The organism is Streptomyces liliifuscus, assembly GCF_016598615.1.
GTDB lineage: Bacteria > Actinomycetota > Actinomycetes > Streptomycetales > Streptomycetaceae > Streptomyces > Streptomyces liliifuscus.
Map to the genome: position 1 here is coordinate 6,762,076 of NZ_CP066831.1, position 55,353 is coordinate 6,817,428.

Sequence of the window (55,353 nt, forward strand, 5' to 3'; positions counted from 1 at the left end):
CGCGAACGGGACGCGTATCGCGTCGATCTGCGTCGGCGCGTTCATCTTCGCCGCCACCGGTCTGCTGGACGGACAGCGGGCGACGACCCACTGGATCGCGGCGGCGGACCTGGCGGCCATGTACCCGAAGGTGACGGTCGACCCGAACGTCCTCTACGTCGACAACGGCCAGTTCCTCACCTCGGCCGGTGCCGCCGCGGCGATGGACATGTGCCTGCACATGATCCGCCTGGACTACGGCTCGGCCGTCGCCGCGCACGCGGCCCGGATGTCCGTCATGCCGCTCGAACGGGAGGGCGGGCAGGCCCAGTTCATCGTCCACGCCCAGCCGCCGGCCCCGGCCGGCACGACGATGGAACCCCTGCTGAGCTGGCTGGAGGAGCACTCCGACCGCGATCTGACCCTGGACGACATCGCGGCCCGGGCGGGCATGAGCGCCCGTACGCTCAACCGCCGGTTCCGCGAACAGACCGGCACCACGCCCCTGCAGTGGCTGCACCTGGCGCGGGTGCGCCGCGCCCAGCACCTCCTGGAGACCACGACCCACCCGGTCGAACGGATCGCGGTCCAGACGGGGTTCGGCTCACCGACGGCCTTCCGCGACCGCTTCAAGCGGGTGGTGGGCACGAGCCCGCAGGCCTACCGGAGAGCGTTCCGGGGAGCGCCGGTGGGATAGGGATCCGGCCCTCCCCGGGGACCTCAGCCGCGCCGGTCGGCCACCGCCCAGGACGCCAGTGCGACGGCCCCGGCCACACCGAACACCGCGGGCCAGGCGCCGACCTTCTTGGCGAGGGGATGCGATCCGGCGAACCCGGCGACGTACGCGACGGTCAGCGCGGTCGCCGCCCGCCCGCCGGCCTGCTGCCGCCACTGCTGTGCGGCCGTGGCCCCGGCGACGGCGAGTACGACCCCGCCGAGCTGCCGCTTCCTGGTCCAGCGAGCGACCCCGTACCCACCGATGAGCCCACCAGCGGCCACCGCCGCGGCCGGTACCTTCGCCATCACTGCCTCCTGGTGCTGCTTCCGGACGGGATTCCGGACGGTCAACCGAGGCTAACCGGCCCCCGCCGGGCGCCCGGCACCACCTCTCCCGAGAGCGGCAGCCCCAGCCCCGCCACGGCCCGCGCGACCAGCCGGGCCATCTCGACCGCGCCCCGCTCCTGGAAGTGGGTGTTGTCCTGGACCCCGTTCGGGAAGTTCGGATACTGCCCCGCGGCCAGCCACAGGAAGATCCCCTTGGACCCCTCGATCCCGACCCCGTCGAGGTGGACGCGGCTGGCCGCCGAGAGGTCGACCAGCGGGGCCCCTTCCTCCCGCGAGACCGCCTTCGCGGCATCCACGTACGCCGGGAAGGAGACGTTGAACTTCCCCGTCGACGCGTTGTAGGAGCGCCGCGACACCGGCGTCACGACGACCGGGGTCGCGCCCCGCGCCCGGGTCGCGCGGATGTAGTCGTTGCGCAGGTACTCCTTGTAGTCGGCGGGAGACGTGTACCGCTCCGGATTGCCCACGGTCGCGTCGTTGTGCCCGAACTGCACGAAGAGGTAGTCACCGGCCTTGATCACCTGATGGATCGCGGCCAGCCGCCCCTGCTCGATGAAGGACCGCGAACTCCGGCCGCCGATCGCATGGTTGGCGACGGTGATGTTCGAGGTCAGGAACGAGGACAGCTTCTGCCCCCAGCCGGCCTGGGGGTAGTAGCGGGAGTTGTACGTCTGGGCGGTGGAGTCACTGGCGATGTACACGGTGCCGGTGGCCGCGGCGGCGGCAACAGCGGCACCGGGCAGCCCCAGCACCCCGAGCGCTCCGCCCCCGACCGCACCCGCACCACCGACAAGAAACCGTCTACGACTGCTCACACTGACATTGCGGCTCATCCGACCATCCCTGCGCAGGAGTTGAGGAACTGTCAGAGAGAGGTGGCAGCCGGGAAGTGAAAGGTTGCCGGGGTCGGGGTCGTGGCCGTACCGGCAACCGGCGGGCCTACTCGGGCCCACTCGGGCCTACTGACGCGCGTCCGCCAGCCAAGTCCGCCAGACGTGACGGCTGTTGGGCACTTCGGGGCGGTCGAGAATCCACAGCACGTACCCGGCGTGCAACTGGGCCCAGGGGTTCTCCGAACGCCGGGCGCCCTCCAGCCGCACCCGCAGCGGATCCCCGTCGACGACCCGGGCGATGCGCACGTACTCGCGGTCCTTGCAGCGATAGGCACGCCGTACGACGATCTCCACCAGGTCGATCAGCTTGGTCCGGGCCACCGGATCCTGCCCGACGGCGTCGGTGGCCAGATCGCGGATGAGCCCCTCCTTGGTCCCCCACGCCTTGGCATGCCGGGTCCACTCCTCCGGATACCGGGCTTCCCACTCCAGGAAGAGCAGCGCGTAGGGCAACCCGGGCCATTCGGCGAGATCCTCGCCGTGGCCTCTGTCCCACATGCCGCTGGGCAGGGAATGGCTCCGGGCCCACAGGTACTCCTCGTTGGCCGACCGCAGCGCCGGATCCTCGTACGGATACATCACCCCCTGCCCCTGCAGCATCCGCAACGTCTCGTTGAACCGATGCTGAGCCTCCTCGGTCCTCCTGCGCGCGGAGGCCAAGTGGTCGAGCGCGGCGGCCCGTTCGGCCGGGTCGTTCGCGATCAGTCCGTACGCCCATGCCAGCCGCTTGTCCCATGCCCGGGCGTCGTCCATGTCCGCCCCGTGCCCTTTCCCATGCCCCATGGGACAGATCATCCCTGAGCGTGCCGCGCCCCGCTCCTCCGGGCACCGGTACCGGGAGGGGCGGGGGCGAGCAGGGGGCCTCGGATCAGCCGGCGCAGAGGGTCACATTGACGGTGTCGCCGTTGGCGACGGTCTTCGGGCTGTGGGGGTCGACCTGGATGACCGTGCCCGGCTTGCCGTACTTGCCGCAGTCCACCTTGCTGACCTTGCCCAGCTTGGTCTGGGTCTTCTCGATCTGCCCCTTGGCGTCGGCCAGGCTGGCGCCGAGGAGATCGATCGGGATGGTCATGCCCGCGCTGTGGGCGAACAACAGGGTGGCGGCGTCCTTGGCGGGCGCCGCTGTGATGGCGGCCGCGGGAGCGGGCTTCGGCGCGTCCGAACCGCCGGTGATGGAGGCGAGGGCGGTACCGCCGCCGGCCACGATGAGGGCGGCCGAGATACCGGCGATGGCCGTGGCGCGCTTGCGACGGGACCTGCGGGTGATGCCGGGCGCGTCGAAGGTGGGCGCGTCGGCGGAGTTCGCGAAGTTGTTCATGGCGTTCACCAGTTCCTCTTCGAAGGATGTGGGGTGTGCGCAGCCGAAGGGCCGCGAATCGTTCGAGGTCATCGGGTTCCCTCCTCGGGCTGCCGCGGTGAAGGGCCGGAGAGTGCGGGAAACTGGCTTCTGAGCTTTTCCATGCCGCGAGCGAGCTGTGACCGTACGGTGCTCTGCGAGATGCGCAGATCGGCCGCGATCTCGGCGTCGGACAGATCGTGGAAGTACCGAAGCACCACGACCGTCCGCATCCGCATCGGCAGACTCTGCAGAGCACGGACCAGCTGGTCCCTGCTGTCTATACGCCCGTACTCGTCACCCGGAGCCGCCATGTCACCGGTGTCCTGGTGAGGAACCGTGCGACGGAACCTCCGCCAACGGTCGTTGGCCAGGTTCACCATGATCCGCCGGACGTATGCGTCCGGAGCGTCCTTGGCGGCGATCGTGCGCCACTTGCGGCAGACCCGCTCCAGGGTCTCCTGGACCAGGTCCTCCGCCGTCTCGCGGTTCCCGGTCAGAACGAGGGCGCCGCGGAACAACGGAGCCGACCGGGCGGCGACGAACCGGTTAAAGTCCATCTCCGCCGACCCGACCTCGGCCTCACCACGACCGGCACTCAGCTTCCACTCGGTTGCCAGATCCACACGCTCCTCCCTTCCTGTCACCCCCTCGACGCGGAACCCGTGTTTTCTGCTGCACAGCGATGATGAGACCTGGATCACAGGCGGATCGAAAGCCGGAGACCATGCATACGCCCACACCCGCGCGCCCCCATGACAGGAGCCCCGTATGACTGATCCGGAACCGAGAGCAGCCCGCAGCAGCCGAGGGACAACCGGAGCCTGGCCCCTGATCCGCGCCGAGCGAACGGCACTGGCGGCCGATGTCACGGACCTGACCGACGAGCAGTGGAAAACGCGCTCGCTCTGCACCGAGCTGACGGTGCGCGAGGTGCTGGCGCACCTCACCGCGGGTGCGAGCCTCAACTCCGTACGCTGGCTGGCGGGTGTGATCCGCTGCCGGTTCGACTTCGACAAACAGGTGGCGATGCGGCTGGCCGAGCAGCTGGGCGCCACCCCGGCGGACACACTGGAGAGATTCCGACGGGTGGTCCCGAGCACGACCAAGCCTCCCCTCCCCACCCTGGCCATGCTGGGCGAGACGATCGTCCACGGAGAGGACATCCGACGCCCGCTGGGCATGGTCCGCGACCACCCGATCGAGACGGTCACGAAGGTGGCCGAGTACTACCGGGGCTCGGACCTCGTGGTCCTCGCCAAGGGACGCATCGACGGCCTGAGACTCACCGCGACGGACGGCCCTTTCACGACAGGCACCGGCCCGCTGGTCTCAGGTACGACCCTGGCCCTGGTGATGGCGATGACGGGGCGCGCGGCGTACTGCGACGACCTGGAGGGCGACGGAGTGGAGCTGCTCCGGACCCGCTGCGAGACGACGTGACGCGAGGAACCCAGGCAGCTTCTGTCACGAGGTACGCCGTGCAATCGCAGCGGAGCAGGCGCACTCTGGAGGAAGGTGGAAGCAGCGGAAGGCAGCTGGAAGACGGCTGGAGGGCAGCTGGAAACAGCGGCTCCGGAGGTGATCGTGATGACGATGAAGACCGCTGTCGGATGGCACATAGAGCTGGAATTCGACGAGGACGACAACCGCACGCGCGCAGCCGCCCTAGTGCGCCTCCCCGACGGAAGCGAGGTACGGGCCCACGGCTACGCGAGCCGCCACCCCTCCGACTCCAACCAGCCGAGGGTGGGCGAGGAAGTAGCCGGCGCCAGGGCCTTGAACGAACTGGCGATGAAACTCCTGACCAAGGCCCACGACGAAATTGACGAGGCCTCGGGCCGAACATCACACCCACTGACGTGAGCGGCCTCGCTCACTCGCGGTAGACGGGCGGGGTGTTGACATACGTATGCCCGGTCGGCGCGGTCCAGACGGCGTCCCCGGTACGGGCATCCCTGCCCACTCTCCACCCCGGATGATGAGTCTTGAGCCGATGATGCCGCCGACACAGCGGCTGAAGATTCTCGGGAGTGGTGGGCCCGCCCCGCTCAGGACGAGCATGGTCAAAAGCCCGAACATGATCGAGATCGCAACGCGAGGCAGGCATCCGACAACTGGGAAACGCACAGTACTGATCCCGAGCAACCACATGCCGCGCGGTCTCCGCGGTCGGCTTGTAGGTAGTGGGATCGCTCTTCACGAGCAGCCCACCAGCAGGCTGAACAAGAAGCCGCCGCCATACGGTCCCGGCGGCGAAGGCGATGTCCCGAACCTGACTGGCGGTGACTGGGCCGTACCCCTTCAGCTCACCCGGCCCGTCATCAACGCCCATAAGCACATCAATCGGCACGGTGACGTGAACAACAGCGGTGGTGGAAGGGGCCCCACGCGCTCCATTCCGCGGCTGCTGGACCACCAGGTCGTACAACGCATCGACCCGCTTCTGATCCAACGTACGCCCCTCGTCCCCGTACCCAAGGGCGTACGCCTCCACGACCTGCTCCATCACGGCGGCGCGCTGGGCGGGCAACACGGCCCCGAACAAGGCCATCCCATCCTCCTGCGGATAGGACAACAACTTCCGCTCCCGCACGCGCTGCTGATGACGACCCTCAGCCCCCTCGGGATCAACCCGAAGAACCTGCCGCCGCACAGCGGCCCGAGTCTGCCCAGCAGCCTGCCGAGGCATCTTCTCGACGAGCGCACGCTCGACCTCCCCAGCCACGTCCACCGCCAACGCAGCACACTGCTCGGCCACGATCCTGGCCTGCTGATACGAGATCTCCCCATCGGCCAGCAACCCGAGGGTCGCCGGATGCCGAGCCGTCAGCAACCGAGCAGTCTCCAACCGCTGAGCAGCAGTGGAATTGGCCAACTTCAAGGCGCAGGCAACTTCTTCAACGGCACAGTCCCACTCACCGAGAAAAACGGCATCCATATCAGAACCCACAGCAGGAACATCGGCCGACGCCGACCCCTCGGTGTGATCGGAAATGAAGGCCAACAACTCAACCTGCTTGGCCTGCAACCAAGCCAGATGCCGCTCCACAACGGCAAGCGCATCAATCCGCCCCCGAGGAGAAAGCCACGCACCCTTCAAATCATCAAGAGCAGCAGCGGTCTCACCACAGGGAGCCTGCTCCCGGAGGAGCGCGGCCCAGGCATCCAAAGACTCCGCGGCCACGTCAGTGGAGAAGGGCACTCCTCCCGGAACCACTTCGCTCACAGTTAACGCACCCCCCGCTGCCACGCCCCGAGATCACACCAACTCACCTTCCCACCAGGTGAGTTGACTCCTTCAATTCTCCTTCACTCAACGTGATAAGACCAGGTCAGCCAAGTAATCGAAAGGGTGAAAGAAAGGACCCATGCAGGGAACCCTCGGCGGCCCCGCACACCCGCACGTATAGAACCCCCCGCTACCCGAAAGCCGCTAAGCCACCCGGCGTGCTGGCGAGACGCAACCGCGCCCGAAGACCCCGCCCCACACCCAATCCCACCCGCGCCGCACGCCTACCCGGGGACCCCACTCTCCCCGGCCGCCCGCTCGCTTCCACCCCGTGATTCCGTGGGCCGAGTCAAGGGTGAAGCGAAGCGAAATCGCCGCAGGCGACGGCCAAAGGCCGCCCTTTACACGGCCCACGGAATCACGACACTGAAAAAGAAGCGGGCGGCCCCACGGCACCTTCGCAACCCAGGTTCACCAACACCACCCGGACAGCGACTCGACCAAGCCATCAAGACTTACTCGGCCAACCCACGCACCCTCGCGCCGCCACCCCACCCCTCCAAGTCGGCGCGGAGTTACTGCTCAGAGTCCGCGCGAGATTGCGGCACCACATCACGCCGGGCGGATTCTCCCGCTATTCCGAGATTCTGCCGAGCATGCTCGTGGAAATTGTTGAGGGTGACCAACCATTCGTTGGCGCGCTCGTGCCACATGTCCTGGGTGATCTCTTCGGCGCCCCGGGCCGGCCGTTCCAGCTGCCACAGCCGACCGTTGAGATCGTGGGCAGCCTGTACGGTCGCCGCGTCGCCCAGCAGCATCACCCGCTCAAAGGCGTGCGACCGATCCCCCTCGGCCGCCCTCATCTCGGCCAGCAGAGCATCACGAGCCGCCGGATCACTGTCGTCCCACTGCGGGGTGAACACCTGCTGTGCGCACCGATAGACGTGCTTGACGGCCGCGACGTAAGCGACGTACGAGTCGAGGCGGTGCGCGTCCCACCGAACGCGCAGATCACGCTCGAACCGATCCCGCTCGGTCAGCCGAGTAGTGAGGTAGGACCCCGCGGCCCCCGCCATGACCGCGCCCACCGTGACCAGCTGCTCAGCAAACCCCACGTCGACCCCTGGATCCCTATCGGCCATCATCCGGTCACAGTTCGAGGCCCCCGGCCCCGATACCAGTGGGCGAGGAATCCACCACCGTCCGCCCAGACTCTGGAATTTCGCGCGCCAGACTACCCCTCGCCATGGACCGCATCAGTGACAGGCCACTCCACGCGCAACGCCTACGCGCCATGGACCATCGTTGGCTCCACCGGCTAGGCGGACCCACCGCTGATCGCCACGGGAGGGGGCTCTGGTCGCCGCGTGTTCTCGACCGCAACTCGGCAGCTCAGCCTGCCGCGAGAGCATCGCCATCCAAGGCCCGTATGAAGGCCCGCCAGGCGTGAACGCGAATGGTGAGCACGGGGCCACGACTGTCCTTGGAGTCGCGTACGAGGGCCCCGCCGACGGCGTGGGCGCACTCGACGCACTCACCGCCCGCGCCGTTGCTGTAAGAGGACTTGAACCACGATGAGGGGTCCCGGGGAGCAGGCCGCGCAATGCTCATCTTGCGTATTCCTTAAGAATGGACTTGATCAGCTCGGCGGAGCGCTGAGGGCTCAGGGCAGCTGCCCTCAAGCCGTCGAACGCCCTCGTGTACTCACGCACATGATGCTCCCCTTCCAGGTAGACGGCATCGGTGATGCCGTCCCGGTACACGATGTCCGGGTCCTCCTGGTCGGGGAAGCCGAGCATGGTGAACGATCCCGTGGCCGGGTAGGTGCCTGAGTCGAACGGGAGGACCTGCAATGTGACGCTCGGCAACTCCGATGACTCCAGGATGCGTTCGAGCTGTTCTCTCATCAGCGCCCGCTCCCCGATGACATTGCGGAGAGACCCTTCGTTCACGACGAACCAGGCATCCGGGGCCTCGGGTCGCGTCAGCATGGCCTGGCGCTCCATGCGTACGCGCACCGCGCGATCGATGTCCTGGGCGGGCAGATGTGCACCCGTCTTGTGAAGTTCGCAGGCGTACGCCGGGGTCTGCATGAGCCCGGGGAGCAACTCGCACTGGTACTGACGGAACGTGGAGGCTTCCTGCTCCAGGCCGATGTAGATGGAGAACCACTGGGGCACCCCCGATCCGTGCTCCTGCCACCAGCCGCGCGTCTTGGCCTGCCTCGCAAGAGACTTCAGGAACTCGCGCAGTTCGTCGCCGGTCTCGTAGAAGCGGCACAGCGCATCGATGTCGGACGGCTGGACCCTGCCGCTTCCCGTCTCCATCCGATTGACCTTGGAGCCACTCCAGTCCAGTGCCGAACCGACTTGGGCGCAGGTGAGGGCGTTGGCCTCGCGCAGCTTCTTCAGCTCGATCGAGAGGCGACGACGGCGTGCCGTCGGTGAACCTGCCATTCCCAACACCCTTCTCGGTAACCGGCGTTCAGTCTCGTGCCAAGGGGCGGGCTTGCCAATCACTCGGAAGTGGGAATCCCGCCGTGCACATTGCACGACGGGATACGCGGACGCCATCCTGGCAAGCAACGCCACTCACTGTGAGCGTTCGTGACACTCCGCCGATCATCTGGAGCCGGCGGCGACGGCGAGCGACGAGAGGGGACCCGGTGATTCAGGAAGCGTGCATGTCCCGGAAGCCATGGGACTTGGCCTTCACGGCCGAACCCGAGGAGGTGGCAGCCCTGCGCCGCATCATGAGGCTGCACCTGGGGGTCTGGGGCCTGCACGAAGTCACCGACGACGCCCAACTCTGCGTTAGCGAGCTCGTGTCCAACGTAATTACGCACGTTGGTCCCGGCACTCCGACCACTCTCGCTGTCTCTATGAACGGCACTCATCTGCGTATCGAGGTCCACGACCCCGGCGCCCGAGCCCTTCCGACGCTCCTTAGCTCGGACCTCGATGCCGAGTCGGGGCGGGGCATGGCACTCATCGATGCCACCGCCGACCGCTGGGGCGTCCAACTCCTGGCTGACCGCAAAGTGACATGGTGCGAGCTCTCCACCAGCCTGACCACGCCCAACGGGCACGGCGGAGGATCCCGTGTGGCAAGAGCCGAGGGAATGCTCGATCTGTATCGGGCAGCAAAGTCGCCGCGAACAGCAGTCGCAAGTTCGCTGAGCATGGCCACGGCAGAGGAAGCGGCGATCCATGCCATCGCCGACCTCCTGCACTGGCTTCGAGCGCATGGCCGTGATGCGGATGAAGCGCTCGACCGAGCCCAGACGCACTTCGAGGCTGAAGTTGGCCTCGTAGGCGAATCGATGTGAGTGTCACCCCGCCACGATTGCCGAGTACGTCCAGACATCCGCTGGGATCTCGTGCCTCAGCTTCCATGTGATTGCCATCGGCTTGCTTCCCGTGTGGCCGTCGTACTCGGCCGGGCCGAGCAGCATCCAGGGTTGAGCTCCTCCGATATCAGTGCTCTTGTAGCGGCGCACAAAGAGCAGAACGTGACTGCCCTCAGTGGTGTGATGCTGGTAGCGGAGCCCGGTCGGGGAGGTGTCCGAGGTCTGGTTTTGGGACTCCCAATGGAAGGCAGTCTCGCTCAGTGCGTAGTCGTGATAGCGGGTCTGCGGAGAGAAGTCTTTCTCGTCCTTCTCTAGCGTGATGAGGAGAGCGTCGGTCTTGTGCGACTCGCACCACTTCACACCCTCGCGGAAGTCGCCTGGCATGAAGCCGCCGATGTAGGACTGGCCAAGGGCGGGAAGGATCTCCTCGCGGCTGTAAGAGGCGTGCACGGTCAGTGGGACGCCGTTCTGCCCGCCAATCCCTAGCAGTGGGACCGGGACGTGCTCGGTGTGATCGAGGTTGTATGCCAGCACCTGGCGTAGCTCGCTGCGGATGGCGTGCTGCTTGCGCAGAGTTGCAAATCCGGCGTCGTAGTGTGCGAAGCCCTTGCGGGTGATGCCTCCGAGCGGCCACAGCTGGAAGAAGAGCATGCGGGCGTAGGCCTGCCCCTGCTCGTCGAGTTCGGTGTAGAGGGGGGCGTCGTCTTCCAACATCCGTGTGTACGCTGCTACTCGGAGCGGGTCATCCACGTGGAGGAAGGCGGAGATTCGCTTGAGTAGTGCTGCTTCACTTTCCGGTTCCGCACCCTTCAACAGGCCAGAGCGGCGCAGCAGCCCAGTCCATGAGTTGCCGTTTCCTCGGTAGAGCTCTTTTAGTTCGCGCCCGCTCTCGCGGAGATAGTGGCTCAGCTTCGGTTCGGAATAGTCTGCGACCTCGCGCGCCAGGGCAGTAACGTTGACGCCGATCTGTTCCTTGATGTTGGCGATGATGGTCTTCTTCGCCTTCTCCTCAAGGAGGATCTGGCAGCCGGACGGAAGCTGCGGGAAGTCATGCTCGATGTTGTCCAGGAGTCGCTTGCGGGTCAGGTTCGTGAGCGCTCGGAACTGATTCTCGAAGCGAAACTCCTTGCGATGCTGCCCGATGAAGTCCAGCACGGTCAGCACCGCTTTGTCCTCGGTGCGGCGAAGGCCCCGGCCGAGCTGCTGGAGGAACACCGTTGCGCTTGAGGTGGGGCGGAGCAGAAGCAGCGTGTCTACATCAGGGATGTCGAGGCCCTCGTTGAAGAGATCGACGGAGAAGATCGCCTGTAGGGACCCGGACTTGAGGTCAGCCAGTGCCTGCTTGCGTTGCTCGGCTGGACTCTCGCCGGACAAGGCAATGGCGTTGAGGCCAGCAACGCGGAAGTGCTTCGCCATGAAGTGCGCGTGCTTGACTGACACGCAGAAGCCCAGTGCCCGCATGGCACCGGGCTCCACGAGCTTTTCTTCAACGGCCTTCACGACCAGCCGTGCCCGTGCGTCATTGCCGGTCAGTACGTTGCTCAAATCACTTGCGTCGTACGCTCCGCGGCCCCACTTCACCGTACTCAGATCGGTGTTGTCGCTGATTCCGAAGTAGTGAAAGGGGCTGAGTAGATCATTCTCCAAAGCCTCCCATAGCCGCATCTCGGCAGCGATCCGGCCGTCGAAGAACTCGTCTTGGATGTTCTTTCCATCCATACGCTCAGGCGTCGCTGTCAGCCCAAGCAGCTCCAATGGATGGAAGTGATCGAGGATCTTCCGATACGTCGGTGAGGTCCCGTGATGGAATTCGTCGATCACGATCATGTCGAAATGATCAGGGGAAAGCTGGTCGAGAGCGCGTGCGTTCAGTGATTGCACGCTGGCGAAGACATGCGTCCACCGCTCTGGGATTTCCCCGCTGTGGAGAGACTCGCCGAAGTTCGGGTCTACCAAGACGTCTTGATAGGTTCGCAAGGACTGCTGCAAGATCTCCTTGCGGTGGGCGACGAATAGTAGCCGCAGGTCACGTCCGTGCTTCTTGCGTAGCTGCTTGTAATCGAGTGCAGCCATCACAGTCTTGCCGGTTCCAGTAGCCGCCACTAGAAGATTTCGGTGTCGGTCGTGCACCTCCCGATCGACTTCTAGCCGCTCCAACATGTCGCGCTGATGTGCGTAGGGCCGCACCTCAAGACCGGACAGCGTGATACCGCGGTCCACGGCTGGCTTTGAAGAGGTGCCTCCGGCGATCGCCAAGGCTTCCTGTAGGCGAGTTCCATCAGCTTCGGGGTCGTATGTCTCGAAGGACGGGTCACTCCAGTACGCCTCGAAGGTTGCCTCGAATTTTCGGAGTACATCGGGCGTGGCGATGGAAGACAGTCGAACATTCCACTCCAGACCATCGAGCAGTGCGGCTTTTGAGAGGTTGGAGCTCCCGACGTACGCCGTGTCGTAACCGCTCCTGCGACGGAATAGCCAAGCTTTGGCGTGAAGCCGTGTCGACCGTGTCTCGTAGTTGACCTTGACTTCGGCGTTGAAATCTTGCACCAAACGATCCAGAGCGCGACGCTCGGTTGCTCCGATGTACGTCGTCGTGATGACGCGTATGGGTACGTCCCGCTCATGGGCTGCTTTGAGGGACTGCTCGATGATGCGCAGACCGTGCCACTTCACGAAGGCGCAGAGGAGATCGACCCGGTCGGTGGTGGCGAGCTCGGCGCGCAGTTCGAAGCCGAGACTGGGGTCCTCTGGCGAGTTGGTTATCAGCGCTGTGTCGGAGAGTGGGATAGCCGGGCGGACGGCGAAGACACCCGGTGCCTCCTGCCGTGTTAGCGCTAGGAGTTGGCGCGGTCCTTCGGCGACCACGTCCACCCATTCCTTCGCCCCTTCAAGAGTGCCGATGGACTCCAGGAGGTGGTTCGCCGCGTGCACCCGCTCCGCAGCTGGGAGGGTGTTCAGTACGCGTCGAACAGCTCCGGCGACGTGTCTTGCCAGAACATGGGGAACCGATTCGGCTCCCACAGCCTCGTGTACCGGGTGCCATCCCAGGGCGGCGAGTTCCTTCAGCCTCTGCTCGCACCGCAGCGTGATGAGCTCCTCGTACACACCCGCGACGGGCTGCGACAGGTCTCCCGGCTCAGACACGCTGATCCCCCTTGATCGCTCAGGCAACTGCGCCCATGTGTAACAGAGACCACTGACACCGGGCGAGGAGGGCTGATTCGGAACCTCCATGCGCCACAACCAGTCAACTCTTGATAAGGGTTTGACATCAGTGATCGATTTCGCTCCAGTGGAGCCGTGGAAATCGAACGAGTCATCGGTCATGTAGAGGGTGTCGCGGTGGGGGATGTCTTCCATCGGAGGATGGATGTGCTGCGGGCCAAGCTGCACCGAGCCAACCAGAAGGGCATCTCTTGGCTCGCCGACAAGGACGGCAGTGAAGTCGGCGACGCCATCGTGCTGCACGGGGGGTACGAAGACGACGAGGATCACTGGACGTGGGTGCGATACACAGGCGCCTCGCCGGACAAAGACAAGGATGCAGCAACTGGGAAGCTTCTGCGTAGCCAATCATGGCTGTATCAGGATAATGCTGCCCTGAAGCGCAGCTATGAGCGCAAATATCCCGTCCGTGTCATCCGCGGCTTTGAAGGAGACCCGCGCTACTCGCTGCCTGATGACTACCGTTATGACGGCCTGTACGAGATTACGGCGATCCGTACGGCGATTTCGAAGTCGCCTGCACCAGACGGCTCGGATATCGAAATCTGCCAGTTCGACTTGGAGCGTCTTTCTGACCCTCTCCAAGAGCCTACCTCTGCAGAGCGCCATATCGTCGAAATGCTAGAGGAGCTCGACGAACAGCAAGAGGAAAAGTTTCCCGAGGTGCGCACTTCGAAGGTGCAGCGTCTTGTGCGGGATGCCGCGGCAGCCAGGCGCGTTAAGAAGCTTTACGCAGGCGAGTGCCAGCTGTGTGGCCTCCGCATGGAAGGACCGGATGGAAAACCCTACAGCGAGGGTGCTCACATAAGGCCTATAGGTGCGCCTCACCATGGCCCTGACGTTGAGCCGAATATCCTGTGCCTGTGCCCCAACTGCCATGTGCGGCTCGATATCGGGGCTGTCGTCGTTGCCGATGACTGGTCAATCATCGTGCGCGCAGGCATGTTCGGCGCAGATGTATTGCCGAAGCTGACGATGAAGGGTTGGCACAAAGTGCACCCGGACTATGTTCGCTATCACCGTGAGAAGTGGGAGAAGCAGGCCAGCCCCAGCCAGGAACAGTAAGGCTGGGGCTCATTGTGGCGGGCTATTCCGTCCCGTGGCACCCCTCATACACTCGCCCCGACCCACACCAACAAGACGCCCCCCGCTCCGGCGGCCAAGCCTCCGCCCTCCCCCTCGCCGCCAACGTCGTCGCATACTGCGGCAACAACGAAGCATCACCGGGCGAAGCCCCCTCCGAGGCAGCGAACGCCTCGTAAGAAGGAACCGTGCCTGTCACGATCCCCAAGTTCGGCGTGCCGGAGGCCGCGAGCTCCCTCAGTGATCCCTCTATCGTCGCCAGGTGCTCCTCATGCGACGGGTACTCCTCCGCCAAGGTCGGATACGCCGTCACCAGTTCCGACAGTTCCGAGGTCGGCCAGTGGAGGACCGCTACCGGGAACGGGCGGGACAGTGCCTCGCGGTACGTGCCCAACTCGGCGCGCAGGCGCGAGATTTCCGCCTCCAGTTCCGCCGGGTTGTCCGAGCCCAGGGACCACACGCGCTTGGGGTCGTGGAGTTCGTCCAGGGAGACCGGGGAGGAGTGGAGGGTGTCCGCGAGGGAGTCCCAGTTGTCGTGGGGCAGGCCCAGCATGCGGCGTACGCGGTGGCGGCCGAAGAGGACCGGGTGGGTCGCGTACGGGGGTTCGGGGACGTCCGTCAGGAGGTGGGTCGCCGCCTCCGTGAACGTCTGCTGTGCGGCTTCGAGCTCGTCGTGGGACTCCAGGGACTCGGCCACGATCACCCAGGGGGCCGGATCGCGGGGTGACGCCGCGCGGACGCCCTCGATGATCGCCTTCGCCTCCGCCTCGTGGCCGTACTCCCAGAGGTTGGCCGCCTTGAGGGCCCGTACCAGGAATGGGTTCTCCAGGGGGGTCGCGCTGGAGAGGAGACGGTCGTAGAAGGCGGTGGCTCGCGGGCGGTCGTCGGCCAGTTCGAGGTGGGCCGCAGCCTGCAGCAGCAGGTGCTCGGCGTCCTCGGGGTAGAGGCCGGCGGTCCGCTCCAGGCGTGCTGCTTCGGCGTTGTGGTCGACGTACTCGGCAGACGTGTCGGGGCGCATGGTGGACACCGTACTGCCGACCGCCCGGCGGAGGAGAGGTATGGGCAGGCCAGGGGTGAGATCGGGGGTGGGGGCGTGAGGAGTCGTGGGTGGTCGTGAGCGGTGGGGAGGGCGCGGCTCGTTCATGGGGATGGTGAGTTGGGGCTTCAGCCCTTATCTTGCGGCAGCCACAGCAGGCTGAGGCTCTTGCGGGAGGAGGCAGGCGTCCGCATGCGAGTCCCCGTCGTTCATCAGCGGGCCCGGCGGCGGCGTGCGCGCTACGCCCGCCTTCTCTGGAACGGCGCCGAGATCCTCGTAACCCTCGGTGTCGTCCTCATGCTCCTCGTCGTCCACCAGCTGTGGTGGACCAATCGGCAGGCCCGTGAGGGCGCCGAGAGGAAGGTCCAGGCCCTGGAGAGCGAGTGGGGTGCCAGGGATGGGAGTGAGGGTGGGGAGGGCTCGGCCGCGGTCGGCGGGTCCGGCTCGGGCGGTGGGTCCGGCTCTTCCCGTGACCGGTCCGGTGCCGACTCCCGGACTGCGCCTGACTCCGCCTCGGCCACCGACACCAACCCCCGTCCCCGCTGGACCCAGGCGTACGCCATCCTCAGCATCCCCCGCCTCGGCCTGCGCGTTCCGGTCGCGGAAGGGATCAGTAAGGGGAACGTGCTGAACAAGGGGTACGTCGGTCATTACCCGGACACCGCGCAGCCCGGGCGGGCCGGGAACTTCGCGCTCGCCGGGCATCGGAACACGCATGGGGAGCCGTTCCGGTACATCAACCGGCTCCGGCGGGGGGACCGGATCGAGGTCGAGACCCCGGCCGCCGTCTACACGTACGTCGTCGACAGGACGCTGGCGCAGACCTCGGCGGGGGACGGTGGAGTGATACGGGAGATTCCTCGCAGCTCGGTCAGGCCCTCGTACGGCTACACGGACCCCGGGTACTACCTCACGCTCACCACGTGCACTCCGGAGTACACGTCCAAGTACCGCCTGGTGGTCTGGGGGAAGCTCGGTTCCATGCGGCCCCGCTGAGCCACCCCGCCCAGCCCAACCCGGCCCCCACCCGATCAGCTCTTTTTCAGCTGGTCGTAGCGGCCGAGGAAGTGCGGGACGCCGTTCTCCACGCGGTGGAGGAAGAGGCCGTTGACCCAGCGGAACTCCTTGGTCACCGGGTCGAACTCGATGGTCTTGGCGAGCCCCTTGTGGGTGGTCCGGCGGAGCCTGCGCACCATGGCGCCCCGCTCGGGCTCCACGCTGCCCAGCTCGCGCAGGCCCTGGGCGACGAAGAGCAGCGCGTCGTACGCCTCCACCGCGAAGTGCTCGACGGTGCGTACCCCGAAGCGCTTCTTGTACGCCGCCACGAAGCGTGCCGCGCCGGGCAGCTCGGCCGGGTCGACATAGGTCGTGGTGATCACCCAGCCCTCGGCCGCCGGGCCCGCCTCGGTGAGGAACGCGCTCTGCAGGACCGGTTCCGGCGCCATGCGCGTGCCCCGGAACCCGGCCTCTCGCAGCGCGCGGGCGCAGCGGGCGGCCCGGTGCGGTGAGGCGCCGGCGTACACCACGGCCTGCGCGTCGGCGGCGAGGACGGCGGCGGCGACCGTGTCGAAGTCCTCGCTGTCCGCGGGGACGACATGGGTCGTGGTCGTGCCCCTGGAGGGCGGGAACGCGGTCAGGTCCTTGACGATCTGCCAACTGGTGCGGCTGGACGCCCTGTCGTCCACGAGGGCGGTTCTGCGGCTCTCCTCGGTGTGGGTGAGGTAGTGGATGAAGGGCGTCGAGAGGGCGTTCTCGTCGGGTCTGAGCTGGAAGTACCCGCGGCTGCTGGACTGGGATTCCAGTTCGGCGGGGGAGGAGACGGTCACGAGGGGCAGCAGGGCCTTCTGGTAGCGGGTGGCGGAGGCCTCGGCCGCGGCGCTGCCCGTCGGGCCGAGGACGGCGTACACGTCGTGGTCCGCGACGAACTTCCCGGCCACCTCCGCGGCACGCTTCGCCTCGCCCGCGTCGTCCAGGACCTTCAGGGTCAGGTCGAAGGCGCGGCCGTCGCGGGAGCGGGAGTTGAAGTCCGCGACGGCCAGGCGGGCGCCGCGCTCCTGGGCCAGGCCGATCGCCTTGTCCGGGCCGGACAGGTCCGCGTGCAGGCCGATCACGTACCGGGGCAGTGGTGCGGAGCGGGTCGCGTCGTCGCCGCCGGACGTGGACCTGGCGGCGGCCCAGGCCGCGAGGCCGCCGCCGGTCAGGACCACGGCGGCCGCCGAACCCAGCGTCAGCAGGCGGCGCCGGGAGACGGCGGGCGGTTCCTGCGACTGGACGAGAGTGGTCGGCCCGGGGTCGGGCAGCGCCAGGACGGCGGACGAGCGTTCCGCGATCAGCCGGGGCAGCGAGGGCGGCAGCCAGTCGGCCTCCCGCCCGGCCTCGCCTCCACCCTTCCGCCCGCCCTTCCCTCCGGCTCCCCGTCCGGCACTTCCTCCGCCCTCTCGTCCGGCTCCCCGTCCGGCACTTCCTCCGCCCTCTCGTCCGGCTCCCCGTCCGGCACTTCCTCCGCCCTCCCGTCCGGCTCCCCCTCCGGCGCCTCGCCCGGCCTCCAGCCCGGCACCCCGCTCGCCCGCAGGGCCGCTCTCCCGCTCGCCCGCAGGGTCGCCCTCCCGCTCGCCCTCCTGCCCGCCCGCAGGGCCCCCCGCCCGCTCGCCCGCCGAGTCGCCCTCCCCCTCGCCCGCAGCGTCCCCCACGCCCACCCCCTCGCCCGCCGAGTCATCCTCCCCGTCGTCCTCACCCGCCAGAGCGGCCCGTACCTCCTGCGCGGTCGGTCTGGCCGCCGGGTCCTTGGCGAGACAGCCGGTCAGCAGTGGGACCAGGGTCCACGGCACGGCGTCCAGGTCCGGTTCCTCGTGGACCGTACGGAAGATGACGGCGGCCGCGGTGCCGGTGCCGAACGGGCGGCGGCCGGTCGCCGCGTACGCCAGGACGCAGCCCAGCGAGAAGACGTCGCTCGGCGGGCCGATGTCACGGCCCTGCCCCCGCGCCTGCTCGGGCGAGAGGTAGCCGGGCGAGCCGATCACCACATCGCTCGCGGTCAGCGCGGTGGCACCGGTGGAACGCGCGATGCCGAAGTCGATCAGCCGGGGGCCGTCCAGGGCGAGCAGGATGTTGCCCGGCTTGACGTCCCGGTGGACGAGGCCCGCGGCGTGCACCTCGGTGAGCGCCTCGGCCAGCCGGGCGCCGAGGAAGCGGACCGTACGCTCCGGCAGCGGCCCGTACAGCGTGACGGCCTCGGACAGCGACGGGCCCGGTACGAAGGCGGTCGCCAGCCAGGGCTCGCGGGCCGCCGGCTCCGCCGCGGTCACCGGTGTCACCCACTGCCCGGTGAGCCCGCTCGCCGCCTCGGCCTCGCGCCGGAACCGGGCCCGGAAGTCGTGGTCGGCCGCGTACTCGGCGCGGATCACCTTCAGCGCGACCAGCGCCCCGCCCGTCGAACGGGCCAGGTAGACCACGCCCATGCCGCCCGCGCCGAGCCGGCCGAGCAGCCGGTAGCCGCCGACGAAGGTCGGGTCGCCGGGCTTGAGGGCGCGCACTCCCGCGGGCCCCTCCGACGGGGGATGGCTCACGGAGACCCGCTCACAGCGACCCGCTCACGGCTACACCTCGGAGGGGGCATCACCGAGGAACCGGAACCGGCCGCCCTCGACCTGGTGCAGGAAGATGCCCCAGCCGGCGAACGTGCCGTCCTCCGGCTTGAAGGAGAACTCCTTCGTGATGCCCTTGTAGCGGCTCTTGCGCAGCAGGCCCACCAGGTCCTTGCGCCCCGGCGGCCGTCCGCCCTTCGTGGCCTTCACCAGCTCCTGGAGGACGAGGTTGACGGTGTCGTACGCCTCGGCCGCGTAGTAGCCGGGCGCGGCGCCGAACCGCTTGCGGAAGGCGGCGGTGAAGGCCGCCGCGGCCGGCAGGGCGGAGGGGTCGACGAAGGAGGCGGTCATCAGCCATCCCTCGGCCGCGTCCCCGGCCAGCTCGAGGAACGCCGGGTCGATCACGGCCTGTGAGGCGAACCGCGGCCGGTCGAAGCCGGCCGCCGCCAGCTCGCGGGCCACCAGGGCGGCTCCCTGCGAATAGCCGGCGTAGATGAAGGAGCCGATCCCGGCCCGCAGCATGTCGGCGACGACGGGCCCCATGTCCTGCGTGTTCTCCGGGACCACCCGGGGGTAGGCCGGCCGGCCCAGCTGACGCAGCATGGTGGAGTTGACCCCGGCGGACTCCTGGGCGTACGTCTGCGCGGTGCGGTCCTGGAGGAGACCGGGGCGCTGTGTCTCCTTCTGCTTCATGAGATAGACGCTCATGGGCAGGGAGAGGGCCGCGTCGCTGGGGCGGCAGTGCACGAAGGACCGGTACTCCTGGGAGGTCAGGAGCAGTCCTCCGGCCGAGACCGACAGCAGCGGCAGCAGCGCCTCGTCGTACGTGCCGAGGACCGCGGTAGCCGCCTCGTCGCTGGTCGGGCCGAGCACGGCGAGCACGTCGGCGTCCTGGATCAGTTTCTTCGCCGCGGCCGGCGCCCGGCCCGCGCTGCCGCCGTCGTCAGCGGTCTTCAGGGTGAGCTCGAAGGGCTTGTTCCCACGGGAGTTGAACTGCTCGACCGCCAGCCGCGCGCCCCGCTCCTGCGCCTGGCCCGTCGTCCGCCGGTCCCCGCTGAGATCCGCCTGTACGCCGATGGCCCAGCGGCGGGCCCGCGGCGTCGAGGCGCCCGGGTCGTCCTCGTCGCGCAGGGCGGCCCAGGCCGCGGTTCCGCCCGCCGCCATGAGAAGTGCCGCGCCGGAGGCCAGGAGCAGCCGGCGTCGGCCGGGCGACGTCGGTTCCGCCTCCGTCGGTGCTTCGGCGGCCGACGCGTCGGCGACGGTCGGCTCGATGTCGGGGAGCGCCAGCATCTCGGCCGAACGGTCGGCGATGATCCGTACGACGTCCTCGGGCAGCCAGTCGATCCGGCCGCCCTCGGGGACCGAGTCCTCGACCAGCAGCACCGTGCCGAACTGCTCGGCCGTCGGGCGGTCCGCCGGGTCCTTCGCCAGGCACAGCCGCAGCAGCGTCAGCAGTTCGACGCCCTCCGTGTCCTCCCCGGCCTCGATGCCGGACAGGTCGGGTTCGTCGTGGACCGTGCGGTAGAGCAGGGCGTCGGCCGTGCCCGTGCCGAACGGCGGACGGCCGCTCGCCGCGTACGCCAGCAGACAGCCCAGCGAGAAGATGTCGCTCGCCGGGCCCACCGCCGCGCCACGCGCCTCGGCCTGCTCGGGGGAGAGGAAACCGGGCGTGCCGACGACCAGATCGGTGGAGGTGATCGCGGTCTCGTCGGTCGCGCGGGCGATCCCGAAGTCGATGAGGCGCGGGCCGTCCACGGCGAGCAGGACGTTGGCGGGCTTGACGTCCCGGTGGACGAGACCGGCGGCGTGGACCTCGCGCAGCGCGGCGCCGAGCATCCGGCCCAGGACGCGCACGCTGCGGGTGGGCAGCGGGCCGTGGCGGGCGACCGCCTCCTCCAGCGAGGGGCCGGGCACGAAGGCGGTGGCCAGCCAGGGCTCGTCCGCGTCCGGGTCGGCGCCGGTGACCGGTACCGCCCAGGGGCTGGTCACCCGGCGGGCCGTCTCGACCTCGCGGCGGAACCTGGCTCGGAAGTCCGGCTCGTCCGCGTACTCGGCCTGGATGACCTTGACGGCGGCCAGGCTCCCGGCCTCCGTACGGCCGAGGTAGACCACGCCCATGCCGCCCGCGCCGAGGCGGGCCAGCAGCCGGTGTCCCCCGATCGAGGCGGGGTCGGTGGGGAGCAGACGCTCGCTCATTCGGCCGCCTCCAGTTCGGTCTCGACGCGGGTCAGCATCTGGACCGCTCCCTGGCGCAGGGCGGAGTCGACCTCTTCCTCGGACCGCCCCTCGGAACCCCTGCCGACGACGGCCACGGTGACCTGCGCCAGCCGGCTCTGTATCCAGTAGTAGTAGCGAGGGCCGCCCAGCTCGTCGCTGTAGTACTCGCCGCCTTCCGAGAGCGTGTCCTCGGAGGTGAAGTTGCCCATCAGGCCGTACTGCGCGCCCGTGGAGTGCAGTCCGCTGATCCGCTCGTTCTGGCGGAGCTGCTGATCGGGGCAGCGCAGCGCCTCCTCCAGGGTCCCGGCCATCTCCCAGTCGGCGTCCTTCACGGCCCGGTGCACGGTGACGGTCGCGGTGACGTGGATCGGGCCCTTGCCGTCCTCCGCGGGCAGTTCGCTGTTGCGGGCGACGTTGGCGAGCACCGTCGAGGGCAGCGGCTCGCGCTGCCAGACACAGTCCGGGTCGAGTACGGGCCAGGAGGCGGGGTCGCTCTCGTACGGGCTGCGCCTGACGAAGCCGGGGCCCCAGTCGGCGGGTGCCGCCGCGACGGTGCGGGCCAGGCGCAGGGCCGCCGCGCGGGTCTTCGGCGCGCGGTCGGGATCGGGGGTGAAGTCCAGGCTCGTGGCACCGGCGCTGGGACTCGGGCTCGGGCTGGAGCGGGTGTCACCGCTCGCGGCGGCCTGCGGGGAGCCGGTGGGTTTGGAGTCGGAGGGCTTGGCGGTCCCGTTGTCGCCGCCTCCCGAACAGCCGGCCAGCAGCAGCCCGGTGGCTAAGGCGCCGACACACAGACGCACACGTCTTCGGTACACCATCGACTCCCCCAACTCCCCATACCCGCACGCGCGTTCCCCCGCTGGGAGCGTAGCGACTATGCCCCCGGGGTACTACGGCCTTGCCGGAGTCCGTTGTTCCCTCTTCTGTGTTCATGGCCGCTCACCTGCGGCAGCGGCTTCCGGAGCCGATCCTGTATAACGGCAGGAGGCCACAGAGCCAGTAGGACCGGTAAGCCGCAGTAGGTAGGACCAGAGGGAAGGAGTGCAGCCGATGACACGGACCTGGGCGCAGCTGAAGCCCGCCGTGCTGCTGCTCGTCCTCCTTCTGCAGGTGGCGCTCCTCGACACCGGCAGCCTCGCCGGAGCCGTCGCCGTCACGTTCGCGGCGACCGCCGCGGCCGGGTCCGCGCTGGCCGCCTGTTCCCTCATCGCCTCCCGGCTCGCGCCCGCCGTACCCCGCACACGGGTCCGTACGGCCATGCGCGACCGCGAGAAGCGCACGGCGTTCCTGCCGCAGCGCGACCCCGACGCCCGGGGGCGCAGGCGTCCCCGAGCACCCGGCCGTTCCCTCCTGACGGCCGCGTAGGGGACCACCGACCACTCTTCGAACGCTCTCGGAGCGTCCGCAGGGGAATTCCGGAGAACCTCAGCAGACCCCGCGCGGGTCGTCATGCCGACGTACGTCACGTCTCATCTCCTCGGCACGACGAGACCCACGGAGGGCTCATCCATGTCCGGCTTCTCTTCCCTCTTCTCTTCCTTCATGTCCGCCTTCGCGAGCCTCGTCGAGGGGCTCGCCGAGCTGCTCGAACCGCTCTTCCAGGCCTCCTCGGCGGCCGCCGCGATCGTCCTGTTCACCGCGCTCGTACGACTCCTCGTGCATCCCCTGTCCCGGGCCTCGGCGCGCGGGCAGCGGGCGCGTGCCGCCCTGCAGCCGCAGATCGCCGCACTGCGCAAGAAGCACGGCAAGAACCCCGAGAAGCTGCAGAAGGCGGTGCTGGAACTGCACGCCAAGGAGAAGGTCTCGCCGCTCTCCGGCTGCCTGCCCAGCCTCTTCCAGCTGCCGGCCTTCTTCCTCCTCTACCACCTGTTCTCGAACTCGCGGATCGGCGGCGAGGCCAACTCCCTGCTCGCCCACCAGCTCTTCGCCGCACCGCTCGGCGACCGGTGGGCGGACGCCCTCGGCAATGGCGGGGTTCTTGGGGCGCCCGGCCTTGTGTACCTGGCCCTGTTCGTGATCGTCGCGGCCGTCGCCACCTTCAACTACCGGAGTACGAAGCGGATGATGGCCGCCAGTGCGTCGGTGGCCCCGGTGACCGGCGGCGCCCAGGGTGAGCAGCAGGTGCCCGGGCTCGGCGCGATCACCAAGGTCATGCCGCTGATGTCCTTCCTCACGCTGTTCACCGTGGCGGTGGTGCCGCTGGCCGCCGCGCTGTACGTGGTGACCAGTACGACGTGGAGCGCGGTCGAGCGGGCCGTGCTGTACCGGGACATGCCGGGGGCCGCGCCGGCCGCGGCGGTACTCGGCTGACGGGCAGGAGGTCTGACGGGCAGGAAGCTTGTCGGGCGGGAGGCCTGTCTGGCGGGTGGTTACGGTCCAGTCCGTGAACCGGGTATTGCGGACTGGACGCGGACCTTGGACGATCGACCAGTCCTCCGATGGCTGCACCCGTCGGACGGGCCGCCCGCGATCAAGGGAGATTGTGATCATGAAGCTGCTGCGAGTCGGTACGTCAGGGGCCGAGCGGCCCGCGCTCCTCGATGCCGAGGGAGTCCTGCGGGACCTGTCGGGCGTCGTGCCGGACATCGACGGGGCGCTGCTCGCCGACGAAGCGGCGCTCGGCCGGATACGTACCGCCGCCGAGGCCGGGGAACTGCCCGTGCTCGACGCGGACGGGTTGCGGGTCGGCCCGCCGGTCGCCCGGATCGGCAAGGTCGTCTGCATCGGCCTCAACTACCACGACCACGCCAAGGAGACCGGTGCCGAGCCGCCCGCCGAGCCGGTGATCTTCTTCAAGGCTGCGGACACGGTCGTCGGGCCCTACGACACCGTGCTCGTGCCGCGCGGCTCGGTGAAGACCGACTGGGAGGTCGAGCTGGCTGTCGTCATCGGGCGTACGGCCCGGTATCTCGGCTCGCACGAGGAGGCGCTCGCGCATGTCGCCGGATACGCGGTGGCGCACGACGTGTCCGAGCGGGAGTTCCAGATCGAGCGGGGCGGGACCTGGGACAAGGGGAAGAACTGCGAGACGTTCAATCCGCTCGGGCCGTGGCTCGTGACGGCGGACGAGGTGCCCGATCCGCAGGGGCTGGGGCTGAAGTTGTGGGTCAACGGGGAGTTGCGGCAGGACGGGAGCACGTCCGACCAGATCTTCTCCGTTGCCGAAGTCGTGCGGTATGTGAGTCAGTTCATGACTCTCTATCCCGGGGACGTCATCAATACCGGGACGCCGGCGGGGGTTGCTCTGGGGATGCCCGAGCCCAAGCCGTTCTTGCGGGCGGGGGATGTCGTGCAGCTGGAGATTGAGGGGCTGGGGCGGCAGCGGCAGGAATTCAAGCCGGCGTAGGCGTTCCACTGGGGCGCGGGGGACCACGGCGCGTTGTCGGGTGCGGGTTCGTTGTGGCTGGTCGCGCAGTTCCCCGCGCCCCTTGAAGGCGAAAGGATTGCGCAGTTCCCCGCGCCCCCAGAAAATCCAAAAGACTGCGCCGTTCCCCGCGCCCCCGAATAAGCCAAAGACTGCGCCGTTCCCCGCGCCCCCGAATAAGCCAAAGACTGCGCCGTTCCCCGCGCCCCTGAAAGCGCTCCCTACGCGGTCGTCGAGAAGCGTTCCAGTGCCTCCACCACCATTGCGTGGTCCTCCAGTTGGGGGAGGCCCGAGACCACGACCGTGCCGATTACGCCTGCGCCTGTCACCGTGATCGGGAAGGCTCCGCCGTGGGCCGCGTACACATCGGGGTCCAGGCGGGAGGAGTCCTCGAACGTCGTGTTCTTGGCTCGGAAGCGGGTGCCGACCAGGAGGGACGAGGCGGCGTAGCGCTCGACGACCCGGCGCTTGCGGTCGATCCAGGCGTCGTTGTCGGCGGTGGAGCCGGGAAGCGCGGCGTGGAAGAGCTGCTGGCCTCCCCGGCGGATGTCGATCGCGACGGGCGCGTCGCGCTCGCGGGCCAGTTCGACCAGGAGCGTGCCGAGGGCCCACGCGTCGTCGTACGTGAAGTGAGGGAGCGTCAGACGGAGCTCCTGCTCCTCCAGTTCGGCGATGGTCGGTGCGGTGGGGGTGCTCACAGGGTCACCGTCACGTTCTCGCGGGCCGAGCGGCGCGCGCCTTCCAGGACGTCCAGGGCGGCGGCGGCCTCCAGCGCGGTGACCGGGTTCTCGCCGGTGCCGCTCAGGGCCCCGGCGACGGCCGCGTAGTACGCGGGGTACGCGCCGGGCAGGGTCGGGACCGGGGTTCCGCCGCTGGTCAGCGGGGACTCTCCGGAGCCGACGCGGCCCCACAGCTCCTCGGGCTCGACGCCCCACTCCTTCTCCTTGCCCACGACCGGGCGCTCGCCGTCGCGCAGGGCGGCCTCCTGGGGGTCGAGGCCGTACTTCACGTAGCCAGCCTTCGAGCCCAGCGTGCGGAAACGCGGGCCGAGTTGGGCGGTCGTCGCGGAGACGTAGAGGTGGGAGCGGACGCCGTTCGTGTGCGTGATCGCGATGAACGTGTCGTCGTCGGCCTCCGCACCCGCGCGGCGGACGTCCGACTCCGCGTACACCGCGGCCGCCGGGCCGAAGAGGACCAGCGCCTGGTCGACCACGTGGCTGCCGAGGTCGAACAGCAGACCTCCGACCTCTGCCGGGTCGCCGGACTCGCGCCAGCCGCCCTTGAGTTCGGGGCGCCAGCGCTCGAAGCGGGACTCGAAGCGGTAGACGTCACCGAGGCCGCCCTCGGCGATCAGCTTCCGCAGGGTCAGGAAGTCGTTGTCCCAGCGGCGGTTCTGGAAGACGGAGAGCAGCAGCCCGCGCTCCTCGGCGAGGGCGGCGAGCTCGCGGGCGTCCGCCGCCGTGCCCGCGATCGGCTTGTCGACGACGACCGGCAGGCCCGCCTTGAGGGCGGCCGTGGCGATCGGGACGTGCGTCTTGTTGGGGGACGCGATGACGATCAGGTCCAGCTCGTCGGCGCGCGCCCAGAGCTCGTCGGGGGCCGACGCGATCCGTACGTCCGGGAACTCGTCCCTCGCCTGCTGCTGCCGGTCCGCGTTCGACGTGACCACCGTGTCGAGGATGAGTCCCTCGGTCGCGGCGATCAGCGGGGCGTGGAAGACGGAGCCCGCGAGGCCGTAGCCGACGAGGCCCACGCGGAAGGGGCCCTCGCGGACGGGGCCTTCGCCGACGGGGGTGCCATTGCCTGTACCAGTCATGCCTTCCACTTAAGCAACGCTGTTGCCAAAGTGCAAGCGCGGGGGACAATGGGGCTGTGGAGCACGCGGTAACTGTGGACCACGCACTACAGGCGCACGCGGCACAGGGAGGATCGGAGTGGCTGGTATCGGGGCTGGTTCCGGAGCGGCCCGGGTGGGCGGCGGGGTGAACCTGCTCGCGCTGCGCAGCCACAACGCCGCGCTGCTGCTCGATCTGCTGCGGCGCGCCGGGCGTACGGGGATGAGCCGCCTCGAACTCGCGGAACGTACAGGGCTGACGCCTCAGGCCGTCAGCAAGATCACCGCCCGCCTCCGGGAGGACGGGCTGGTGACCGACGCCGGCCGACAGGCCTCCACGGGTGGCAAGCCACGCACGGTGCTGCGGCTGGTGCCGGAGGCCGGACATGCGGTGGGGCTGCACCTCGACCGGGACGAGCTGCGGGTCGTGCTCGTCGATCTCACGGGGGCGGTCGTGGGGGAGCGGTGCGCTCCGCTGGATCTGGGGGCCGGGGCGGACGCCGTGCTGGATGTGGTCGTGGCGGAGTTCGGGGAGGTGGTGGCGGAGCTGGGGCCTGGGGGTGTGTCCGGTGTCGGCGCCGGGTCCACCGTTCTCGGGGTCGGTGTCGCCATGCCCGGGCCCCTCGATCACACGCACGGTGTGCTGCACCGGGTGACCGGGTTTCCCGAGTGGGACGGGTTCCCCCTGCGCGATGCGCTGGCGCGGCGGCTCGGTGTGCCGGTCGTCCTGGACAAGGACACGAACGCCGCGGCGCTCGGACTCGCGGTCGGGGGTGAGGCGGGGGCCTTCGCGTATCTGCATCTCGGTACGGGGCTGGGGGCCGGGCTCGTCCTCGGTGGGGCCGTGCATCGCGGGTCCCGTACCGGGGCGGGTGAGTTCGGGCACCAGGTCATCCAGCTGGACGGGCCGCCCTGCTCCTGCGGCAACCGGGGGTGCGTCGAGGCGTTGTGCCTCGCGGCGGTGGCCCGGGGGGACGTGGACGAGGCGGCGCGTGTTCTCGGCGAAGGGGCCGCGAACCTTGTGGGGCTGCTGGACATCGACCTTGTGCTGCTGGGTGGGCGCACGGTTGCCGCGGAGTCCGTGCGGTTCGTGAGGGGGGTCGGGGCGGTGCTCGATGCTCGGGCTCGGCGGGAGGGGGTGGGGAGTCCTGTGCCCGTACGGGTTGCCTCCGGCGGGGGGCGGGTGGCTGAGGGGGCTGCTCAGTTGTTGTTGGTGCCGTTGTTCGGGCGGGCGGAAGGGTGAGTTTTGGTGCGGGGGCTTTTGGCTTCCGCGGGTTCGGTGTCGGGTGCGGGCTCGTTGTGGCTGGTCGCGCAGTTCCTCGCGCCCCTAAAAGATTGCGCAGTTCCCCGCGCCCCTTGAAAGCGAAAAGACTGCGCCGTTCCCCGCGCCCCTGGGTGGGTTGGTCCCCGGCTCAGCTCAGCTCAGCTCAGCTCAGCTCAGCTCAGCTCAGCTCAGCTCAGCTCAGCTTGGCTTGGCTTGGCTCTCTCTGGACCGATCGGGCGCAATCCCCGCCCCGATCGGACCCCGCCCAGCGTGCCGGAGTCGGTGCGAGGGTGCGTCGTGGCAGGCTCCCGTGTCCATGCGACTGAGCAAGCCTGTGTGTCTCGCTGTCAGTGCTGCAGCCGCCCTCGCTCCTGTGCCGGCCGATGCCGCGGTGGGGGTGGAACAACGGCAGGGGCGGCCCACCTGTGCCGAGCCGGGGGGCGGGGAGTTTCCCGTGCGTACGCGGATTCATGGTGGGCCCGCCGAGTACGACGCCGGGGGCGGGTTCCGGACCTGGTACATCGATCTCACCAACACCACCGACGCGACCTGCGGGAACATCCACCCGGTCGTCGTCCTCGTGGACGGGAAGCGGGCGCTGCGGCCGGAGCAGCCGCAGCTCGAGTTCTACGACGGGGAGCGGCCCCGTCCCGTCGGCTTCGAGCGGACCGAGCAGGACGAGAACATCGGGGTCCTCGGCTCCCCTGTGAGCCGAGCCGACAGATCCGACGCCGACGGCTCCGAAGGCGACGAGGCTCCCTTCCCCGGGTTCACCGTGGCGCCCGGTGTGACCCTCTCCGTCAAGGTGCGGCTCGCCGTCACCTCGGACGCCGTGGCCAACGACGTCGTCGCGCACGCCGCCGTCGTCCAGCGGCGGGGGGACGACGGCGACGACGGCGACTGGGTCGGGCAGTCGAACGACTACCGCTTCCGCATCCTCGGCGAGGGCGAGGGCCGGGGGGAGCGCGAAGAGGGTGGGACGGGCGAGGTCGGCGGCAAGGACGGTGCCGGGACCACGGGTGACCGGGACCGTGTCGACGCCTCCGGGCGCGTACCGGACGGCATTCCCTTCGCGGAGGAACTGGCCCGGACGGGGCTGCGCTCGACCCGGGGGATCCTCGCCGCGACCGCCGGCGCGCTCCTGCTCCTCGGCGTGGGACTCGGCGCGCTGTTCGCGGCCCGCCGCAGACGCTGAGGGCATCGCGGGATTCTCCGCCCGGGCCACTGCCGCCCCCCTCCACCAAGATCGGGCGGATGGCTAGTCTGGAGGCGTCGGCACACAGCTGTGACGGCGTCCCCCACACCCGCGGCAGACCCGCACGGCTCACGCAGCACGCGTACGGCAGGAGACGGCACATGGCAGAGCGCAAGCCCATCGAATCGTGGCTCACGGACATGGACGGGGTGCTGATCCACGAGGGCGTGCCGATCCCCGGCGCCGACGCCTTCATAAAGAAGCTCAGGGAGTCCGGGAAGCCCTTCCTGGTGCTCACCAACAACTCCATCTACACGGCCCGCGATCTGCACGCCCGGCTGCGGCGGATGGGACTGGACGTGCCCGTCGAGAACATCTGGACGTCCGCCCTCGCCACCGCCCAGTTCCTGGAGGACCAGCGCCCCGAGGGCTCCGCGTACGTCATCGGCGAGGCGGGTCTGACCACCGCGCTGCACGACATCGGGTACGTGCTGACCGACCACGACCCCGACTACGTGGTCCTCGGCGAGACCCGTACGTACTCCTTCGAGGCCATGACCAAGGCCGTGCGGCTGATCAACGACGGCGCCCGGTTCATCGCCACGAACCCCGACGAGACCGGCCCGTCCGCCGAGGGCGCGCTGCCCGCCACCGGAGCCGTGGCCGCGCTGATCACCAAGGCGACCGGCAAGAAGCCGTACTTCGCGGGCAAGCCGAACCCGCTGATGATGCGTACGGGGCTCAACACCATCGGGGCGCACTCCGAGACCAGCGCCATGATCGGCGACCGGATGGACACGGACGTCCTGGCCGGCCTGGAGGCGGGTATGGAGACCTTCCTCGTCCTCACCGGTCTCACCACGGCCGCGGAGATCGAGAAGTACCCCTACCGCCCGTCCACGATCGTCGACTCCATCGCGGACCTCGTCGACCGCGTCTGAGCCACCCGTACGGGACCGGCACCCGTGTGGGGGCGCCACCCGTACGGAGCAGCGGCCCCCCTCCCCGGATGCGGCCCCGTGCCCCGAGGAGGACGCTCCAGATATCTGGAGGTTCACGATGGGTTCACTGCGACTGACTCTCTGTGCCGGGGTGGTGGCCGCCGCCGCGCTCGCCCCCACCGCGTACGCGGCCGACGGGGGCGTCACCGTGACCCCGGGGTCCCCGGCACCCGGCAGCGACATCCAACTGCGGGTCAAGGGGTGCGCCGGGATGTCCGGCACCGCCGCGTCCGAGGCGTTCGTCGCCGACGCGCAGCTCACCGGGAAGCCCGGGGTCCTCACCGGCGAGACCCGCGTCCGCTCGACGCTCGACCCCGGCACGTACGACGTCAAGGTCACTTGCGACGGCTTCGAGGACAAGGTCAAGGGCGCCATCACCGTCCTCGACAAGAAGCAACGCGAGAAGCAGCAGAAGCAGGAGAAGCAGGAACAGAACGAGAAGAAGGAACAGCAGGAACAGCAGGAACAGCAGGGGCAGAAGGATCAGCAGGAGGCGCAGCCCCTCGCGCCCGCGTCCCCCGTCGCGCCCGTGCACGCGGGCGGCGGCGGTACCGCGCGGCTCGCCGTCGTCGACGCCCGCTCGGAGGGGCCCGGCACCCGGCACGCGGTGGTCGGGCTGGTCCTGGCCGGTGTCGCCGCCGTCGCCGTGGCGGTCCGCAGCGCCCGTCGGAGTCGCGGGAGTACCCGCGGTACGGACTGACCGGCCATGTCCGACCGGGAACACACTTCCGGCGGCGGCCGTCTGCTCATGGGCGTGGCCTGGGCGCTGCTGCTCCTCGGGCTGTGGCTGTGGGGCCGCGAGGTGACCGACGTGCGCCAGGGCATATCCGCGCCGACCACGGGTGACGTGGCGGCCGTCGGACGGCCGCTCGGTGTCGAACTGCCGCCCGCGGCCGAGCCGTTGGGGGACGCGAGGCCCCAGCGCGTGGACATCCCCGCGCTGGGCGTACAGGCGCCCGTGGTGACCCGTGGGCTCGACCCCCGCGGGGCGATCGACCCGCCGCCCTACGGACAGCCGGGGACCGTCGGCTGGTACGGGGACGGGGCGCGGCCCGGGGCGGCCGGGACCGCGCTGCTCGTCGGGCACGTGGACACCGAGACCCGGCCCGCGGTCTTCTACCACCTCAGCGAGGTACGGCCGGGCGAGACGGTCCGGGTGATCCGCGACGACGGCAGGGTCGCCGAGTTCACCGTCGAGGACGTCCAGGTCTTCGCCCGCGACCGCTTCGATGCTCAGAAGGTGTACGGGACACGGCAGACCGGCCGCGCCGAACTGCGCCTGATCACCTGCGGCGGCACCTTCGACCGGACCAGCCGCACCTACACGGCGAACGTGGTCGTCTCCGCGTACCTCAGCGGCACCGGTCTGTGAGCCCCGGGAAGCGGCCCCCCGAACCCTCGTACCGAACCCGAGTGCCCCTCGTGCCTCCACCTGGCCCGGTCGACGACCCGCTCCCCCCGGAGCCGTCGACCGGGCTGGTCCTCGACCGTGCGCGCACGGGCTGCGGGAGTAACCCGGCGGTCGGCACGGGAGGTTCAGGGGGCCGTCGGCGCGTCACGCACGCGCCTCACGAATGGTCCGACAGCCGGGGGCCGGGGCCGTCTGATAAGACTCTAGTTCGGATGAGCGCTCCGGCCTAGGGTTTGATTGACGCCATGTCCCGGACCGGTGGCGCTGAGTTATTCGCGCAGCTAGTCGCCGGGTCTACGCAGGCCCGGGGCGCTCGCGGCCCAGCTCGGCGATGTCCTGCGAGTCCGTGATCACGGCCGTCGCGACCTCGTCGAGGGGCAGCCGGTGACTGCGCGCGTACTGGCGCAGCGCGATGAACGCCTCGTCCATCCCGGTCCGCCGGCGCTCGGCGAGCATGCCCTTCGCCTGCTCGATGCGTACGCGGCTGGAGAGGGCCTCCTGCAACTGGCCCGTCAGCGTCCGGTACCGGGTGAACACACGGTGGTTGGCGAGCCCGAGGGCGGCCGCGTCGGCCAGGGTCTGCGCGAGGAGCAGCGCCGTCCCGTCCGCCGGGGACGGGGATGGGGATGGGGATGGGGACGGAGAAGGGTGGGCCGGCTCCGGCACGAACACGTTGAGGGCGCCGAGCGGGGTCCCGTTCCGGCGCAGCGGTACCGCGAAGGTGCTCCCGATGTCGTACCGCAGCGCCCGTTCCGTGAAGTCGGGCCAGCGCGAGGAGGCGTGGGCCGCGCGGATCGCGACCTGTGGGACGGGTTCTCCGCTGCCGTAGCTCTCCAGGCAGGGCCCGCCGTGGTGCTGGACCTCCAGCAGGTCGAGCGCCAGCTCCTGTTGGAGGCTGCTCACCCCGAACGACACCGTCTCGCCGCCCTCGATCAGCATGATGCCGGCCGCCGAGGCGTCCAGGAGGGCCACACAGTGGTCGGAGAGCCGTCGCAGGTACGCCGCCGTGTCGAAGGCCTCGAAGAGCGTGTCCGCGGCTTCCACGAGGGCGGCCCCCAGCTGGACCTCCCGACTGCTGTGGTGCATGTGCGCGCCCTTCCCGAGTCCCGCCACCGCCCCCGCACGTCCGTCCGGCGCCTACCCGGCAGGGAGGGGGTGTAACAGCTAGTGGACAAGGGGCGGACGAGCTCGTGGGCGGACCGACACGTATGTCAGGATTGGTACTTCGGACGGTGCACCCGAGGGGGAGTTTGATGTACGGGAGCAGGGGGGCTGTGTCTCTTTTCGCCACTGGAGGGGTGGCAAAGGCGTCCGTGGCGGTGGCCGGAGCTGTGCTGCTGCTTGCGGGGTGTTCATCCTCGGACGGCGACGGCGAGAAGGACAAGTCGGGCGCCAAGGTGAGCCAGCAGCCCAAGGACAAGGACCCCTACTGGGTCAATCCCGATGGGAACGCCGCCGAGCAGGTGGCCTCATATGTGAAGGACGGCAAGAAGGACGACGCCGAGCTGATCCGCAAGATCGCCGAGCAGCCCACCGGTGAGTGGCTCACTCCGGAGAACGCCGAGCAGGAGGCGCGCGGTTTCACCGAGGCCGCCGCGAAGGCCGACCGGGACGCGCTGCTCGTCGTCTACAACATCCCGCACCGTGACTGCGGCCAGTTCTCCGGCGGCGGCGCCGCCGACGGCAACGCGTACCGGGGCTTCATCGACCAGGTCGCCAAGGGCATCGGCGACCGCGCGACCACGGTGATCCTCGAACCGGACGCCGTGCTGCACATGGTGGACGGCTGCACCCCGGGCGAGTTCCACGAGGAGCGCTACGACCTTCTGCGGGGCGCGGTCGAGAAGTTCAAGTCCCTGAAGAACACGAAGGTCTACCTGGACGCGGGCAACGCGGGCTGGGGCAAGACCGACGACATCACCGAACCGCTGAAGCTGGCGGGCGTCGAGCAGGCCGACGGCTTCTCGGTGAACGTGTCCAACTTCTACACGACGGCCGACAGCACGAAGTACGGCAAGGAGCTGTCGTCGAAGGTCGGCAACAAGCCGTTCGTGGTCGACACCAGCCGCAACGGCAACGGCCCGTACACGGAAGGCGATCCGGCGGAGAACTGGTGCAACCCGCCCGGCCGCGCGCTCGGCGAGACACCCACGACCAAGACCGACGACGACCTCGTCGACGCCTACGTGTGGGTCAAGCGGCCCGGCGAGTCCGACGGCACGTGCAAGGGCGGCCCGAAGGCCGGCCAGTGGTGGCCCGAGTACGCGCTGAAGCTCGCGAAGGCGACCAAGTAGCGGCCCGCGGGCGATCAGCCTGTACGTGACTGGGGGCGCCCTCCGTGAAGGAGGGCGCCCCCAGTCGTGTCACTCCCGGCGGGTCAGGGGATCTTGACCCACTGGGCCTTGCTCGGGGTGCCCTGGTCGTCCGTGACGAACAGCATGTACCAGCCGGACTCGACGAGGTTGCGGCTCTTGGGCACGGTGACCTCGATGCCGTCCTTCGTCTTTGTGAAGTCCAGCGCGATGGACCGCTGGTCGACGTCGGTGACGTGCGTCGACGCGCTCGGCCGGATCAGCCGGGCCGTCTTGATCGACGAGGCGTGCTGCGAGGTGAACGTCCCGGAGCCGCCGCGCTCGATGGTCTTGGGACCACCCGAGAGCGAGGGCCGCGAACCCTGGTACAGATACGGCGGCGTGTAGATCTCCACACGCTGCTCGAACTTGCCCGGCTTGGTGTTGGCCTTGTCGGCGTAGAGCGAGTCCGAGCCGAAGAACATCACGCGGCCGTCGGGCAGCAGGATCGAGCCCGAGTGGTAGTTCCGGCCCACCAGCGGGTCGGCGACCCGCTTGAAGTCGTTGGACTTCGAGTCGTACATCCGCGCCTGGAGGATGTTGGAGTCACCGCGGCCGCGGTAGTCCTCCGAGCCGCCGGACACCAGCACGTCGTCGTTGGGCAGGATCGAGTACTGCGGATAGCGCGTACCCTTCTCCAGCTCGGGACCGTCCACGAACTTCGGGTCGTCGGCCAGCAGGTCGATGATGCGGGTCTTCTTGCTGGACCGTTCGGACTCGCCGACCCCGCCGCCGCCGATCACCATGTACTTCTCGTCCTGCGCGGGCGGCAGCAGCACCGTGCCCGCGGTCTCCAGGAGCTTCGGGTCGGACATGCCCTTGAGCTTGTCGAACTTGTTCGACTTCAGGTCCCAGATGCCCGGGTCACGGCCGACGTCGTCGGGGCCGTAGCCGGCGTTCGCGCCCGAGTAGAACAGCTTGCCGTTCTGCATCAGGGAGATCGCCGGGTAGGTCGGGAACTGCCTGACGCCCTTGGTGTACGTCCACTTCTTGGTCTTGGGGTCGTACACCTCGTTCTTGCCCGGCACCAGCTGGCCGATCTCGTCCAGTCCGGAGAGGCTGAGGATCTTGCCGTCGGACAGGGTGGTGAGCGTCGGGTACCAGCGCGCCTCGTTCATCGGGTCGACCTTGATGTACTTCTCGGCGACCGGGTCGAACTCGTAGGCGTCCTTGATGCCCTGGAAGTCCTTCTTGTCCAGGGCGAGCTTCTCGGCGATGCCGTACGTGTTGCGCGCCTCGGCGCCCGACAGGCCCTGCACGCGGTAGTTGTCCTGCGTACCCGTCTCGTACTTCTTGCCGCTCTTCTGCGCCTCGACGTAGATCCGGCCCAGGCCCGGTTCGTTGCGCAGGAACTTGCCGGTGTCCGGGTCGAAGACCTTCTTGGCCCGCTCGACGACGACCGGGTCCTTCGACACGAACGTCTTGCCGCTCTCCTTGCCCGTGAACCGGGTGCCCGCGGGCAGGGTGATCGGCTTGTCCGGGTTCTCGTTGTGGACGACCATCAGACCGCCGGCCTTGGTGATGTCGCCCTTGAGCTTCTCGTACCGCTTGGTGCCGCCCGCGATCAGCAGGTTGCCGTTGGGCAGTTGCGTATGGCCCGTGCAGAACAGGTCGGCCGGCGTCGGGACCTTCTTGATCGTCTTCTTGACCGGGTCCCAGACACGCGTGTCGAACTTCTTCGCGTCGAAGTTGTCCTGGTTGTTGCCGGAGCCCGCGATCAGCAGGATCTTGCCGGTGTGCAGGAGCGCGGCGTGGATGGTGTTGAGCCGGTACTCCTCCGGGAACTCGACGACGTCCCACTTGCCGTTGTCGGCCTTGTACTCAGGTCTGTTGATCTTGTACTCGTGGTACTGGTCCGACCCGAAGCGGTAGAGCGCGGGTCCGTTCATCCCGGCCAGCGCAAGCACCACCGCCGCACCTATCGCGATGCGGCGGGCGCGGCGGCGGCTGGAACCGTCTTTCACTTCAAATCCCGTCTAACTTGTCTCGATGACTGGCGTACAAGGCTTTTCCGGCTGGGGTCCGGAGGCCCGGGGGTCCGAGGGCCTCCGGCGGGGCCGCTGATGGAACTCAGCCCCCGGATTGGTGCTGCCGTCCCCCAAGGGCGATCTGCACGGTCTGGTCGTTGCCCCCGCCTGCCGCCCAGCTCGGCTTCTGCTGGGGCGTGTGCGGTGCGGCCGGAGGCTGCTGTGAACTCTGTGGCTGGTGGGGAATGCGGCTGTCCTGCGGGGGCGGAGGCGGGTCCTGGGGGCCGCCCTGCCGGTGCTTGCGCCCCTTCTTGTCCTGCCGCATCATCCAGCGCCAGGCGAACATCGGCGAAGCGGTGATGAGCAGCGCGAAGGTCGCCCAGATGATCATCGCCGGGTGGGCGTGGCCGTAGACGAAGCCCGCGGCGATCGAACCGGCGAAGATCAGCATGAAGTACCAGTGGTACCTGAAGGTCCCGAACCAGGTGTCCGGGCTCGCGGAATCGCCCTTCGGGGTGACCACGAACTTGCTCTTGCGACGCAGGACCGAGTCGATCAGCGCCTTCGCGTAGAGCGGCGCCGACAGCGCGGACATGATCATGCCGGCCACACCGCCGGAGCCCTCGGGCTCGTGCGGCGAGACGTTGTGACGGCGGTTCCAGACGTAGAGACCGATCTGCAGCGCGGAGGCGTTGCCGTAGAGCATCAGCCAGATCGCCGGGTCGATGTTCACACCCGATGCACCCAGGCCCAGGAACAGGGCGCAGCTCAGCGCCGCCAGGATCCAGTTGAGGGCCGACATCGGGTAGAAGATGATCATCATCGTGTAGTTGAAGAGCTTGCTCGGCGGAAGCGAGTACCAGCCCTTCCAGTACTGCTTGAGGATCGTCTCGTACGTCCCTCGCGACCAGCGCATCTGCTGGGTGAAGAAGTCCGTCCAGGCGTTGGGGCCCTCACCGACGGCCAGCACGTCCGGCGTGTAGACCGAGCGCCACTTCCTGCCCGTCGCCGGGTTCTTGTGGCGGTGGATCTCGAAGCCGGTCGCCATGTCCTCGGTGATCGAGTCGTACAGACCGCCGATCTGCTTCAGCGCCTTGATGCGTACGGCGTTGGACGTGCCGACGAACATCGGGGAGCCGTAGGCGTTGCCGGCGCGCTGGATCAGCGCGTGGAACAGGAACTGCTGCGACTCGGCGGCCTTGGTGATCGGGTTGTCGTAGTTGCCGTAGACCTGCGGGCCGATCACGAAGCCGACGTTCGGGTCGCGGAAGAAGCCGAGCATCCGCTCCAGATAGTTCGGCAGCGGCACGTGGTCGGTGTCGACGGAGGCGAAGTAGTCGTAGTTGTCGCCGTGCGCGTCCAGCCAGGCGTTGTAGTTGCCGTGCTTGGTCTTGGCGCGGTGCGGGCCCTTGGGCATGTTCCACTTCGCGACGCCCTTGCGGGAGAAGTGGTGCACGCCGAGGCGCTCACACACCTCCCTCACCTCGGGGTCGTTGCCCTCGTCGAGCAGCCAGACATGCATGAGGCCGCGGTGGCGGATCTTGACCGCGGCTTCGAGGGTCTTCGTCACCATCTCCAGCGGCTCCTTGCCGGGCACGAAGGAGGTGAGGAAGGCCACTCTCGTACCGGTCTCGGGCACCACCGGGATCGGGTCGCGGGCGACCAGCGTGGCGTGCGCGTTCGACAGCACGTTCATGCAGCGGAAGAGCTCGATCAGACCGATCGAGACCAGCATCACGATGTCGAGCGCCGGCAGGAAGTCGAAGGCCGGGTAGTCGCGTTCGGTCCAGTGCGCGGGCTGCAGCAGCCATACGAGCAGGACCAGCGAGAGCAGCGGCGCCGCGCCCAGCATCAGGGCGGCGCGCAGCCGGTGCGGTTCCTGCGAGAGCAGCGAGCGGTACTGCACCTTGTACGGCTTGGTCGGATCAGGTTGTGTGAGAGGACCCGCGAGCCGGCTGTAGTGCTCGTAGTCGTATCTCGGCAGTGTCTTCTTGATTCTCCGGAAGCTGCCGGTCCGAGTCTGTGACGGCACCCTCAGTTGGGTGGTCTCGGACGGATCGGAGTTCTGCCGGGCGCCCGTCGGCGTCGACGTCATGAGTCATCCCCCCACACGCGAACCATCGCGTGCTCGTTGTTCCGTTCGCCTGCTCATGTCCCCCTAGACATTCACAGGCGCATCAACAGCAGGCCCCCGCCACCACATCATCCACATACCCTATAGACACGGCGCACCGGCCTTCCGGTTGCATGATGCCCCCCTCGACATCCGTTCATGAACGGGGCCCCTATTCCCCGCCTTCGCACGCAACCGGTTCCAAGCCCCCAACTGCCCTGTAACCGCAGCCTCTTGTCGCCCAGGGTTCTACGGCGTTCATCATGATCGCAAGATGCGAAACACGGTGTTTACCGGTCATACGCGTTCATTGGGGTGTCTGATGGTCTCGTTCGGTGTGGTTGCGGTCAAGCGCGTACGGATGTTGCCGAAGTGTTCCCTTATCGAGTCCTCGGCCCTGGTGGCATCGCCCGAGCGCACCGCGTCCAGGATCTCCCGGTGCTGCCGGCAGGTGACCTTCGGATCCTGCGGCAGCCCCACGAGATCGGTGCGTACGCGGTGGAAGGCATCCCAGAAGGCCTCCAGGAGCTCGCTCAGCAGCAGGTTGCCAAGACCCCGGTAGAGGGTGGCGTGAAAGGCACGGTCGGTGTCCGCGAGACCGGTGCCCGCGGCCGCCTCCGCGTCCATGCGGTCCACCAGCGCATCCAGTTCGGCGAGATCGTCCGCCGGGACCCGGCCCGCGAGCCGGACGATCAGCCCGGTCTCCACGGCCTCGCGCAGCTGCAGGAGCTGGAGCAGGCTGTCCTCGCCCCGGTAGTGCCCGGCGACCGTGCGGAAGGCGAGGCCCTCGATCATCGGGGCCATGGACATCGGTCCCACGTAGGTGCCGAAGCCGTGCCGGATCTCGACGATGCCCATCGCCTGGAGCGCCTTCAGCGCCTCGCGCACGGAATTGCGGCTGGCGCCGAGCAGCTCCATGAGCTCGGGCTCGGTCGGGAGTACGGCGCCCGAGGGCAGCCGGCGGTCAATGATGAGCTTCTTGATCCGCTCCTGGAGGTCGCGCGCCATGGCCAGAGGGTAGCGGGCCGAAAGGGTTCGGCCATACGCGATGGAGTTTCGGCCGCATGCGAAGAGGCCCCTCGCGGTGGCGAGGAGCCTCTTCGGTGGTGCGCCGCCAGGGACTCGAACCCCGGACCCGCTGATTAAGAGTCAGCTGCTCTAACCAACTGAGCTAGCGGCGCGTGCTGCTCCGCAGACTCTACCTGGTGTTGGGGGGTGCCCCGGCCCTCCATGCACGTGTGCGGGCCGGTGGGGGCTGGTCGCGCAGTTCCCCGCGCCCCTGAGATGGCTGGGGCCGGTGCGTCGGCTGCGCCCCTCTAGGGGCGCGGGGAACTGCGCGACCAGCCCCCACCCACCCGCAGGCAAAAGACAACCCCCCTCCCGAACCGCCGGAGGCAACCCGTACATCATTTGGACCGTCAACATGCGACACCCGGTGACAGTTGAGAAACTGACGGACGTGCAGAAGCGCGGACATTTCCACCAGGAGTGTGAGGGGAATCGCATGGCGGCTCCGGTATTCGAGGAATTCGATCCCGAGAGCGACTGTGACTGCCCCGGATGTACCCACTGGCGGCTTGTGCTGCCACATTCCGCGGCCACCGGATTCGGTGGCCACCCGGCGGCCCACCGAGCGCTCGTCCTGGCCGCCGCGGCCGGCACGGCGCTCGGCGCGGGCCACGTCGTCCCGGCCGTCGCGGCCGCCGCGCACGCCCCGCGGCTGCCCGGTGCCCCCGTGGCCGACGAACCCGACACACCGCAGGGCGGCAAGACCCCGCTCCACGGCCCCGGAGGCGTTCCGGCCAAGGTCAAGGCACCCCCGACGACCCGGGCAGAGATCATCAACCGGGCCAAGGAGTGGGTCGCCGCGGAGGTGCCCTACAGCATGAGCGCGTACTGGTCCGACGGGTACCGCCAGGACTGCTCGGGCTTCGTCTCGATGGCCTGGAACCTCGGCGGGAACGAATGGACGGGCAGCCTCGACAAGTTCGGCGTCCGGATTCCCCGGGAGCAGCTGGAGCCCGGTGACATTCTCCTGTTCCACAATCCGGCGGACCCCGAGAAGGGGTCGCACGTCGTGATTTTCGGGGGCTGGACGGATTACACGCAGGACTACTACATCGCGTACGAGGAGGCCCGCCCGCGCGCCCGCAAGCAGGCCACTCCGTACGCCTACTGGAAGCATTCGGACCGCTATCTGGCGTACCGCTACAAGGGGCTGAAAGTGGGAACGGAAGGCGTGGATCCGGCTTCTCCGGCCGACCCGAAGACCCCGGCCGCTCCGGCCACTCCCGTCGCCTCACCGGGGACGAGGCCGACGGCGGTTCCCTATCCGGGGGCGGAGGCCTTCAGGCCCGGGGCGAGCAACGCCAATGTCACCCGGCTGGGGCGGATGCTCGTCGAGCGGGGCGCGAGCGCGTACTACTCGGCGGGGCCGGGGCCGCGCTGGTCGGAGGCGGACCGCAGGGCCACCCAGGCGTTCCAGCGGGCGCAGGGCTGGACGGGGGCGGACGCGGACGGCTTCCCCGGGCCCGCGACCTGGGCGTACCTGGTGAGTGACAAGGGACGGGACATCGTCGCCCCGAGCGGCGGCAGTTCCGGCAAGCCCGGGCGGCCCCCGGCCGGGGGTGTCGCCTCGCACGGCGTCCCCGGCTACCCCGGGCGGGCGCTGTTCCGGCCGGGCGCCAGCAACGAGTACGTCACCCGGCTCGGGAAGCAGCTGGTGAAGAAGGGGTTCGGCAAGCACTACACGCAGGGGCCCGGACCGCGCTGGGGCGAGGGCGACCGGCGCAATGTCGAGGCGTTCCAGCGCGCACAGGGGTGGCGCGGCGGTGCGGCCGACGGCTACCCGGGTCCGGAGACCTGGCGGCGGCTCTTCTCCTGAGGACGCGGATCTCCCAAGGGGCCGGATCACGTCAGGAGCCGGGCCGTTCGGACGGCTCCTGACGGCACTTCTCTCATGACAGTTCTTCCTGGCGCGGAGGCACGGAGGCACGTATGAGTACGACGACTGAACAGTCCCCGGAGTCCGAGGGGACCCCAGAGGCGGGCGGTCGGGACACGGGTGGCCGCGGGGCGCGGCTCATCCACAACGAGGCGACCACCGAGATCCCGGTCCACCTGCTCTTCCGCGACGAGCCCGAGCCGGTGTCCGTGCCGCTCGCGCCCGCCGTCGTGAGCCGGCGGCGGGGCACGGGCGAGCAGCCGAGGGTCACCCGGCGCCCGCCCGCGCCGGTGCGGCCGCGGCCGGTGGTGGAGGTGGACCCCGACCTGGTGGAGCGGCCCGCGGGCGTACTGCCGGGCATGGTCGGGGCACTGGCCGGTGCCGTCGGCGCGGCGGGCTGTGTCCTCGCGTCGTGGTGGGCGGGTGTGCTGCCGCCGCTCGCCGTGGACGCGCTGGGGCTGCCGGTGCGGATGAGTGCCGGGCTCGGGGTGCCGCAGTGGGCGGCGCTCGCCGGGGCCGGGGCGCTCACCCTGTTCGGCTTCGGCGGACTGGCCCGCGGCCGTACCGGACGCGCCTGGGTGCTCGGCCTCTTCGGCCGCTACCGGGGCACGGTCAGGCGCACCGGACTCATGTGGGTGAACCCGCTGGTGCTGCGCCGCCGGATCGACGTACGTCTGCGGCACTGGCGCAGCGATCCGATGCCGGCGGTCGACGCGAACGGGGTCGCGCTCAGGGTCGTGGTGCTCGTCGTCTGGCGGGTGCGGGACACCGCGCGCGCCGCGCTCGGCGTCGAGGACCACCAGCGGTATCTGCGCGAGTGCGTGGAGGCTGCGCTCGCCCGGGTGCTCGCGCAGCTGCCGGCCGATGTCGCGCCCAACTCGCCGAGGGCCGCCGAGTCCGCGACCCTGCGCAACACCGAGGCCGTCGGCGACTCGCTGACCCGGATCGTGGCCGCGGACGCGGCGGCGGCCGGCCTCCAGGTGTTCTCGGCGCAGCCGCTGCGCGTCGAGTACGCCCCCGAGGTCGCCGCCGTGATGCAGCGCCGCCGGATCGCGGCACTCGACGCGCAGCACCGCGACAAGGTCCTCACCTCGGTCGTCGACTCCGTGGAGGACACGGTGACCCGGCTGACCGTGCGCGGGCTCGTCGAACTCGACGACTACGAGCGCAAGGCTCTGGTGAAGGATCTGACGGTGGCGTTCTATACGGGACATGGAGATCGCTGACCGCCGTACCCCCACCGGTGACCGCCGCACCCCCGACGACGAACACCGCACCCCCGCCGGAGACCACGTCACCCCTGCCGGAGACGACCTCACCCTCGCCGGGCTCGCCTCGGACGCCTGGAGCCTGACCGACGGAACACCGCGCGCCGTGCTGGGCCTCGCCGGCCCGCCCGGCGCCGGCAAGTCGACCCTCGCCCGCGCCCTCGTCGCGCACCTGGGGGAGGGGGCCGCCTATCTGCCGCTCGACGGCTTCCATCTCTCCAACGCCCAGTTGGAGCGCCTCGGCCTCACCGCCCGCAAGGGCTCCGAGCCGAGCTTCGACGTGTGGGGGTACGTCGACCTGCTGCGCCGGGTCCTCGACGAGACCGGCCGCGACATCTACGTACCGGACTTCGACCGCACGCTCCACGAGCCGGTCGCCGCACGGCACGTGGTGCCCCCGACGGCCCGGCTGATCGTCACGGAGGGGAACTACCTCGCCTGCGACCTGCCGGGATGGCGGGAGGCGTATGTGTTCATGGGGGAGTGCTGGTACGTCGAGGCGCCCGGGGAGGTGCGCCGGGTGAGGCTGGTGGAGCGGCAGTTGGCGGGCGGGAGGGACGAGGTCCGGGCCCGGGCCTGGGTCGCCACCAACGACGACCCGAACGGCGAAATGGTGGAGAAGTCCCGGGACCGCTGCCACCGAATCCTCTCCACTATTGGTATGGACATGTTCAACAGTCAGCAATAATCTGGGACTTGGTCTAGACCTGCATCATCGCCACACGCATCGCGATGCGCACGCACAGCTCACGGAACTTCCCCCACGTTCTCCAGGAGCGGCAGCATGCGGAAAAAGACGAAGTTGTACGCCGCCGCGGTCGGCCTCGCCACCACGGGAGCGCTCGTGCTCTCCAGCGGCGGTGCCACCGGCCACGGCTACACCGACCTCCCCATCAGCCGGCAGAAGCTCTGCCAGAACGGCTCCGTGACCAACTGCGGCGCCATCCAGTGGGAGCCCCAGAGCGTCGAGGGCCCCAAGGGCTTCCCGGCGGCCGGGCCCGCGGACGGGCAGATCTGCTCCGCGAACCACACCAACTTCGGCGCGCTCGACAAGGCGACGACGCCCTCGGGCGGTGCCTGGCCGACGACCAGGGTCAGCGGAGGGCAGAGCTACAGCTTCCGCTGGCAGTTCACGGCCCGGCACTCCACGACCGACTTCAAGTACTACATCACCAAGAACGGCTGGAACCAGAACGCTCCGCTGACCCGGTCCGCGCTGGTCACAGCCCCGTTCCTGACCGTCCCCTACAGCGGCCAGCCGCCGGCGACGCTCTCGCACAGCGGCACCCTGCCGACCGGCAAGAGCGGTCACCACGTCATCCTCGCGGTGTGGACGATCGCCGACACGGCGAACGCGTTCTACGCCTGCTCGGACGTGACGTTCTGAGCGCCCGCCACCCGTTCGCCGCGCAACTCTGAGCATCTCTTGAGGCTCTTGCCCGCCCCCCACGGGTAGGTTCCACGCACGTCGACATGACCATGACGGCGTGCGTGGAGCTGTACCGAACATCGGGGGATGTCGATGGACTTCATGTTCTATGCGGTGCCGGGCCTGATCATGGCCGTGACCGTCTTCCTGGCGGCCAGGGTGATCCGCCGCGCGCTGGAGCTCAGGCGCGCGTGGAACAGCGGGCTGACCGCCGAGGCGCGCTGTCTGCGCACGTACACGACGACCAGCGGCGGCAGCGGCGACTCCTCCGTGCGCACGACGCTGCACCACGTGTACGAGTTCACGGCCCGGGACGGGCGCACCATCCGTTTCGAGGAGGAGGACGGGCCGGGCACGACCGTCGAGGGCGACATCGTCGTCGTGCACTACGCCGAGGGCGAGACCGTGAAGGCCACGGCCCAGGCGCCGAGCCACGTCAGGAACACGGCCTCCACCGTGGGCATCCTGACGTTCCTCTCCGTGGTCGTGGTGTTCTGCGTCGGCTTCATGGTCACGTACACCGAGGCCTTCGGCGACAACTCCTTCATGGACGACGACCCTTCCGTGAACAAGGTGGACGAGCCGCCCTCGCTCGACGACATGCCGTACAACAAGGTGCCGTGACCCTTCCGCGCCTGACCCTCCACATCTGACGCACCGTCAATTATGGTGCGCCTCCATGGGATCCAGAAGCGTGGGGACCGGCGCACGGACCGTCGCGGAGCTCGTGCAGGACCGGTGGGGCGACCACCGGCCGGGGCTGTGGTTCGAGGAGCGGACCCTGACCCACCACCAGGTGGCCGCGGGCGCGGCGGCGCGGGCCGCACTGCTGACCGACCTGCTGCCGCCCGGCGCGGAACCACATGTGGGCGTGCTGCTCGACAACACCCCCGAATTCCCGCTGTGGCTGAGCGCGGCGGCCCTGGCGGGCGCGGCCGTCGCCGGGATCAATCCCACCCGCCGCGGCCCCGAACTCGCCCGCGACATCCTGCACACCGATTGCCGCGTCCTGGTCACCGAGCGGGCCCACCTCCCCCTCCTCGACGGACTCGAACTCCCGGGCCTGCGACTGCTGGTGACCGACACCGAGGCGTACGAGCAACTGCTCGCGCCGTACGCGGACGCGCGCCCCGAACCGACGCGGGCCACGCCGGGAAGCCGCTTCCTCCTGTACTTCACCTCCGGCTCGACGGGGGCGCCCAAGGCGGCGATCTGCTCGCAGGGGCGGCTCGCGGCGGCCGGGCGGTCGCTCGTCGGCCACTTCGGGGTGCGCGCGGACGACGTGCACTACATCTGCATGCCGATGTTCCACGGCAACGCGGTCATCGCGGACTGGGCCCCCGCCCTCGCGGCGGGCGCGGGCGTCGCACTGCGGCGACGGTTCTCGGCCTCGGGCTTCCTGACGGACGTACGGGCGTACGGGGCCACGTACTTCACGTACGTGGGACGGGCCGTGCAGTACATCCTGGCCACCCCCGCCCGCGCCGACGACCGCGACAACCCGCTGCGGACGGGCTTCGGGACGGAGGCGGGGGCGGTGGACGCGGCCGCCTTCGAGGAGCGGTTCGGGGTGCGGCTGGTGGAGGGGTACGGGTCCTCCGAGGGCGGGGCGGCGATCCAGCGGACCCCCGGCACACCGAAGGGGGCGATCGGGCGGGCCGCGCCGGGCGACGACCTCGCGGTGGTCGACCCGGTGAGCCGCACGGAGTGCCCCGCGGCGGCCTTCGGACCCGACGGCAGGCTGCTCAACGGGCGGGACGCCATAGGCGAGCTGGTGAACCGCGGGCCCAACCCGTTCGAGGGCTACTGGCGCAACGAGGCGGCGGAGGCCGCCCGACAGCGCGACGGCTGGTACTGGACCGGGGATCTCTTCTACCGGGACACCGACGGGTTCCTGTACTTCGCGGGGCGCACGGACGACCGGCTCCGCGTCGACAGCGAGAACCTGGCCGCCGCGGTGATCGAGAACATCCTCGCCCGCTACGGGGACGCCGCCGCAGTCGCCGTGTACGCGGTGCCGGATCCGGTGGCCGGGGACCAGGTGATGGCGACGCTGGCGCTGCGGGAGGCGGCGGAGTTCGACCCGCTCCGGTTCGCCGGCTTCCTGCTGGCCCAGCCGGACCTGGGCACCAAGATGGCCCCCCGCTTCGTACGGATCGTGGACCGCATGCCCGTCACCGCCACCAACAAGATCCACCGGGTCGGGCTGCGGCGGGAGGGGTTCCGGTGCGCGGATCCGGTGTGGTGGCGACCGCCGGGGGAGTCCGGGTACCGGCGGCTGGACGAGGCGGACCTGGCGGAGCTCATGGAGCGGTACCGGGCGCGGGGGCGCGAGGAACTGCTGGTGAGGTAGGGCCGGACCCGTCACGGCCCGTCGACCGGGCTCAGGGAGGGGGTACGCGAAAGGCCCCCGCTCTCGCGGAGGCCTTCGTGTTGTGCGCCGCCAGGGACTCGAACCCCGGACCCGCTGATTAAGAGTCAGCTGCTCTAACCAACTGAGCTAGCGGCGCATGACTCTCGCCAACCGCTTTTCGCGGCTGGCGACAGAAAAAATAATACCTGGTCCGAGCGGGTGCTCCGGACCACGCCGCCGGCGCTCAGATCGCGAGCGAGAGCAGTACGGGCGCCGCGCCCCGGTTCAGGGTGTCCGCCGCCTCGCGCAGCCGGTGGGCGTGGGACACCGGGAGGGAGAGGGCGAGGCAGCCCACGGCCGAGCCGGCCGTGATGGGTACCGCCGCGCACACCGTGCCGACCGCGTACTCCTGGAGGTCGAGCACGGGAACGGTGGGTGCCTGGGCGTCGAGCCGGGACAGGAGCGCGCGCTCGTTCGTGATGGTGCGCGAGGTGAGGCGGGCCATCCGGTGGCGGGAGAGGTGGTCGCGCCGGCCGTTGAGGTCGAGCTGGCCGAGAAGGCTCTTGCCGATCGCGCTGGCGTGGGCGGAGGAGCGGAAGTCCACCCATTCGTTGACCGCCGGGGTGGTCGGGCTGTCGGCCCACTGGGAGACGTGGATCTCGCCGTCCACGTACCGGCTCATGTAGACGGCGGCGCCGACCGAGTCGCGCAGCCGGTCGAGGTTCCGCTGGAGCTGGGCGCGCAGCGCCTCGTCCCGGTCGTGGGCGGAACCGAGCCTGCCGAGCGCCGCCCCGGAGACGTACGCCCCGTCGGCGATCTGCTCGACGTACCCCTCGCGGCGCAGCATCCGCAGGAGCGCGGTGAGGCGCTCCGTGCCGAGGCCGGTGCGGCTGGCGAGTTCGGCGTCCGTGACACCGGTGGTGTGCCGCGCCGCCACGGTCTCCAGAACGCGCAGGGCGTCCTGGGCCGAGTGGTACGGCACGGTCGGCTCGTGCTTCAGCGCCACGGTGGGTCCCCTTGCGCTTTTCGGCCCGGCTTTCACTTCAACGCAGCCCGGACGGCCGGGCCCCCTCCACGATAACCGCCAAGAGGCTTACGGGGAGGGGCTGTTGGCGAGATTGGTGGCTCGTTCCAGTCCCCTCAACAGCGGGGCATCCTTCTGGCATATGCCAAAGTCATGCCCCATCGGCTCAGCCTCGGTACCTCGCCGTCTCCACTTCTTGAAGACCGCCGGTGACGCTCCCGGGGGGGACTACAGCACCGCGCCGAGGAACTCCCGCGTCCGCTCGTGCTCCGGGTCGCCGAAGATCTTCTCCGGCGGACCGGACTCCAGGACGCGCCCCGAGTCGAACATCAGCACCTGGTCCGAGATGTCCCGGGCGAAGTTCATCTCGTGGGTCACACAGAGCATCGTGATGTCCGTGGTGCGGGCGATGTCCCTGAGCACGTCGAGGACGCCCGCGACCAGCTCGGGGTCGAGCGCGGAGGTCACCTCGTCCAGGAGCAGGACCTGCGGCCGCATCGCCAGGGCGCGCGCGATCGCGACCCGCTGCTGCTGACCGCCGGAGAGCTGGCTCGGGTACTTGTCGACGTGCTCGGTCAGCCCGACCAGTTCGAGCAGCTCCCTGGCCCGCTCCTCGGCCGCGTCCTTGGACATGCCGAGCACGGTGACCGGCGCCTCCGTGATGTTGCGCAGCACCTTCATGTTGGGGAAGAGGTTGAACTGCTGGAAGACCATCCCGATGTTCTTGCGGACCTCGCGGATGTGCTTCTCGCCGGCCGGGACCAGCTTGCCGTTCCTCTCCTCGTGGGTGAGGTAGTCGCCGTTGACCTTGATCGTGCCCTCGTCGGGCTTGGCCAGGGTCATCAGCAGCCGCAGGATCGTCGTCTTGCCGGAACCGGACGGGCCGATCAGCGTGACGTGCTTGCCGGAGGCGACCGAGAAGTCCAGCCCGTCGAGGACGACGTTGTCCCCGAAGCGCTTGGTGACCTTGTCGAAGCGGATCAGCTCGCTGCCGTCCGTCGCCGGGTTGGCGTCGGAGTTGGCGTCGGGCTCTTTCATCAAAGGGGTGTCAGCGGACAAGACGTCGCTCCAGGGCTCGCATGAGGAGGGAAGCGGGATAGGAAATGAGGACGAAGGCCACGCCGATGACCGTCAGAGGCTCGGTGAACTGGAAGTTCTGCTGCGAGAACAGCCGTGCCTCGCCGAGCATGTCGAGGACGGTGATCGCCATCAGCAACGGCGTGTCCTTGAGCATCGAGATGACGTAGTTGCCCAGCGCGGGCACCACCCGGCGGATCGCCTGCGGCAGGATCACCGCGGTCCACGTCCGGGTCATGGGCAGGTTCAGTGCCGTGGCCGCTTCCCACTGGCCGGCCGGCACGCCCTCGATACCGGCCCGGTAGACCTGCATCGTGTACGTCGAGTAGTGCAGCCCGATGGCGACGACACCGGTGGTCATCGCGGAGAACGTGATGTTCCACTCGGGCAGCACATAGAAGAGGAAGAACAGCTGCACCAGCAGCGGGGTGTTCCGGATGAACTCCGTGACGACCCCCACCGGCCAGCGCACCCAGCGGCTCGGCGTACGCATCAGCAGCGCCCACACCAGCCCGAGGGCGAAGGAGATCAGCGAGCCGAGCACCAGGGCCTGCAGGGTGATCAGCAGTCCGTCCCAGAAGTGCGGCATGAAGTCGCCGACGGCACTCCAGTCCCATTTCATCAGCGACCCCCTGCCGCTTCGGCACCGACGGCCGTGGTCTCCGGGCGGGGCGCGGGAAGCTTCCCGCCGCCCTCGGGCACCCTGCCGAGCCCGGCCTTCAGCTTCTTCTCCAGACCGCGCATGACCCGCGTGAGCAGGAAGGCGATCACGAAGTAGATCAGCAGGATGTACGTGTAGATCTCCGCGCTCTCCTGCAGCGCGAGCCGCACCAGGTTGCCGCTGAACGCCAGGTCGCCCATGCCCATCACGGACACCAGGGCCGTGCCCTTGAGCAGCTCGATCAGCAGGTTGGAGAAGGGCGGGATCATCTCCGGCACGGCCTGCGGAAGCAGGATCAGCCGCAGCCGCTGCCAGGGCGTGAAGCTCAGCGCGATGCCGCCCTCACGCTGCGCCGGGTCGACGGAGTTCAGGGCGCCGCGCACGATCTCGGAGCCGTACGCCCCGTAGGTGAGACCCAGTGCGAGGGTGCCCGCCCACATGGGGACCAGCTGCCAGCCGAAGGCCGGTGGCAGCACGAAGAACACCCAGAAGATCATGATCAACGCGGAGGTCCCGCGGAACACCTCGGTGTAGAAGCCCGCGAGGAAGCGGACGATCCACAGCCGGTGGGTGCGTGCGATGCCCACCACGAAGGAGACGACCGCGGCCAGCGCAGCGCTGAACACCAGCAGCTGGACCGTGACCCAGATCCCCTTCAGTACGAGTTCCCAGAGTCCCGATGTCATCCGCCGCACAACTCCTTCGCGGTCATATCGGTCATCTCGTTCTTGGTGAAACCGAAGGGCTGGAGGATCCGGAACAGCTCACCGCTCTCCTTCAGCTTCCTGAGCTCCACGTTGAAGGCGTCCCGCAGCCCGGTCTCCGTCGGGCGGAACGCGAAGCCGCCGCCGTCGACGTGCGGCTTGCCGTCCACGAGTGGCGCGAACGGCTTGGTCGACTCCGTCTTTCGGGACTTCTTGACGACCTCGCGGGTGGTCAGCGCCGTCCCCGCGAAGACGTCGACACGGCCCGCCTCGACGGCGTTCAGACCCGCGACCTGGTCCGGGACGATCAGGATGTCGCTCTCCTTGTACCCGGCGTCGACCGCGTACTGGATCTCCGCGTAGCCGGTTCCGGTCGCGAACTTCGCCTTCGACTCCACGACGTCCTTGTAGTCGTGCAGGTTCTTCGGATTGCCCTTGCGCACGATGAAGGAGTCGAGCATCTGGTAGTCGGGGTCGGAGAAGATCACCTGCTCGCAGCGTTCGGCGTTGATGTACATGCCGGCGGCGACCACGTCGAACTGCTGGGAGTTCAGACCGGGGATGAGCGAGCCGAACTCCGTGGGCACGGGCTGGACACGGTCCACCCCCAGCCGCTTGAAGATGACCCGCGCGAGTTCCGGTGCCTCGCCGGTGAGCTCGCCGTTCTTGTCGATGTAGCCGAATGGGATCTCGCCGGCGATGCCGAGGCGTACGACGCCCTGGGCCTTCAGGCGGTCCAGGAGATCACCGCCGTCCTTGCCGGACGCCGTGGCCACACGGCTGCATCCGGCCGCGCCGAGCGCGCCGAACGCCGCGACGCCGGCCAGCAGTGACCGGCGGCTCGGGCTGTGTCTGTCGCGGTTCTTCTCTTCCGCGGAAGCTTCCTTCGCGTCGTTCCCAAGTGGTGGAGCCATGGGCGCGCGGCTACCCGGGACGATGCGAGTTATGCGGATCTGTTTGCGCCCCGTTTGCGGAGGGCCCTCTTGACCCGGGGTGGACCATGGAAATCATGACCGACCGCTACATCGACGTGTCCCTGTCCAAGCGCGGAGTCCACTGCACTGCGAAGCTCCTCGACGACCGTGCGCCGATCACCTGCGAGGCGGTGTGGAACGCTTTGCCGCTGAGCAGTGACGTGTATCACGCGAAGTATGCCCGCAATGAGATCTATGCCCTGTTCCCGGCGTTCGCGCCCGCCGAGCCGCCGCTGGAGAACCCGACCGTCACGCCCATTCCGGGCGACCTCTGCTATTTCTCCTTCTCCGGTACGCAGCTGGGTACGCAGGCGTACGGATACGGGGGTGCCTCCGGCGTGCAGGCGGGTACGCCGGTGATCGACCTCGCCCTGTTCTACGAGCGCAACAATCTCCTGCTCAACGGGGATGTCGGGTGGGTGCCGGGGATTGTGTGGGGGCAGGTGGTGGAGGGGTTGGACGCGATGGCTGAAGCGTGCAATGACCTTTGGCGTGGGGGAGCGCTGGGGGAGACGCTGAGCTTCTCCCGGGTTTAGGGGCGGTACGGCTGGGGGGCGTGGGGAAGCTGCGGGCCGGTGGGGGCTGGTCGCGCAGTTCCCCGCGCCCCTAAAAAGCGGGGCTGCGCCCCTGGCTTTTTGCCTTTAGGGGCGCGGGGAACTGCGCGACCAGCCACGACGGGCCCGCAGTCGACGCACGACCTTCCAGCGGGGCTCAGCGGGGCGCCGGTGGCGCGATCCCAGCGACCCCCGCCTCGTACAGCGCGTGTGCCGTTCGCAGAACGAGCTCGTCCCCGTGGCGGGCGGCCACGATCTGGAGCCCCACCGGGAGACCGGAGTCATCCAGGCCCACCGGGACCGTCGCCGCCGGCTGCTGCGTCATGTTGAACGGGTAGGTGAACGGCGTCCACCCCGTCCACCGGCGATGCCCCGAGCCACGGGGCACCTCCGCACCCGCCTCGAACGCGGTGATCGGGATCGTCGGCGTGACCAGGACGTCGTACGTCTCGTGGAAGAGGCCCATCCGGCGGCCGAGTTCCATGCGTACGTCCACCGCCGCGAGGTAGTCCAGCGCGCTGGACCGGGCCCCCGCCTCGCAGATCTCCCGCAACCCCGGGTCCAGCAGTTTCCGCTGTTCGGGGCCGAGCCGCTGGGTGACCCGGGCCGCCCCGCCGAACCACAGGGTGTGGAACGCCTCGACGGGATCCGTGAAGTCGGGGTCGGCCTCCTCGACGTACGCCCCGAGGGCCGCGAGCCCCTCCACCCCGCGCCGCACCGCCGCGGCGACCCCGGGCCGGACGGCGACCTGGCCGCCGAGGGAGGGCGAGTACGCGACACGCAGGCCCCGCACACCGCCGGCCAGTCCGTCCACGAACGAGCCGTTCACCGGGCCGAGTTGTGACCAGTCGCGTGGGTCGGGGCCGCTGATGACGTCCATCATCAGGGCCGCGTCCGCCGCGTCCCGTGTCATCGGCCCGACGTGCGCCAGCGTGCCGAACGCGCTCGCGGGATACAGCGGCACCCTCCCGTACGTCGCCTTCAGCGCGAAGATCCCGCAGAAGGCGCCGGGGATACGGACACTGCCGCCCCCGTCCGTGCCCAGGGACAGCGGGCCGGCGCCCAGCGCCACGGCCGCCGCGCTGCCGCCGCTGGATCCGCCCGAGGTGCGCGAGAGGTCGTACGGATTCCGTGTCACGCCCGACTGCGGTGAGTCGGTGACGCCCTTCCAGCCGAACTCGGGTGTCGTCGTCCGGCCGATGAACACGGCACCGTGCTCGCGCAGCCGGGCCACGGAGGGCGCGTCCTCGTCCCAACGGCCCTGGGTGGAGATCGTTTTGGAGCCCTTGAGCGTCGGCCCGCCGCGCATCAGCAGGATGTCCTTCACCGAGACCGGCACCCCGTCGACCAGCCCGGCCGGCTCGCCGCGGCGCCACCGCTCGGCCGACTCCCGGGCCTGCGCGAGGGCCTCGTCCCCCTCGACGCGTACGAACGCGTTCACCGCGGGCTGGACCTCCTCGGCCCTGCGCAGCGCGGCCCGCACCGCGTCCACGGGGCTGAATTCGCCCTTGCGGTATCCCTCGACGAGTCGTACCGCGGTCAGCTCGGTGAGCTCGGTCATCCGCCCCTCCAACGTGCTTCAGTGGACGTGTCTCAGTGGCCAGGTACGTATCCGCGCTGCTTGTCGACGACGTTCGGCAGCGGCTCTCCCGTCTCCCAGAGCTCGTACAACTCCACGAACTGCCTGCCGAGTTCGTCCCGCCAGCCCACCGTGTCCCCGCTCATGTGCGGCGACACGATGAGGTCAGGGGCCGCCCACAACGGGCTGTCGGGGCCCAGCGGTTCGTGCTCGAAGACGTCGAGCGCCGCACCCGCGATCCAGCGGCTCGCGAGAGCCTCGGCCAGCGCTTCCTCGATCACAAGCTGCCCGCGTCCGACGTTCACGAAGCGTGCCGACGGCTGCATCAGCCCAAAACGCCGCGCGTCGAACATCCCGTACGTGTCCTCGGTGAGCGGCGCCGCGGACACCACCCAGTCGGCGCGGGCGATCAGCCGGTCGAGGTCCTCCGGGCCGTGCACCCCCGCGCGCGGTGTGCGCCCCACGAGCGCCGTCGTGATGCCGAGGGCCTTCAATGTCCCCTCGATCGCGCGCCCGATCGGTCCGGAACCGACCACGCACGCGCGCGTGCCGGCGATCCGCTGCGACTCGCGGTGCCGCCACTCCCGGGCCCGCTGCAGGTCCCAGGTGCGCGGCAGGTCCTTGGCCATGGCGAGGACGAGCGCGGCCACGTACTCCGCGATCGGCTGGTCGAAGACACCGCGCGCGTTCGTCACCAGCGTGTCGGACGCGGCGAGTTCGGGGCACATCAGATGGTCCACGCCCGCGCTCGCCGTGTGCACCCAGCGCGGTCGCGGGCCCTCGCCGGGCCAGGCCCGGCGCACGGCGTGCGAGGCGAAGTCCCAGACCAGCAGGACGTCCGCGGTGGGCAGGAGCGCGGCCAGCGACGACTCGTCGGCGTGCTCGACCCGCACCCGGCCGGTGAGCCGGCCGAGCCGGGGCGGCGGATCGGCGTCGAGCACCAGAAGGGTCGTCTTTTCGGCCAGGTTCGGGGGCGTGGCAGAGGTCATCGGGGGGAAACCATTTCGCAACGAGGGTCCGCTTCTCTGGTATCTGGACGCTGGACGCCGGGCTCTGAGTGCTTGCGGGACATCGGCCGAGCCGTCTGGGACCGGCCGTCGGGCCGGGGGCGCAAAGCCGTCTCAGATGCGCGGATTGACCACGCTCGCACCGGAACCTACCTTCGTCAACAAGGGCTAGTTTCCGTGGGAATCCCGGAGTCCCGTCCGTTCCCCTGTCCCGACGTCCCGGCATGCGCCGGCTTGTGTCCCCCCGGCCTCCCGGCCGGTCACCACCGCTTGTTCGACCTGAGTTTGGGGCTGCTCATGGACGTCTCCTTCCTTGGTGGACCACACCCTCAAAGGGGTGTCGGCGTCGTCGCTCCCTTCGATTTCGCTCTCGACCGTGAACTGTGGCGCTGGGTCCCCGACGAGGTCTCACTCCATCTCACCCGTACCCCGTTCGTGCCCGTGGAGGTCAGCCTCGACCTGGCCCGGCTGGTCAGCGAGCACGAGACGCTCGGCGACGCGGTGCGCGCGCTGAACGCCGTCGGGCCGGAGATCGTCGCGTACGCCTGCACCTCCGGCAGCTTCGTCGGCGGCATCCCCGGCGAGCGCGCGATGTGCGAGGCCATGACCCGGGCCGGCGAGGTCCCCTCCGTGACCACGTCCGGCGCCCTCCTTGAGGCACTGGAGGAGCTGGACGCACGCCGGATCGCGCTCGTCACGCCGTACACCGTCTCCGTGACCCAGTCCCTGGAGGAGTACCTCGCCGAGGCGGGCATCACGGTCACCGGCCGCGCCTACATGGGCCTGACCAGGCACATCTGGAAGGTCCCGTACCGCAATGTGGTCGACATGGCGCGTGACGCCGTACGCGGCCATGCGGACGCCCTCTTCATCAGCTGCACGAATCTCCCCACCTACGACGTCATCCCGCAGCTGGAGGCCGAACTGCGCATCCCGGTGATCTCGGCCAACCAGGTGACGATGTGGGCTGCCCTGCGCCACCTGGGTACCCGGGCAGTAGGGCCGTACCAGGCGCTGATCGACGAGTCGGCGCGACAGCGGCCCGTACCGCCAGCGCTACCGGCAGAACCAGCGCTACCGGAAGAACAGGAAGGTTGGGCATGACGGCTCTCGGATTCCTCTACCCGGGCCACTCGGCCGAGGACGACTACCCGCGCATCGAGCAGCTCCTTGGCAGCGACATCCGCCTCCAGGTCGTCCACACCGACATCGGTGAGGACGCCCATCGCGTGGACGCGCTGCTGGAGATGGGCTCGGCGGCCCGCCTCGCCGCCGGGATCGAGGATCTGCGCCTGTCCGGTGCCGAGGCGGTGGTCTGGGCCTGCACGAGCGGCAGCTTCGTCTACGGCTGGGAGGGCGCCCACGACCAGGTCCGCACGCTGGCCACGACGGCGGGGCTGCCGGCCTCCTCGACGTCGTTCGCTTTCGCCCATGCCGTACGGGAGCTGGGCGTGAAGCGGGTCGCGATCGCCGCGACGTACCCCGACGACGTGGCCGTTCTCTTCGGGAACTTCCTGAGGGACGCGGGGCTCGATGTCCTCGGCGTGCGCAGTTCCGGGATCATCACGGCGGCCGAGGTGGGGACGTGGGGGGAGGCGGAGGTACTGGCCCTGGCCCGCGCGGGCGACCATCCGGAGGCGGAGGTCGTTCTCCTCCCCGACACCGCCCTCCACACCGCCTCCCACATCCCGGCCCTGGAAAAAGAACTCGGCAAGCCGGTCCTCACCGCCAACCAGGTCACGGTCTGGGAGGCCCTGCGCCTCACGGACCGCCGCGTGAACGCCCCCGAACTCGGAACCCTCTTCACCAGGGAGCCGATCGTCCAGGCGTGACGGGCCCGGCGGGGCGAGGGAATAAAGCGGAGCCAACCTCCTGTTACGGCAGCGCGGACAACGCGTCGTACCAAACAGGAGGACCCCCGTGGCGGCACCGGACCACACCCCCAGCGGACCCGACGAGATCAGGGCGGAGGCGAAGGGGACCGCACAGGTACCCCTCTCCGTCCTCGACCTGGTCACGGTAGGCGCAGGCCGCACCGCGACGGACGCCCTCCGCACCAGCGTCAAGCTCTCCCGCCTGGCGGAGGACAGGGGCTTCCACCGCTACTGGGTGGCCGAACACCACTCCATGCCGGGCGTGGCCTCCACCTCCCCCGCCGTGATCCTCGCCCACCTCGCCGCCCACACGACCCGCATCCGCCTCGGCTCGGGCGGCGTCATGCTCCCGAACCACGCCCCGCTGGTCATCGCGGAGCAGTTCGGCACCCTGGAGGCGATGGCCCCG

General features: G+C 69.3%; 52 protein-coding genes and 2 tRNA genes (2 of these 54 cut by a window edge). 25 read left to right on the forward strand and 29 right to left on the reverse strand.

The features are described 5' to 3' along the window. On the forward strand, window positions 1-676 hold the 3' portion of the coding sequence (locus tag JEQ17_RS29205; RefSeq protein WP_200397931.1) for a GlxA family transcriptional regulator. It extends 278 nt beyond the left edge of the window; the window shows 676 of its 954 coding nt (coding positions 279-954); its start codon lies beyond the left edge, outside the window; the stop codon is at window positions 674-676. A gap of 23 nt (window positions 677-699) precedes the next feature. Here the strand turns inward: JEQ17_RS29205 and JEQ17_RS29210 are convergent, their stop codons facing one another. The 5 genes from JEQ17_RS29210 to JEQ17_RS29230 form a co-directional block, all read right to left on the reverse strand. Continuing rightward, on the reverse strand, window positions 700-1,002 hold the full coding sequence (locus JEQ17_RS29210; RefSeq protein ID WP_200397932.1) for a hypothetical protein: 303 nt from the start codon (window positions 1,000-1,002) through the stop codon (window positions 700-702). Window positions 1,003-1,043: 41 nt separating this feature from the next. Beyond that, entirely contained in the window at window positions 1,044-1,877 is an 834-nt protein-coding gene (locus JEQ17_RS29215; protein WP_200397933.1) for a rhamnogalacturonan acetylesterase, read from the reverse strand. A 126-nt stretch (window positions 1,878-2,003) separates the two neighbouring features. Continuing rightward, window positions 2,004-2,720: a hypothetical protein gene (locus JEQ17_RS29220; protein ID WP_200397934.1), complete on the reverse strand. Its 717-nt coding sequence runs from the start codon at window positions 2,718-2,720 to the stop codon at window positions 2,004-2,006. An 85-nt stretch (window positions 2,721-2,805) separates the two neighbouring features. Next, the gene (locus JEQ17_RS29225; protein WP_200397935.1) at window positions 2,806-3,327 is read right to left on the reverse strand and encodes a PASTA domain-containing protein; all 522 of its coding nucleotides are present in this window, start codon (window positions 3,325-3,327) and stop codon (window positions 2,806-2,808) included. Next, window positions 3,324-3,899 carry a SigE family RNA polymerase sigma factor gene (locus JEQ17_RS29230; RefSeq protein ID WP_234048407.1) on the reverse strand — a complete coding sequence of 192 codons (576 nt, stop codon included), beginning with the start codon at window positions 3,897-3,899 and terminating at the stop codon, window positions 3,324-3,326. The genes JEQ17_RS29225 and JEQ17_RS29230 overlap by 4 nt, the downstream gene beginning before the upstream one ends. 145 nt (window positions 3,900-4,044) lie before the next feature. Here JEQ17_RS29230 and JEQ17_RS29235 point away from each other — a divergent pair, with 145 nt between their 5' ends. Beyond that, complete coding sequence (locus JEQ17_RS29235) at window positions 4,045-4,716, forward strand: maleylpyruvate isomerase family mycothiol-dependent enzyme (RefSeq protein ID WP_200397936.1); 672 nt, start codon at window positions 4,045-4,047, stop codon at window positions 4,714-4,716. Window positions 4,717-4,863: 147 nt separating this feature from the next. Next, window positions 4,864-5,139: a DUF1876 domain-containing protein gene (locus JEQ17_RS29240; protein WP_186001011.1), complete on the forward strand. Its 276-nt coding sequence runs from the start codon at window positions 4,864-4,866 to the stop codon at window positions 5,137-5,139. Between the two features lie 10 nt (window positions 5,140-5,149). Here JEQ17_RS29240 and JEQ17_RS29245 read toward each other — a convergent pair whose 3' ends face one another. The 4 genes from JEQ17_RS29245 to JEQ17_RS29260 form a co-directional block, all read right to left on the reverse strand. Then, complete coding sequence (locus tag JEQ17_RS29245; RefSeq protein ID WP_234048408.1) at window positions 5,150-6,502, reverse strand: HNH endonuclease signature motif containing protein; 1,353 nt, start codon at window positions 6,500-6,502, stop codon at window positions 5,150-5,152. A gap of 578 nt (window positions 6,503-7,080) precedes the next feature. Beyond that, window positions 7,081-7,620 (reverse strand): hypothetical protein, encoded by a 540-nt coding sequence (locus tag JEQ17_RS29250; protein WP_200397938.1) that lies wholly within the window; start codon window positions 7,618-7,620, stop codon window positions 7,081-7,083. 277 nt (window positions 7,621-7,897) lie between these two features. Beyond that, complete coding sequence (locus JEQ17_RS29255) at window positions 7,898-8,116, reverse strand: DUF397 domain-containing protein (RefSeq protein WP_200397939.1); 219 nt, start codon at window positions 8,114-8,116, stop codon at window positions 7,898-7,900. Further along, a complete protein-coding gene (locus tag JEQ17_RS29260) occupies window positions 8,113-8,961 on the reverse strand; it encodes a helix-turn-helix domain-containing protein (RefSeq protein WP_200397940.1) in 849 nt (282 codons plus the stop codon). The genes JEQ17_RS29255 and JEQ17_RS29260 overlap by 4 nt, the downstream gene beginning before the upstream one ends. A gap of 227 nt (window positions 8,962-9,188) precedes the next feature. On the opposite strand from JEQ17_RS29260, the gene JEQ17_RS29265 reads away from it, so the two are divergent. After that, a complete protein-coding gene (locus tag JEQ17_RS29265) occupies window positions 9,189-9,833 on the forward strand; it encodes an ATP-binding protein (RefSeq protein WP_200401778.1) in 645 nt (214 codons plus the stop codon). 3 nt (window positions 9,834-9,836) lie between these two features. Here the strand turns inward: JEQ17_RS29265 and JEQ17_RS29270 are convergent, their stop codons facing one another. Beyond that, window positions 9,837-12,998, reverse strand: a complete 3,162-nt coding sequence (locus tag JEQ17_RS29270) for a DEAD/DEAH box helicase (protein ID WP_267924842.1) — start codon at window positions 12,996-12,998, stop codon at window positions 9,837-9,839. 222 nt (window positions 12,999-13,220) lie between these two features. On the opposite strand from JEQ17_RS29270, the gene JEQ17_RS29275 reads away from it, so the two are divergent. Then, window positions 13,221-14,144, forward strand: coding sequence for a YDG/SRA domain-containing protein (locus JEQ17_RS29275; RefSeq protein ID WP_234048410.1), 924 nt, complete (start codon window positions 13,221-13,223; stop codon window positions 14,142-14,144). Window positions 14,145-14,166: 22 nt separating this feature from the next. On the opposite strand, the gene JEQ17_RS29280 is transcribed toward JEQ17_RS29275, so the two are convergent. After that, on the reverse strand, window positions 14,167-15,180 hold the full coding sequence (locus tag JEQ17_RS29280) for a hypothetical protein (protein WP_200397942.1): 1,014 nt from the start codon (window positions 15,178-15,180) through the stop codon (window positions 14,167-14,169). 210 nt (window positions 15,181-15,390) lie between these two features. Here JEQ17_RS29280 and JEQ17_RS29285 point away from each other — a divergent pair, with 210 nt between their 5' ends. Then, a complete protein-coding gene (locus JEQ17_RS29285) occupies window positions 15,391-16,194 on the forward strand; it encodes a class E sortase (protein WP_200397943.1) in 804 nt (267 codons plus the stop codon). 35 nt (window positions 16,195-16,229) lie between these two features. On the opposite strand, the gene JEQ17_RS29290 is transcribed toward JEQ17_RS29285, so the two are convergent. The 3 genes from JEQ17_RS29290 to JEQ17_RS29300 all read right to left on the reverse strand — a co-directional run bounded on the left by JEQ17_RS29290 (window position 16,230) and on the right by JEQ17_RS29300 (window position 21,796). Continuing rightward, the gene (locus JEQ17_RS29290; RefSeq protein WP_200401780.1) at window positions 16,230-18,731 is read right to left on the reverse strand and encodes a bifunctional serine/threonine-protein kinase/ABC transporter substrate-binding protein; all 2,502 of its coding nucleotides are present in this window, start codon (window positions 18,729-18,731) and stop codon (window positions 16,230-16,232) included. 63 nt (window positions 18,732-18,794) lie between these two features. After that, the gene (locus JEQ17_RS29295; RefSeq protein ID WP_200397944.1) at window positions 18,795-20,978 is read right to left on the reverse strand and encodes a bifunctional serine/threonine-protein kinase/ABC transporter substrate-binding protein; all 2,184 of its coding nucleotides are present in this window, start codon (window positions 20,976-20,978) and stop codon (window positions 18,795-18,797) included. Then, on the reverse strand, window positions 20,975-21,796 hold the full coding sequence (locus JEQ17_RS29300) for a hypothetical protein (protein WP_234048411.1): 822 nt from the start codon (window positions 21,794-21,796) through the stop codon (window positions 20,975-20,977). Before JEQ17_RS29300 ends, JEQ17_RS29295 begins: the two co-directional genes overlap by 4 nt. Before the next feature lie 250 nt (window positions 21,797-22,046). Between JEQ17_RS29300 and JEQ17_RS29305 the strand changes: the two genes are divergently transcribed. From JEQ17_RS29305 to JEQ17_RS29315, 3 genes are all read left to right on the forward strand, one after another. Beyond that, window positions 22,047-22,361, forward strand: coding sequence for a DUF6412 domain-containing protein (locus JEQ17_RS29305; protein WP_200397946.1), 315 nt, complete (start codon window positions 22,047-22,049; stop codon window positions 22,359-22,361). Window positions 22,362-22,538: 177 nt separating this feature from the next. Further along, entirely contained in the window at window positions 22,539-23,306 is a 768-nt protein-coding gene (locus JEQ17_RS29310; protein WP_200401781.1) for a YidC/Oxa1 family membrane protein insertase, read from the forward strand. A 178-nt stretch (window positions 23,307-23,484) separates the two neighbouring features. Continuing rightward, window positions 23,485-24,342: a fumarylacetoacetate hydrolase family protein gene (locus JEQ17_RS29315; protein WP_200397947.1), complete on the forward strand. Its 858-nt coding sequence runs from the start codon at window positions 23,485-23,487 to the stop codon at window positions 24,340-24,342. 239 nt (window positions 24,343-24,581) lie between these two features. Here the strand turns inward: JEQ17_RS29315 and JEQ17_RS29320 are convergent, their stop codons facing one another. Next, window positions 24,582-25,058, reverse strand: a complete 477-nt coding sequence (locus tag JEQ17_RS29320; RefSeq protein WP_200397948.1) for a heme-degrading domain-containing protein — start codon at window positions 25,056-25,058, stop codon at window positions 24,582-24,584. After that, the gene (locus JEQ17_RS29325; RefSeq protein WP_200397949.1) at window positions 25,055-26,176 is read right to left on the reverse strand and encodes a Gfo/Idh/MocA family protein; all 1,122 of its coding nucleotides are present in this window, start codon (window positions 26,174-26,176) and stop codon (window positions 25,055-25,057) included. The genes JEQ17_RS29320 and JEQ17_RS29325 overlap by 4 nt, the downstream gene beginning before the upstream one ends. Before the next feature lie 118 nt (window positions 26,177-26,294). Here JEQ17_RS29325 and JEQ17_RS29330 point away from each other — a divergent pair, with 118 nt between their 5' ends. From JEQ17_RS29330 to JEQ17_RS29350, 5 genes are all read left to right on the forward strand, one after another. Next, window positions 26,295-27,437: an ROK family transcriptional regulator gene (locus tag JEQ17_RS29330; RefSeq protein ID WP_234048412.1), complete on the forward strand. Its 1,143-nt coding sequence runs from the start codon at window positions 26,295-26,297 to the stop codon at window positions 27,435-27,437. A gap of 475 nt (window positions 27,438-27,912) precedes the next feature. Beyond that, the gene (locus JEQ17_RS29335) at window positions 27,913-28,653 is read left to right on the forward strand and encodes a hypothetical protein (RefSeq protein WP_325176296.1); all 741 of its coding nucleotides are present in this window, start codon (window positions 27,913-27,915) and stop codon (window positions 28,651-28,653) included. Between the two features lie 161 nt (window positions 28,654-28,814). After that, window positions 28,815-29,594, forward strand: a complete 780-nt coding sequence (locus JEQ17_RS29340) for an HAD-IIA family hydrolase (RefSeq protein ID WP_200397951.1) — start codon at window positions 28,815-28,817, stop codon at window positions 29,592-29,594. A 118-nt stretch (window positions 29,595-29,712) separates the two neighbouring features. Beyond that, window positions 29,713-30,354, forward strand: a complete 642-nt coding sequence (locus tag JEQ17_RS29345) for a hypothetical protein (RefSeq protein WP_200397952.1) — start codon at window positions 29,713-29,715, stop codon at window positions 30,352-30,354. Window positions 30,355-30,360: 6 nt separating this feature from the next. Further along, window positions 30,361-31,026 (forward strand): class F sortase, encoded by a 666-nt coding sequence (locus JEQ17_RS29350; RefSeq protein WP_200397953.1) that lies wholly within the window; start codon window positions 30,361-30,363, stop codon window positions 31,024-31,026. Between the two features lie 333 nt (window positions 31,027-31,359). Here the strand turns inward: JEQ17_RS29350 and JEQ17_RS29355 are convergent, their stop codons facing one another. Then, window positions 31,360-32,151: a GAF and ANTAR domain-containing protein gene (locus JEQ17_RS29355; protein ID WP_200397954.1), complete on the reverse strand. Its 792-nt coding sequence runs from the start codon at window positions 32,149-32,151 to the stop codon at window positions 31,360-31,362. A 167-nt stretch (window positions 32,152-32,318) separates the two neighbouring features. On the opposite strand from JEQ17_RS29355, the gene JEQ17_RS29360 reads away from it, so the two are divergent. Continuing rightward, window positions 32,319-33,359 carry a glycoside hydrolase family 6 protein gene (locus JEQ17_RS29360; RefSeq protein WP_200397955.1) on the forward strand — a complete coding sequence of 347 codons (1,041 nt, stop codon included), beginning with the start codon at window positions 32,319-32,321 and terminating at the stop codon, window positions 33,357-33,359. Between the two features lie 83 nt (window positions 33,360-33,442). Here JEQ17_RS29360 and glxA read toward each other — a convergent pair whose 3' ends face one another. The 4 genes from glxA to JEQ17_RS29380 all read right to left on the reverse strand — a co-directional run bounded on the left by glxA (window position 33,443) and on the right by JEQ17_RS29380 (window position 38,677). Next, the gene (gene glxA, locus JEQ17_RS29365; RefSeq protein ID WP_200397956.1) at window positions 33,443-35,380 is read right to left on the reverse strand and encodes a radical copper oxidase GlxA; all 1,938 of its coding nucleotides are present in this window, start codon (window positions 35,378-35,380) and stop codon (window positions 33,443-33,445) included. Window positions 35,381-35,486: 106 nt separating this feature from the next. Further along, the gene (locus tag JEQ17_RS29370; protein ID WP_200397957.1) at window positions 35,487-37,478 is read right to left on the reverse strand and encodes a glycosyltransferase family 2 protein; all 1,992 of its coding nucleotides are present in this window, start codon (window positions 37,476-37,478) and stop codon (window positions 35,487-35,489) included. Window positions 37,479-37,793: 315 nt separating this feature from the next. Beyond that, complete coding sequence (locus JEQ17_RS29375; RefSeq protein WP_200397958.1) at window positions 37,794-38,504, reverse strand: FadR/GntR family transcriptional regulator; 711 nt, start codon at window positions 38,502-38,504, stop codon at window positions 37,794-37,796. 96 nt (window positions 38,505-38,600) lie between these two features. Continuing rightward, window positions 38,601-38,677 (reverse strand) — tRNA-Lys (locus JEQ17_RS29380). A 323-nt stretch (window positions 38,678-39,000) separates the two neighbouring features. Here JEQ17_RS29380 and JEQ17_RS29385 point away from each other — a divergent pair. The 6 genes from JEQ17_RS29385 to JEQ17_RS29410 all read left to right on the forward strand — a co-directional run bounded on the left by JEQ17_RS29385 (window position 39,001) and on the right by JEQ17_RS29410 (window position 45,490). Then, window positions 39,001-40,380, forward strand: coding sequence for a peptidoglycan-binding protein (locus JEQ17_RS29385; protein WP_200397959.1), 1,380 nt, complete (start codon window positions 39,001-39,003; stop codon window positions 40,378-40,380). A gap of 113 nt (window positions 40,381-40,493) precedes the next feature. Then, window positions 40,494-41,666, forward strand: coding sequence for an SPFH domain-containing protein (locus JEQ17_RS29390; RefSeq protein WP_200397960.1), 1,173 nt, complete (start codon window positions 40,494-40,496; stop codon window positions 41,664-41,666). Beyond that, a complete protein-coding gene (locus tag JEQ17_RS29395; RefSeq protein WP_234048413.1) occupies window positions 41,653-42,396 on the forward strand; it encodes a nucleoside/nucleotide kinase family protein in 744 nt (247 codons plus the stop codon). The genes JEQ17_RS29390 and JEQ17_RS29395 overlap by 14 nt, the downstream gene beginning before the upstream one ends. 96 nt (window positions 42,397-42,492) lie before the next feature. Next, window positions 42,493-43,095 (forward strand): lytic polysaccharide monooxygenase auxiliary activity family 9 protein, encoded by a 603-nt coding sequence (locus tag JEQ17_RS29400; RefSeq protein WP_200397961.1) that lies wholly within the window; start codon window positions 42,493-42,495, stop codon window positions 43,093-43,095. Between the two features lie 129 nt (window positions 43,096-43,224). Beyond that, the gene (locus JEQ17_RS29405; RefSeq protein ID WP_383393097.1) at window positions 43,225-43,761 is read left to right on the forward strand and encodes a DUF3592 domain-containing protein; all 537 of its coding nucleotides are present in this window, start codon (window positions 43,225-43,227) and stop codon (window positions 43,759-43,761) included. Window positions 43,762-43,816: 55 nt separating this feature from the next. After that, on the forward strand, window positions 43,817-45,490 hold the full coding sequence (locus JEQ17_RS29410) for an AMP-binding protein (RefSeq protein WP_200397962.1): 1,674 nt from the start codon (window positions 43,817-43,819) through the stop codon (window positions 45,488-45,490). Between the two features lie 83 nt (window positions 45,491-45,573). Here the strand turns inward: JEQ17_RS29410 and JEQ17_RS29415 are convergent. The 6 genes from JEQ17_RS29415 to ehuB form a co-directional block, all read right to left on the reverse strand. Beyond that, window positions 45,574-45,647, reverse strand: a tRNA-Lys gene (locus JEQ17_RS29415). Window positions 45,648-45,734: 87 nt separating this feature from the next. Next, window positions 45,735-46,496: an IclR family transcriptional regulator gene (locus JEQ17_RS29420; RefSeq protein ID WP_200397963.1), complete on the reverse strand. Its 762-nt coding sequence runs from the start codon at window positions 46,494-46,496 to the stop codon at window positions 45,735-45,737. 246 nt (window positions 46,497-46,742) lie between these two features. Beyond that, window positions 46,743-47,552 carry an ectoine/hydroxyectoine ABC transporter ATP-binding protein EhuA gene (gene ehuA / locus JEQ17_RS29425; RefSeq protein ID WP_200397964.1) on the reverse strand — a complete coding sequence of 270 codons (810 nt, stop codon included), beginning with the start codon at window positions 47,550-47,552 and terminating at the stop codon, window positions 46,743-46,745. Window positions 47,553-47,562: 10 nt separating this feature from the next. Continuing rightward, a complete protein-coding gene (ehuD, locus tag JEQ17_RS29430; protein ID WP_200397965.1) occupies window positions 47,563-48,213 on the reverse strand; it encodes an ectoine/hydroxyectoine ABC transporter permease subunit EhuD in 651 nt (216 codons plus the stop codon). Continuing rightward, on the reverse strand, window positions 48,213-48,938 hold the full coding sequence (gene ehuC / locus JEQ17_RS29435) for an ectoine/hydroxyectoine ABC transporter permease subunit EhuC (protein WP_200397966.1): 726 nt from the start codon (window positions 48,936-48,938) through the stop codon (window positions 48,213-48,215). The genes ehuD and ehuC overlap by 1 nt, the downstream gene beginning before the upstream one ends. Continuing rightward, window positions 48,935-49,870, reverse strand: a complete 936-nt coding sequence (gene ehuB / locus JEQ17_RS29440; protein ID WP_234048414.1) for an ectoine/hydroxyectoine ABC transporter substrate-binding protein EhuB — start codon at window positions 49,868-49,870, stop codon at window positions 48,935-48,937. Before ehuB ends, ehuC begins: the two co-directional genes overlap by 4 nt. A gap of 95 nt (window positions 49,871-49,965) precedes the next feature. Here ehuB and JEQ17_RS29445 point away from each other — a divergent pair, with 95 nt between their 5' ends. Beyond that, window positions 49,966-50,466: a DUF3830 family protein gene (locus tag JEQ17_RS29445; RefSeq protein ID WP_200397967.1), complete on the forward strand. Its 501-nt coding sequence runs from the start codon at window positions 49,966-49,968 to the stop codon at window positions 50,464-50,466. Window positions 50,467-50,641: 175 nt separating this feature from the next. Here JEQ17_RS29445 and JEQ17_RS29450 read toward each other — a convergent pair whose 3' ends face one another. Continuing rightward, entirely contained in the window at window positions 50,642-52,045 is a 1,404-nt protein-coding gene (locus JEQ17_RS29450) for an amidase (RefSeq protein WP_200397968.1), read from the reverse strand. A 32-nt stretch (window positions 52,046-52,077) separates the two neighbouring features. Continuing rightward, window positions 52,078-53,052 carry a D-2-hydroxyacid dehydrogenase gene (locus JEQ17_RS29455; protein WP_200397969.1) on the reverse strand — a complete coding sequence of 325 codons (975 nt, stop codon included), beginning with the start codon at window positions 53,050-53,052 and terminating at the stop codon, window positions 52,078-52,080. A 315-nt stretch (window positions 53,053-53,367) separates the two neighbouring features. On the opposite strand from JEQ17_RS29455, the gene JEQ17_RS29460 reads away from it, so the two are divergent. The 3 genes from JEQ17_RS29460 to JEQ17_RS29470 all read left to right on the forward strand — a co-directional run. After that, on the forward strand, window positions 53,368-54,174 hold the full coding sequence (locus JEQ17_RS29460; RefSeq protein ID WP_200397970.1) for a maleate cis-trans isomerase family protein: 807 nt from the start codon (window positions 53,368-53,370) through the stop codon (window positions 54,172-54,174). Further along, complete coding sequence (locus JEQ17_RS29465) at window positions 54,171-54,902, forward strand: maleate cis-trans isomerase family protein (RefSeq protein ID WP_200397971.1); 732 nt, start codon at window positions 54,171-54,173, stop codon at window positions 54,900-54,902. The genes JEQ17_RS29460 and JEQ17_RS29465 overlap by 4 nt, the downstream gene beginning before the upstream one ends. A gap of 88 nt (window positions 54,903-54,990) precedes the next feature. Then, a protein-coding gene (locus tag JEQ17_RS29470; protein WP_200397972.1) for an LLM class flavin-dependent oxidoreductase crosses the window boundary here: on the forward strand, window positions 54,991-55,353 show its start. It continues 795 nt past the right edge of the window; the window shows 363 of its 1,158 coding nt (coding positions 1-363); it begins with the start codon at window positions 54,991-54,993; its stop codon lies off the right edge, out of view.

What these genes read in the sequence shown, in the direction of transcription:
- JEQ17_RS29375 (WP_200397958.1), bottom strand. Translation starts at nt 38,504, where the DNA reads ATGGCGCGCGACCTCCAGGAGCGGATCAAGAAGCTCATCATTGACCGC.
- JEQ17_RS29395 (WP_234048413.1), top strand. Translation starts at nt 41,653, where the DNA reads ATGGAGATCGCTGACCGCCGTACCCCCACCGGTGACCGCCGCACCCCC.
- JEQ17_RS29225 (WP_200397935.1), bottom strand. Translation starts at nt 3,327, where the DNA reads ATGACCTCGAACGATTCGCGGCCCTTCGGCTGCGCACACCCCACATCC.
- ehuA (WP_200397964.1), bottom strand. Translation starts at nt 47,552, where the DNA reads ATGAAAGAGCCCGACGCCAACTCCGACGCCAACCCGGCGACGGACGGC.
- JEQ17_RS29235 (WP_200397936.1), top strand. Translation starts at nt 4,045, where the DNA reads ATGACTGATCCGGAACCGAGAGCAGCCCGCAGCAGCCGAGGGACAACC.
- JEQ17_RS29280 (WP_200397942.1), bottom strand. Translation starts at nt 15,180, where the DNA reads ATGCGCCCCGACACGTCTGCCGAGTACGTCGACCACAACGCCGAAGCA.
- JEQ17_RS29350 (WP_200397953.1), top strand. Translation starts at nt 30,361, where the DNA reads ATGTCCGACCGGGAACACACTTCCGGCGGCGGCCGTCTGCTCATGGGC.
- JEQ17_RS29410 (WP_200397962.1), top strand. Translation starts at nt 43,817, where the DNA reads ATGGGATCCAGAAGCGTGGGGACCGGCGCACGGACCGTCGCGGAGCTC.
- JEQ17_RS29445 (WP_200397967.1), top strand. Translation starts at nt 49,966, where the DNA reads ATGACCGACCGCTACATCGACGTGTCCCTGTCCAAGCGCGGAGTCCAC.
- ehuD (WP_200397965.1), bottom strand. Translation starts at nt 48,213, where the DNA reads ATGAAATGGGACTGGAGTGCCGTCGGCGACTTCATGCCGCACTTCTGG.
- JEQ17_RS29295 (WP_200397944.1), bottom strand. Translation starts at nt 20,978, where the DNA reads ATGAGCGAGCGTCTGCTCCCCACCGACCCCGCCTCGATCGGGGGACAC.
- JEQ17_RS29305 (WP_200397946.1), top strand. Translation starts at nt 22,047, where the DNA reads ATGACACGGACCTGGGCGCAGCTGAAGCCCGCCGTGCTGCTGCTCGTC.
- JEQ17_RS29275 (WP_234048410.1), top strand. Translation starts at nt 13,221, where the DNA reads ATGGATGTGCTGCGGGCCAAGCTGCACCGAGCCAACCAGAAGGGCATC.
- JEQ17_RS29370 (WP_200397957.1), bottom strand. Translation starts at nt 37,478, where the DNA reads ATGACGTCGACGCCGACGGGCGCCCGGCAGAACTCCGATCCGTCCGAG.
- JEQ17_RS29405 (WP_383393097.1), top strand. Translation starts at nt 43,225, where the DNA reads ATGTCGATGGACTTCATGTTCTATGCGGTGCCGGGCCTGATCATGGCC.
- JEQ17_RS29210 (WP_200397932.1), bottom strand. Translation starts at nt 1,002, where the DNA reads ATGGCGAAGGTACCGGCCGCGGCGGTGGCCGCTGGTGGGCTCATCGGT.
- JEQ17_RS29215 (WP_200397933.1), bottom strand. Translation starts at nt 1,877, where the DNA reads ATGAGCCGCAATGTCAGTGTGAGCAGTCGTAGACGGTTTCTTGTCGGT.
- JEQ17_RS29450 (WP_200397968.1), bottom strand. Translation starts at nt 52,045, where the DNA reads ATGACCGAGCTCACCGAGCTGACCGCGGTACGACTCGTCGAGGGATAC.
- JEQ17_RS29240 (WP_186001011.1), top strand. Translation starts at nt 4,864, where the DNA reads ATGACGATGAAGACCGCTGTCGGATGGCACATAGAGCTGGAATTCGAC.
- JEQ17_RS29400 (WP_200397961.1), top strand. Translation starts at nt 42,493, where the DNA reads ATGCGGAAAAAGACGAAGTTGTACGCCGCCGCGGTCGGCCTCGCCACC.
- JEQ17_RS29385 (WP_200397959.1), top strand. Translation starts at nt 39,001, where the DNA reads ATGGCGGCTCCGGTATTCGAGGAATTCGATCCCGAGAGCGACTGTGAC.
- JEQ17_RS29340 (WP_200397951.1), top strand. Translation starts at nt 28,815, where the DNA reads ATGGCAGAGCGCAAGCCCATCGAATCGTGGCTCACGGACATGGACGGG.
- JEQ17_RS29310 (WP_200401781.1), top strand. Translation starts at nt 22,539, where the DNA reads ATGTCCGCCTTCGCGAGCCTCGTCGAGGGGCTCGCCGAGCTGCTCGAA.
- ehuC (WP_200397966.1), bottom strand. Translation starts at nt 48,938, where the DNA reads ATGACATCGGGACTCTGGGAACTCGTACTGAAGGGGATCTGGGTCACG.
- JEQ17_RS29220 (WP_200397934.1), bottom strand. Translation starts at nt 2,720, where the DNA reads ATGGGGCATGGGAAAGGGCACGGGGCGGACATGGACGACGCCCGGGCA.
- JEQ17_RS29325 (WP_200397949.1), bottom strand. Translation starts at nt 26,176, where the DNA reads ATGACTGGTACAGGCAATGGCACCCCCGTCGGCGAAGGCCCCGTCCGC.
- JEQ17_RS29355 (WP_200397954.1), bottom strand. Translation starts at nt 32,151, where the DNA reads ATGCACCACAGCAGTCGGGAGGTCCAGCTGGGGGCCGCCCTCGTGGAA.
- JEQ17_RS29390 (WP_200397960.1), top strand. Translation starts at nt 40,494, where the DNA reads ATGAGTACGACGACTGAACAGTCCCCGGAGTCCGAGGGGACCCCAGAG.
- JEQ17_RS29255 (WP_200397939.1), bottom strand. Translation starts at nt 8,116, where the DNA reads ATGAGCATTGCGCGGCCTGCTCCCCGGGACCCCTCATCGTGGTTCAAG.
- JEQ17_RS29455 (WP_200397969.1), bottom strand. Translation starts at nt 53,052, where the DNA reads ATGACCTCTGCCACGCCCCCGAACCTGGCCGAAAAGACGACCCTTCTG.
- JEQ17_RS29260 (WP_200397940.1), bottom strand. Translation starts at nt 8,961, where the DNA reads ATGGCAGGTTCACCGACGGCACGCCGTCGTCGCCTCTCGATCGAGCTG.
- JEQ17_RS29465 (WP_200397971.1), top strand. Translation starts at nt 54,171, where the DNA reads ATGACGGCTCTCGGATTCCTCTACCCGGGCCACTCGGCCGAGGACGAC.
- JEQ17_RS29285 (WP_200397943.1), top strand. Translation starts at nt 15,391, where the DNA reads ATGCGAGTCCCCGTCGTTCATCAGCGGGCCCGGCGGCGGCGTGCGCGC.
- JEQ17_RS29265 (WP_200401778.1), top strand. Translation starts at nt 9,189, where the DNA reads ATGTCCCGGAAGCCATGGGACTTGGCCTTCACGGCCGAACCCGAGGAG.
- JEQ17_RS29345 (WP_200397952.1), top strand. Translation starts at nt 29,713, where the DNA reads ATGGGTTCACTGCGACTGACTCTCTGTGCCGGGGTGGTGGCCGCCGCC.
- ehuB (WP_234048414.1), bottom strand. Translation starts at nt 49,870, where the DNA reads ATGGCTCCACCACTTGGGAACGACGCGAAGGAAGCTTCCGCGGAAGAG.
- JEQ17_RS29315 (WP_200397947.1), top strand. Translation starts at nt 23,485, where the DNA reads ATGAAGCTGCTGCGAGTCGGTACGTCAGGGGCCGAGCGGCCCGCGCTC.
- JEQ17_RS29460 (WP_200397970.1), top strand. Translation starts at nt 53,368, where the DNA reads ATGGACGTCTCCTTCCTTGGTGGACCACACCCTCAAAGGGGTGTCGGC.
- JEQ17_RS29360 (WP_200397955.1), top strand. Translation starts at nt 32,319, where the DNA reads ATGTACGGGAGCAGGGGGGCTGTGTCTCTTTTCGCCACTGGAGGGGTG.